This window comes from Streptomyces sp. LS-MS-L19, from assembly GCF_058382285.1.
On sequence record NZ_JBYCLL010000001.1, the window covers coordinates 1,082,137 to 1,137,707 of the forward strand.

At 71.1% G+C, this 55,571-nt stretch carries 52 protein-coding genes and 1 pseudogene (2 of these 53 only partly in view); 24 read left to right on the top strand and 29 right to left on the bottom strand.

The annotated features are described in order from the left end of the window. Window positions 1-197, top strand: the 3' portion of a protein-coding gene (locus AC2XR2_RS04725; protein WP_491514362.1) for an endonuclease/exonuclease/phosphatase family protein. Its footprint begins 697 nt before the window's first position; only the last 197 of its 894 coding nucleotides appear in the window; its start codon lies off the left edge, out of view; its stop codon occupies window positions 195-197. A 58-nt stretch (window positions 198-255) separates the two neighbouring features. Here the strand turns inward: AC2XR2_RS04725 and AC2XR2_RS04730 are convergent, their stop codons facing one another. The 4 genes from AC2XR2_RS04730 to AC2XR2_RS04745 all read right to left on the bottom strand — a co-directional run bounded on the left by AC2XR2_RS04730 (window position 256) and on the right by AC2XR2_RS04745 (window position 3,448). Then, window positions 256-1,218 carry an electron transfer flavoprotein subunit alpha/FixB family protein gene (locus AC2XR2_RS04730; protein WP_330268631.1) on the bottom strand — a complete coding sequence of 321 codons (963 nt, stop codon included), beginning with the start codon at window positions 1,216-1,218 and terminating at the stop codon, window positions 256-258. A gap of 71 nt (window positions 1,219-1,289) precedes the next feature. After that, window positions 1,290-2,078, bottom strand: a complete 789-nt coding sequence (locus AC2XR2_RS04735) for an electron transfer flavoprotein subunit beta/FixA family protein (RefSeq protein ID WP_330268630.1) — start codon at window positions 2,076-2,078, stop codon at window positions 1,290-1,292. Window positions 2,079-2,316: 238 nt separating this feature from the next. Beyond that, a complete protein-coding gene (locus AC2XR2_RS04740) occupies window positions 2,317-2,826 on the bottom strand; it encodes a flavin reductase family protein (protein WP_381302242.1) in 510 nt (169 codons plus the stop codon). Window positions 2,827-3,034: 208 nt separating this feature from the next. Further along, the gene (locus AC2XR2_RS04745; RefSeq protein WP_330269805.1) at window positions 3,035-3,448 is read right to left on the bottom strand and encodes a TlpA family protein disulfide reductase; all 414 of its coding nucleotides are present in this window, start codon (window positions 3,446-3,448) and stop codon (window positions 3,035-3,037) included. Between the two features lie 75 nt (window positions 3,449-3,523). Here AC2XR2_RS04745 and AC2XR2_RS04750 point away from each other — a divergent pair, with 75 nt between their 5' ends. Then, window positions 3,524-3,940, top strand: coding sequence for a DUF4395 domain-containing protein (locus AC2XR2_RS04750; RefSeq protein WP_330268628.1), 417 nt, complete (start codon window positions 3,524-3,526; stop codon window positions 3,938-3,940). Window positions 3,941-4,126: 186 nt separating this feature from the next. Beyond that, on the top strand, window positions 4,127-4,855 hold the full coding sequence (locus AC2XR2_RS04755) for a lysophospholipid acyltransferase family protein (protein ID WP_381302240.1): 729 nt from the start codon (window positions 4,127-4,129) through the stop codon (window positions 4,853-4,855). A 153-nt stretch (window positions 4,856-5,008) separates the two neighbouring features. On the opposite strand, the gene AC2XR2_RS04760 is transcribed toward AC2XR2_RS04755, so the two are convergent. From AC2XR2_RS04760 to AC2XR2_RS04790, 7 genes are all read right to left on the bottom strand, one after another. Then, the gene (locus AC2XR2_RS04760; RefSeq protein ID WP_449352823.1) at window positions 5,009-5,161 is read right to left on the bottom strand and encodes a hypothetical protein; all 153 of its coding nucleotides are present in this window, start codon (window positions 5,159-5,161) and stop codon (window positions 5,009-5,011) included. Then, complete coding sequence (locus tag AC2XR2_RS04765) at window positions 5,148-5,654, bottom strand: hypothetical protein (RefSeq protein WP_381302236.1); 507 nt, start codon at window positions 5,652-5,654, stop codon at window positions 5,148-5,150. Before AC2XR2_RS04765 ends, AC2XR2_RS04760 begins: the two co-directional genes overlap by 14 nt. 68 nt (window positions 5,655-5,722) lie before the next feature. Beyond that, a complete protein-coding gene (locus AC2XR2_RS04770; RefSeq protein WP_491514363.1) occupies window positions 5,723-6,418 on the bottom strand; it encodes a B3/B4 domain-containing protein in 696 nt (231 codons plus the stop codon). 8 nt (window positions 6,419-6,426) lie between these two features. Then, entirely contained in the window at window positions 6,427-6,999 is a 573-nt protein-coding gene (locus tag AC2XR2_RS04775) for a transglutaminase domain-containing protein (RefSeq protein WP_491514364.1), read from the bottom strand. Between the two features lie 75 nt (window positions 7,000-7,074). Then, a complete protein-coding gene (locus AC2XR2_RS04780) occupies window positions 7,075-8,148 on the bottom strand; it encodes a threonine aldolase family protein (RefSeq protein ID WP_330268622.1) in 1,074 nt (357 codons plus the stop codon). After that, window positions 8,145-8,894 carry an SDR family NAD(P)-dependent oxidoreductase gene (locus AC2XR2_RS04785; protein WP_449352825.1) on the bottom strand — a complete coding sequence of 250 codons (750 nt, stop codon included), beginning with the start codon at window positions 8,892-8,894 and terminating at the stop codon, window positions 8,145-8,147. Before AC2XR2_RS04785 ends, AC2XR2_RS04780 begins: the two co-directional genes overlap by 4 nt. Before the next feature lie 35 nt (window positions 8,895-8,929). Beyond that, window positions 8,930-10,327 carry a DUF6421 family protein gene (locus tag AC2XR2_RS04790; RefSeq protein WP_491514365.1) on the bottom strand — a complete coding sequence of 466 codons (1,398 nt, stop codon included), beginning with the start codon at window positions 10,325-10,327 and terminating at the stop codon, window positions 8,930-8,932. 267 nt (window positions 10,328-10,594) lie between these two features. Between AC2XR2_RS04790 and AC2XR2_RS04795 the strand changes: the two genes are divergently transcribed. Further along, window positions 10,595-11,278: a glycerophosphodiester phosphodiesterase gene (locus AC2XR2_RS04795; protein ID WP_491514366.1), complete on the top strand. Its 684-nt coding sequence runs from the start codon at window positions 10,595-10,597 to the stop codon at window positions 11,276-11,278. A 15-nt stretch (window positions 11,279-11,293) separates the two neighbouring features. Here AC2XR2_RS04795 and AC2XR2_RS04800 read toward each other — a convergent pair whose 3' ends face one another. Further along, complete coding sequence (locus AC2XR2_RS04800) at window positions 11,294-11,830, bottom strand: GNAT family N-acetyltransferase (RefSeq protein ID WP_381302228.1); 537 nt, start codon at window positions 11,828-11,830, stop codon at window positions 11,294-11,296. Window positions 11,831-11,902: 72 nt separating this feature from the next. Here AC2XR2_RS04800 and AC2XR2_RS04805 point away from each other — a divergent pair, with 72 nt between their 5' ends. Together AC2XR2_RS04805 and AC2XR2_RS04810 are read left to right on the top strand one after the other, a co-directional pair. Beyond that, window positions 11,903-12,295: a VOC family protein gene (locus tag AC2XR2_RS04805; protein ID WP_381302227.1), complete on the top strand. Its 393-nt coding sequence runs from the start codon at window positions 11,903-11,905 to the stop codon at window positions 12,293-12,295. 97 nt (window positions 12,296-12,392) lie between these two features. Further along, on the top strand, window positions 12,393-13,715 hold the full coding sequence (locus tag AC2XR2_RS04810) for a diacylglycerol/lipid kinase family protein (RefSeq protein WP_491514367.1): 1,323 nt from the start codon (window positions 12,393-12,395) through the stop codon (window positions 13,713-13,715). A 25-nt stretch (window positions 13,716-13,740) separates the two neighbouring features. Here AC2XR2_RS04810 and AC2XR2_RS04815 read toward each other — a convergent pair whose 3' ends face one another. Both AC2XR2_RS04815 and AC2XR2_RS04820 read right to left on the bottom strand, forming a co-directional pair. Next, complete coding sequence (locus tag AC2XR2_RS04815) at window positions 13,741-15,246, bottom strand: glycoside hydrolase family 43 protein (RefSeq protein WP_491514368.1); 1,506 nt, start codon at window positions 15,244-15,246, stop codon at window positions 13,741-13,743. 140 nt (window positions 15,247-15,386) lie between these two features. Continuing rightward, a complete protein-coding gene (locus AC2XR2_RS04820; RefSeq protein ID WP_491514369.1) occupies window positions 15,387-16,433 on the bottom strand; it encodes a LacI family DNA-binding transcriptional regulator in 1,047 nt (348 codons plus the stop codon). Window positions 16,434-16,622: 189 nt separating this feature from the next. Here AC2XR2_RS04820 and AC2XR2_RS04825 point away from each other — a divergent pair, with 189 nt between their 5' ends. Beyond that, on the top strand, window positions 16,623-18,353 hold the full coding sequence (locus tag AC2XR2_RS04825; RefSeq protein ID WP_491514370.1) for a cellulase family glycosylhydrolase: 1,731 nt from the start codon (window positions 16,623-16,625) through the stop codon (window positions 18,351-18,353). 37 nt (window positions 18,354-18,390) lie between these two features. On the opposite strand, the gene AC2XR2_RS04830 is transcribed toward AC2XR2_RS04825, so the two are convergent. The 4 genes from AC2XR2_RS04830 to AC2XR2_RS04845 are packed head-to-tail and all read right to left on the bottom strand — an operon-like array spanning window position 18,391 to window position 24,566. Beyond that, window positions 18,391-21,522 carry an alpha-L-rhamnosidase gene (locus AC2XR2_RS04830; protein ID WP_491514371.1) on the bottom strand — a complete coding sequence of 1,044 codons (3,132 nt, stop codon included), beginning with the start codon at window positions 21,520-21,522 and terminating at the stop codon, window positions 18,391-18,393. Between the two features lie 31 nt (window positions 21,523-21,553). Then, window positions 21,554-22,819 (bottom strand): ABC transporter substrate-binding protein, encoded by a 1,266-nt coding sequence (locus tag AC2XR2_RS04835; RefSeq protein WP_491514372.1) that lies wholly within the window; start codon window positions 22,817-22,819, stop codon window positions 21,554-21,556. A 32-nt stretch (window positions 22,820-22,851) separates the two neighbouring features. Continuing rightward, window positions 22,852-23,673, bottom strand: a complete 822-nt coding sequence (locus AC2XR2_RS04840) for a carbohydrate ABC transporter permease (RefSeq protein ID WP_381302219.1) — start codon at window positions 23,671-23,673, stop codon at window positions 22,852-22,854. After that, window positions 23,670-24,566 (bottom strand): carbohydrate ABC transporter permease, encoded by an 897-nt coding sequence (locus tag AC2XR2_RS04845; RefSeq protein ID WP_491514373.1) that lies wholly within the window; start codon window positions 24,564-24,566, stop codon window positions 23,670-23,672. Before AC2XR2_RS04845 ends, AC2XR2_RS04840 begins: the two co-directional genes overlap by 4 nt. Window positions 24,567-24,813: 247 nt before the next feature. Here AC2XR2_RS04845 and AC2XR2_RS04850 point away from each other — a divergent pair, with 247 nt between their 5' ends. After that, window positions 24,814-25,854, top strand: a complete 1,041-nt coding sequence (locus AC2XR2_RS04850; protein ID WP_449352832.1) for a LacI family DNA-binding transcriptional regulator — start codon at window positions 24,814-24,816, stop codon at window positions 25,852-25,854. A gap of 308 nt (window positions 25,855-26,162) precedes the next feature. Here the strand turns inward: AC2XR2_RS04850 and AC2XR2_RS04855 are convergent, their stop codons facing one another. From AC2XR2_RS04855 to AC2XR2_RS04865, 3 genes are all read right to left on the bottom strand, one after another. Next, a complete protein-coding gene (locus AC2XR2_RS04855) occupies window positions 26,163-28,757 on the bottom strand; it encodes a cellulosome protein (protein WP_491514374.1) in 2,595 nt (864 codons plus the stop codon). 125 nt (window positions 28,758-28,882) lie between these two features. After that, a complete protein-coding gene (locus tag AC2XR2_RS04860) occupies window positions 28,883-29,422 on the bottom strand; it encodes a MarR family winged helix-turn-helix transcriptional regulator (protein ID WP_356457767.1) in 540 nt (179 codons plus the stop codon). Next, on the bottom strand, window positions 29,419-31,008 hold the full coding sequence (locus AC2XR2_RS04865; protein ID WP_491514375.1) for an FUSC family protein: 1,590 nt from the start codon (window positions 31,006-31,008) through the stop codon (window positions 29,419-29,421). The genes AC2XR2_RS04860 and AC2XR2_RS04865 overlap by 4 nt, the downstream gene beginning before the upstream one ends. 159 nt (window positions 31,009-31,167) lie before the next feature. Here AC2XR2_RS04865 and AC2XR2_RS04870 point away from each other — a divergent pair, with 159 nt between their 5' ends. From AC2XR2_RS04870 to AC2XR2_RS04885, 4 genes are all read left to right on the top strand, one after another. Continuing rightward, window positions 31,168-31,698, top strand: coding sequence for a DUF5134 domain-containing protein (locus tag AC2XR2_RS04870; protein WP_491514376.1), 531 nt, complete (start codon window positions 31,168-31,170; stop codon window positions 31,696-31,698). Window positions 31,699-31,759: 61 nt separating this feature from the next. After that, window positions 31,760-32,473: a phosphatase PAP2 family protein gene (locus tag AC2XR2_RS04875; RefSeq protein WP_491514377.1), complete on the top strand. Its 714-nt coding sequence runs from the start codon at window positions 31,760-31,762 to the stop codon at window positions 32,471-32,473. A 23-nt stretch (window positions 32,474-32,496) separates the two neighbouring features. Next, window positions 32,497-33,192 (top strand): HAD family hydrolase, encoded by a 696-nt coding sequence (locus AC2XR2_RS04880; RefSeq protein ID WP_491514378.1) that lies wholly within the window; start codon window positions 32,497-32,499, stop codon window positions 33,190-33,192. 236 nt (window positions 33,193-33,428) lie between these two features. Beyond that, entirely contained in the window at window positions 33,429-34,103 is a 675-nt protein-coding gene (locus AC2XR2_RS04885; RefSeq protein WP_381302210.1) for a TetR/AcrR family transcriptional regulator, read from the top strand. Here AC2XR2_RS04885 and AC2XR2_RS04890 read toward each other — a convergent pair. Then, window positions 34,091-35,593 carry an LVIVD repeat-containing protein gene (locus AC2XR2_RS04890; RefSeq protein ID WP_381302209.1) on the bottom strand — a complete coding sequence of 501 codons (1,503 nt, stop codon included), beginning with the start codon at window positions 35,591-35,593 and terminating at the stop codon, window positions 34,091-34,093. The genes AC2XR2_RS04885 and AC2XR2_RS04890 overlap by 13 nt on opposite strands. Before the next feature lie 95 nt (window positions 35,594-35,688). Between AC2XR2_RS04890 and AC2XR2_RS04895 the strand changes: the two genes are divergently transcribed. Then, window positions 35,689-36,357 (top strand): DUF305 domain-containing protein, encoded by a 669-nt coding sequence (locus tag AC2XR2_RS04895; RefSeq protein WP_381302248.1) that lies wholly within the window; start codon window positions 35,689-35,691, stop codon window positions 36,355-36,357. 28 nt (window positions 36,358-36,385) lie between these two features. On the opposite strand, the gene AC2XR2_RS04900 is transcribed toward AC2XR2_RS04895, so the two are convergent. Continuing rightward, window positions 36,386-36,850 carry a DUF6214 family protein gene (locus tag AC2XR2_RS04900; RefSeq protein WP_381302207.1) on the bottom strand — a complete coding sequence of 155 codons (465 nt, stop codon included), beginning with the start codon at window positions 36,848-36,850 and terminating at the stop codon, window positions 36,386-36,388. A 189-nt stretch (window positions 36,851-37,039) separates the two neighbouring features. Between AC2XR2_RS04900 and AC2XR2_RS04905 the strand changes: the two genes are divergently transcribed. Continuing rightward, complete coding sequence (locus AC2XR2_RS04905) at window positions 37,040-38,383, top strand: FAD-dependent oxidoreductase (RefSeq protein WP_491514379.1); 1,344 nt, start codon at window positions 37,040-37,042, stop codon at window positions 38,381-38,383. A gap of 72 nt (window positions 38,384-38,455) precedes the next feature. Continuing rightward, entirely contained in the window at window positions 38,456-39,829 is a 1,374-nt protein-coding gene (locus AC2XR2_RS04910; protein ID WP_381302203.1) for a nucleobase:cation symporter-2 family protein, read from the top strand. On the opposite strand, the gene AC2XR2_RS04915 is transcribed toward AC2XR2_RS04910, so the two are convergent. Next, window positions 39,752-40,102, bottom strand: coding sequence for an ArsR/SmtB family transcription factor (locus AC2XR2_RS04915; protein ID WP_381302202.1), 351 nt, complete (start codon window positions 40,100-40,102; stop codon window positions 39,752-39,754). The two genes, AC2XR2_RS04910 and AC2XR2_RS04915, sit on opposite strands and share 78 nt — an antisense overlap. A gap of 118 nt (window positions 40,103-40,220) precedes the next feature. Here AC2XR2_RS04915 and AC2XR2_RS04920 point away from each other — a divergent pair, with 118 nt between their 5' ends. Further along, window positions 40,221-41,300, top strand: coding sequence for an NADH:flavin oxidoreductase/NADH oxidase (locus AC2XR2_RS04920; protein ID WP_491514380.1), 1,080 nt, complete (start codon window positions 40,221-40,223; stop codon window positions 41,298-41,300). 31 nt (window positions 41,301-41,331) lie between these two features. Here the strand turns inward: AC2XR2_RS04920 and AC2XR2_RS04925 are convergent, their stop codons facing one another. Beyond that, window positions 41,332-42,591 carry an extracellular catalytic domain type 1 short-chain-length polyhydroxyalkanoate depolymerase gene (locus AC2XR2_RS04925; RefSeq protein ID WP_491518410.1) on the bottom strand — a complete coding sequence of 420 codons (1,260 nt, stop codon included), beginning with the start codon at window positions 42,589-42,591 and terminating at the stop codon, window positions 41,332-41,334. Between the two features lie 395 nt (window positions 42,592-42,986). Between AC2XR2_RS04925 and AC2XR2_RS04930 the strand changes: the two genes are divergently transcribed. Together AC2XR2_RS04930 and AC2XR2_RS04935 are read left to right on the top strand one after the other, a co-directional pair. Beyond that, window positions 42,987-43,964 carry a pectate lyase family protein gene (locus tag AC2XR2_RS04930; protein ID WP_449352842.1) on the top strand — a complete coding sequence of 326 codons (978 nt, stop codon included), beginning with the start codon at window positions 42,987-42,989 and terminating at the stop codon, window positions 43,962-43,964. Between the two features lie 61 nt (window positions 43,965-44,025). Then, on the top strand, window positions 44,026-44,829 hold the full coding sequence (locus AC2XR2_RS04935; RefSeq protein WP_381302198.1) for a pectate lyase: 804 nt from the start codon (window positions 44,026-44,028) through the stop codon (window positions 44,827-44,829). Window positions 44,830-44,894: 65 nt separating this feature from the next. Here AC2XR2_RS04935 and AC2XR2_RS04940 read toward each other — a convergent pair whose 3' ends face one another. Then, window positions 44,895-45,653, bottom strand: a complete 759-nt coding sequence (locus AC2XR2_RS04940; RefSeq protein WP_381302197.1) for a PaaX family transcriptional regulator C-terminal domain-containing protein — start codon at window positions 45,651-45,653, stop codon at window positions 44,895-44,897. Between the two features lie 65 nt (window positions 45,654-45,718). Here AC2XR2_RS04940 and AC2XR2_RS04945 point away from each other — a divergent pair, with 65 nt between their 5' ends. Both AC2XR2_RS04945 and AC2XR2_RS04950 read left to right on the top strand, forming a co-directional pair. After that, window positions 45,719-47,383: an acyl-CoA dehydrogenase family protein gene (locus tag AC2XR2_RS04945; protein ID WP_491514381.1), complete on the top strand. Its 1,665-nt coding sequence runs from the start codon at window positions 45,719-45,721 to the stop codon at window positions 47,381-47,383. A gap of 136 nt (window positions 47,384-47,519) precedes the next feature. Further along, a pseudogene (locus AC2XR2_RS04950) lies at window positions 47,520-49,535 on the top strand (HEAT repeat domain-containing protein). A 178-nt stretch (window positions 49,536-49,713) separates the two neighbouring features. On the opposite strand, the gene AC2XR2_RS04955 reads toward AC2XR2_RS04950, so the two are convergent. Beyond that, window positions 49,714-50,301 (bottom strand): Rv1733c family protein, encoded by a 588-nt coding sequence (locus AC2XR2_RS04955; RefSeq protein WP_491514382.1) that lies wholly within the window; start codon window positions 50,299-50,301, stop codon window positions 49,714-49,716. Between the two features lie 302 nt (window positions 50,302-50,603). On the opposite strand from AC2XR2_RS04955, the gene AC2XR2_RS04960 reads away from it, so the two are divergent. From AC2XR2_RS04960 to AC2XR2_RS04975, 4 genes are all read left to right on the top strand, one after another. Continuing rightward, window positions 50,604-51,689, top strand: coding sequence for a WD40/YVTN/BNR-like repeat-containing protein (locus tag AC2XR2_RS04960; RefSeq protein WP_330268595.1), 1,086 nt, complete (start codon window positions 50,604-50,606; stop codon window positions 51,687-51,689). Window positions 51,690-51,884: 195 nt separating this feature from the next. Then, window positions 51,885-52,712, top strand: a complete 828-nt coding sequence (gene modA, locus AC2XR2_RS04965; protein ID WP_491514383.1) for a molybdate ABC transporter substrate-binding protein — start codon at window positions 51,885-51,887, stop codon at window positions 52,710-52,712. After that, complete coding sequence (gene modB, locus AC2XR2_RS04970; protein ID WP_381302193.1) at window positions 52,709-53,563, top strand: molybdate ABC transporter permease subunit; 855 nt, start codon at window positions 52,709-52,711, stop codon at window positions 53,561-53,563. The genes modA and modB overlap by 4 nt, the downstream gene beginning before the upstream one ends. Continuing rightward, on the top strand, window positions 53,560-54,627 hold the full coding sequence (locus tag AC2XR2_RS04975) for an ABC transporter ATP-binding protein (protein WP_491514384.1): 1,068 nt from the start codon (window positions 53,560-53,562) through the stop codon (window positions 54,625-54,627). The genes modB and AC2XR2_RS04975 overlap by 4 nt, the downstream gene beginning before the upstream one ends. A gap of 20 nt (window positions 54,628-54,647) precedes the next feature. Here the strand turns inward: AC2XR2_RS04975 and AC2XR2_RS04980 are convergent, their stop codons facing one another. Both AC2XR2_RS04980 and AC2XR2_RS04985 read right to left on the bottom strand, forming a co-directional pair. Then, entirely contained in the window at window positions 54,648-55,424 is a 777-nt protein-coding gene (locus tag AC2XR2_RS04980; protein ID WP_491514385.1) for a phosphotransferase, read from the bottom strand. Window positions 55,425-55,494: 70 nt separating this feature from the next. After that, on the bottom strand, window positions 55,495-55,571 hold the 3' portion of the coding sequence (locus AC2XR2_RS04985; RefSeq protein ID WP_491514386.1) for a hypothetical protein. Its footprint extends 700 nt past the window's final position; 77 of the gene's 777 nt are visible here — the last part of the coding sequence; its start codon lies beyond the right edge, outside the window; it ends in the stop codon at window positions 55,495-55,497.

Below are 55,571 nucleotides of genomic sequence, written 5' to 3' on the forward strand. Positions count from 1 at the left end.
ACGCGGCCCCCGAGCGCACCAAGGCGTACGCCACCTTCCACGGCTACAAACCACTGGTCCCCGGCGGCGACCGGATCGACTGGATCCTCACCACGCCCGGCATCACCGTCCACCGGGCCGCCATCAACACCTACGCCCTGCACGGGCAGTTCCCCAGCGACCATCTGCCGGTGCAGGCGACCGTGACCCTGGGATGAGCCGAGGCCCCCGCGACCGTCGGCACGGTCGCGGGGGCCTCGTACGCCTGGAGCGGGATCAGCCCTTGCGGGCCTTGATCTCCTCGGTGAGGGCGGGGACGACGTCGAAGAGGTCGCCGACGACGCCGTAGTCGACGAGGTCGAAGATCGGGGCCTCGGCGTCCTTGTTGACCGCGACGATGGTCTTCGAGGTCTGCATGCCCGCGCGGTGCTGGATCGCGCCGGAGATGCCGTTGGCGATGTACAGCTGCGGCGAGACGGACTTGCCGGTCTGGCCGACCTGGTTGGTGTGCGGGTACCAGCCCGCGTCCACCGCGGCACGCGAGGCGCCCACGGCCGCACCGAGGGAGTCGGCGAGGGCCTCGATGATCGCGAAGTTGTCGGCGCCGTTGACACCGCGGCCGCCGGAGACCACGATCGCGGCCTCGGTCAGCTCCGGACGCCCGGTCGACTCACGCGGGGTACGGCCGGTCACCTTGGTGCCGGTGGCCTGCGCGGAGAAGGTCACGCTCAGCTCCGACACGTCACCGGCGGCCGGGGCGGCCTCCACGGCGGCGGAGTTGGGCTTGACCGTGATGACCGGGGTGCCCTTGGAGACACGGGACTTGGTGGTGAAGGAGGCGGCGAACACCGACTGGGTGGCCACCGGGCCCTCGTCGCCGGCCTCGAGGTCGACCGCGTCGGTGATGATGCCCGAGCCGATGCGCAGCGCCAGACGGGCGGCGATCTCCTTGCCCTCCGCGGAGGACGGGACCAGGACGGCGGCCGGGGACACAGCCTCGACGGCGGCCTGGAGGGCGTCGACCTTCGGTACGACCAGGTAGTCGGCGTACTCGGAGGCGTCGTGGGTGAGGACCTTGACGGCGCCGTGCTCGGCGAGCGCGGCGGCGGTGTCGGCGGCGCCGTTGCCCAGCGCGACGGCGACCGGCTCACCGACGCGGCGGGCCAGGGTCAGCAGCTCCAGGGTGGGCTTGCGGACGGCACCGTCCACGTGGTCGACGTAGACGAGAACTTCAGCCATGGGAATGCTCTCCTGCGGATTGCGAAGTCTGAGGGGCGGTAAGGGGGTTGAGCCTCAGCGGGCCAGAGCCCTTAGATGAACTTCTGGCTCGCGAGGAACTCGGCGAGCTGCTTGCCGCCCTCGCCCTCGTCCTTGACGATGGTGCCGGCCGTGCGGGCCGGACGCTCCGCGGCGGAGTCGACCTTGGTCCAGGCGCCCTCGAGGCCGACCTGCTCGGCCTCCAGGTCCAGGTCGGACAGGTCCCAGGACTCCACCGGCTTCTTCTTCGCCGCCATGATGCCCTTGAAGGACGGGTAACGCGCCTCGCCCGACTGGTCGGTCACCGAGACCACGGCCGGCAGGGAGGCCTCCAGCTGCTCCGAGGCGGCGTCGCCGTCGCGGCGGCCCTTGACGGTGCCGTCCTCGACGGAGACCTCGGAGAGCAGGGTGACCTGCGGGACGCCCAGGCGCTCGGCCAGCAGGGCCGGGACGACGCCCATGGTGCCGTCGGTGGAGGCCATGCCGGAGATCACCAGGTCGTAGCCGGCCTTCTCGATCGCCTTGGCCAGCACCAGGGAGGTGCCGATGGCGTCGGTGCCATGCAGGTCGTCGTCCTCGACGTGGACGGCCTTGTCGGCGCCCATGGACAGCGCCTTGCGCAGCGCGTCCTTGGCGTCCTCCGGGCCGATGGTCAGGACGGTGACCTCGACGTCGTCGTCGGAGTTCTCCGAGATCTGCAGCGCCTGCTCGACCGCGTACTCGTCGAGCTCGGAGAGCAGACCGTCCACGTCGTCCCGGTCGACGGTCAGGTCATCGGCGAAGTGCCGGTCGCCAGTGGCGTCGGGCACGTACTTCACAGTGACAACGATCCTCAAGCTCACGCCGGCTCTCCTACTGCATCGTCATTTCTCGGCTGCCTCTTGCAGGCAGCATAGGCGCCCCAAGCGGCCGATCCCGGTCGGGGCGGGCTGCGCTCCCGAGCGAAATATTACTCGCCAGTACACCCAGTACGTGCCCGCTAAGCAAGCGCTTTGAACTGTGACCTTTGCAACGCAGCGTAATCGGAACTCGACGGCCTCGCACACCAGCGGGAGGGCCGACGATCCGTTCGGTGCCGGTTCAGTCGCGCAGCCCGTTGAACCGCCCCTGGTGGTACAGCAGTGGCCGGCCCGACCCGGCCGGGTCGCCGATGCGCACCTCGGCCAGCACGATGCGGTGGTCGCCGGCGGGCACGCGCGCGTGCACCCGGCAGACCGTCCAGGCGAGGACGTCGTCGAGGACCGGGACCCCCTCGGGCCCCTCGCGCCAGGCGGTGGGTGCGCCGAAGCGGTCGGCGCCGCTGCGCGCGAAGGTGGCGGCCAGTTCCTCCTGGTGCTCGCCGAGTATGTGCACGCCCACATGCTCGGCCCGGGATATCGCGGGCCAGCTGGAGGCGCCCGTGCCGATCCCGAAGGACAGCATGGGCGGTTCGGCGGAGACCGAGGCGAGGGAGGTGGCGGTGAAGCCGACCGGACCCGCGTCTCCGCGCGCGGTGATCACGGCGACTCCCGCCGCGTGCCGCCGGAAGAGGGAGCGCAGGAGGTCGGGAGAGGCGAGCTGAGGGGTGCCGAGGTCGGAGGTGGCCGTCATGCGGGGTTCCTTCTGCGAGGGCTGGCGAGCGGGACCGTGGCTGCTCAAGAAGCCGGACAGCGCGCGCTCGCGGTGCGGGCCAGGTCGACGTGGACCCGCCCGTACAGAAGGAGTTCCGTAGGCATACGGTCAGGCTGACGATAGGTGCCGTGCACAGTCAAGTACGTTCCGGCATCTGGGAGCTGCCTCACCGTCGGCACACGCGGCGTCAAACCGCCTCCCCGATCGCCGCGATGACGTCGGCCTTGCGCGGCTGTCCGGCGGCCCGCCGCACGACCCGGCCGCGAGCGTCGAGGACCAGCACGGTCGGCGTCTTGAGGATGTCGAGTTCGCGGACCAGGTCGAGGTTCTTCTCGGCGTCGATCTCGACGTGGGTCACTCCCGGGACCATGCCGGCGACCTCGCCGAGTACGCGCCGGGTGGCCCGGCAGGGTGCGCAGAAGGCGCTGGAGAACTGGACGAGCGTGGCGCGTTCACCGAGTTCCTCGCCCAACTCGGCCGCGCCGAGCCTCTTGTCCTCATCGCGCCCGCGCACCCGTACTCTCCCGTTCCGTCGCCGTTGCAGCACCCCGTAGGCACTCGCCGCCGCGAGCACCGCCACGCACACCACAAGTCCGGTCATAACCTGCACAAGCATTCACGAGACTGCAAAGATTCCCGCCTCCCCTAATTCTTTCCCTTGCGGAATGCTTGATTCATGGACATCGATGCAAGGGGGCCGCGCTTCGGCGCGGCGGTGACGACCGTCGTCCTGGCGGCCGTTCTGATCACGGGCAGTGTCTGGCTGCTGGCCTGGCAGACGCTGGCGTTCGCGCTGGGCGCGGCGGGCGGGGTGGGGCGTTCGCCGTACGGCTGGCTGTTCCGCACGGCGGTACGGCCGCGGATCGGACCGCCGACCGAGTTCGAGTCACCCGAACCGCCGCGGTTCGCGCAGGCGGTGGGCCTCGCCTTCGCGGGCCTGGGACTCGTGGGGTACGGGATCGGACCGGAGTGGCTCGGGCTCGCCGCCACCGGTGCGGCGCTCGCGGCGGCCTTTCTCAACGCCACGTTCGGGTACTGCCTGGGTTGCGAGTTGTACCTGCTCGTACGGCGGGTGACGGTACGCGCGGAGTAAAGGCGCTTTAAAAGCCCGAGGTGGATCACAGGGACGACGTGACGAGAATCTCTCGCGCGTCGGGCACCAGGGCTGGCTCCCCGCCCGTTCTTGGGGCACGATCTGCGAGATGCCGTAAACCTACGGCTGCGTAACTTAGTGCCGGGACTCCCTCCCCCGGCAGAGCAGGAAGGGCTCACCCCGCCCATGGCAGAGCTTGTCTACCGTCCCGTCGTCGGATTCGCCCAGGCGCTGTTCAAGGCGTGGGACCTCAAGATCGACTGCAAGGGTTCGGAGAACATCCCGCGCTCGGGCGGCGCCGTGCTGGTGAGCAATCACATCAGCTACCTGGACTTCGTCTTCAACGGCCTGGCCGCGCTCCCGCAGAAGCGTCTCGTGCGTTTCATGGCGAAGGAGTCGGTGTTCCGCCACAAGGTCTCGGGTCCGCTGATGCGCGGGATGAAGCACATCCCGGTCGACCGCAAGCAGGGCGAGACGGCGTACGCCCATGCCCTGGAGTCGCTGCGGTCGGGCGAGATCGTCGGGGTCTTCCCGGAGGCGACGATCTCGCAGTCCTTCACGCTGAAGAGCTTCAAGTCGGGTGCGGCGCGGATGGCGCAGGAGGCGGGCGTCCCCCTGATCCCGATGGCCGTCTGGGGCACCCAGCGGCTGTGGACCAAGGGACACCCGCGCAACTTCAAGCGCAGCCACATCCCGATCACGATCCGGGTCGGTGAGGCGATCGAGGCGTCCAAGGACAAGTACGCCGGAGCCATCACCCGCCAAGTACGGGACCGCGTCAACGAGTTGCTGGAAGCCGCCCAGCGGGCCTACCCCGTCCGCCCGAAGGGGCCGACCGACACATGGTGGATGCCGGCCCACCTCGGAGGCACGGCCCCCACGCCCGAAGAGGTCCGCGCGGCCGAGGCCCGCTAGGACCGCGCACCTGCTGGCGGCGACCGGCGAAGCTGAGGAAGTGTCCAGGTACGCCGCCGCACGGGCACGCGAGCACGGCCTGTGCTGCTTCGATCCGCAGCGAGAGCGCCTCCGGTCGTGAGCTGACCACTCAGGCGCGAGGGCCGTGCGGGCTCACCGGCCGGAGCCGGTCGGCATCCCGAACTGGAGGACGGCCACCACCAGGGTCACCGGTATGGCCAACGCCACGGCCAGCCCGGCCAGGGCACCCCAGGCGGTCAGTCGAGCACTGGTCCTCGCGTAGTCATCGGACTTACCGGGATTCATCGGAGCCGTCCTCGCTTCCTCCAGCGATCTTGCCGCCGACGAACACCACTCCCAGCCCGAGGGCGGCTGCACCGGCGGCCGCCACCAGCTTCATCCCGGCCCCCAGGAACTGCTTGCTCTCGCTGTCCTTCTCGTACACCTGGCGCACGTTCTGGTCGAGGCGGTCATGAAGGGCCTCCCTCTGTTCCCAGGTGAGGTCGTCCCGGCCGAGGTCGGTGCGCAGCGCGTCCCGCTGGTCCTGCGAAGCCTGATAGAAGCGGTTCTGGCTGTTCTCGTTGGCCGCGAGAGTGGACTTGTGGGCCTCCGCCACCGCATCGATATCGGCCTTGCCCAGGTCCTTGAAGGCGGGGAACTGCTCGATGAGCTTGAGCCGCACCTCGGTTGCCATCTCGGGCATCGCCGCCGCGAACCTGATCACCTTGTCCTTCGACAGGTTCCGCCAGTTCGGGATACCCAACTTCCGCTTGAGCTCTGCTTCGTTCACGTCGCCCATACCCCGACTCCGTCCGTCGTCCCGTGCGCATCCCGGATGGTAGCGGTGCCCACCGCCAAGCCATTGCCTCAGCCGGCCGCCGGGACCAGGCCGATCCGTGCCCCCGAACTGAACTTCTCCAGCAGTTCCGCCAGTTCGGTGGCCGCTCTCTCCGCGGCCGCCACCGGCATCGGCGGCAGGCTCTCCAGCAGGAAGACGGCGGAGACCGTCTCCTCCGTGAGGCGGGTGCGGGGGCCCTGGCGCCAGTTCCAGCGTCGGCAGGTGACGCCGGTGTCGTCGCACCACACGACCTCCCCCGCCTCGGGGTGCTCGACGACCTCCTCCCCCGCCGCCACCGTCACGAAGTCCTCGTCACCGGTGGCCCGTACGAGCCGCATGCCGCCCCGGACGCGGTCGAGGTCCTCTCCGCCCACGGGGACGAGGTGGGCGACGCTGATCGCGTTGTAGAGGTCGACCAGGAGGTTGACGCGGGGCAGGCCCGCGCCCGACAGGGCCCTCTTCGCCAGCGCCTCCGCCGAGTTGCGGGTGCGGGACGGCTTCGCGCCGAACGCCGTGTAGACCTCCCGCCAGGCCGCCATGTGCGGGTCCTCGTGCGGGGCGCGCCCGTCCAGTCGTACGGCGAGACGGGCGGCCGCGTCGTCGAGGAGTGCCGAACTGGCGTCGGTGCTGGGCCCGTTGACGAGTCCGTGGGCTTCGACGGCGAGGTGCGTGAAGCCGGGCGCGAGGGCCCGGACCTCGTCGGACACGGTCAGGGAGAGGGTCATGGGGTGCCTCAGAGTGCGACGGGGAGCGTTTTCCAGAGGTGCGGCCGGTCCGGGGCCGCCTTCAGGACGCCCAGGACAGTCGGGTGTGGTTCAGCGTACAGGACCGGATAGTCCATCTCGCTGGACTCCGGTTCGGGCGTGAACGCCAGCCGCTCGCCGTCGAGGGAGAGCTGTGCGTCCACCCCGGGCTTGTTGCCCCGGGGGTCCTGGCGGTGCCAGGCGCCGTTGAACCGCACGGCGACCAGACCGTGCACCACGTCCAGCTTCTGGTAGCAGAGCGCGGTCGGGATGTCCTCGGCGCGCAGCAGGGCGGCCAGCGCGTGGGCCTTGGCGAAGCAGATGCCGGTGCCCTGCTCCAGGACGTCGGACGCCCGCCAGGTGACGCGGAGGTCGCCGGAATCCTGGGAGTGCGGGATGGTGTCGCGCACGAACTCGAAGGCCAGCCGCGCATAGGCATACGAGTCATCGGCCTTCCGGGCGAGACGTGCGGCCGTGTCGCGCACCAGTGGATGGTGATGGTCGATCACCTCGTCAGCCATCAAGTACGCGGAAAGGTCGGGGGTGTTCTGGGTCAGCTCCATGACGGCAGAGCATAGGAATGCGATCACCCGACAGTCAATGACTTTTCAGGTGACCGCATATCTATGCACAGCTCGTCAGCGCGCCATCTCCTCCTTCAGCGCCGCCACGAACGTGTCCACGTCCTCCTCGGTGGTGTCGAAGGCGCACATCCAGCGGACGTCGCCCGCGGCCTCGTCCCAGAAGTAGAAGCGGAAGCGCTTCTGGAGCCGCTCGCTCACGTCGTGCGGCAACCGCGCGAAGACCCCGTTGGCCTGCACCGGGTAGAGGATCTCCACCCCGTGGACCGCGCGCACGCCCTCGGCCAGGCGCTGGGCCATCTCGTTGGCGTGGCGGGCGTTGCGCAGCCACAGGTCCTTGGCGAGCAGGGCCTCCAACTGCACGGACACGAACCGCATCTTGGAGGCGAGCTGCATCGACAGCTTGCGCAGGTGCTTCATGTGGGAGACCGCGTCCTGGTTGATCACCACGACCGCCTCGCCGAACAACGCGCCGTTCTTCGTGCCACCCAGGGAGAGGATGTCGACGCCGACCGCGTTGGTGAACGTCCGCATCGGGACGTCCAGGGACGCTGCCGCGTTGGCTATGCGGGAGCCGTCCAGGTGCACCTTCATGCCACGCGCGTGCGCGTGCTCGCAGATCGCGCGGATCTCGTCCGGCGTGTAGAGCGTGCCGAGCTCCGTGGACTGGGTGATCGAGACGGCCTGCGGCATCGCACGGTGCTCGTCCTCCCAGCCGTACGCCTGCCGGTCGATCAGCTCGGGAGTGAGCTTCCCGTCCGGCGTCGGCACGGTGAGCAGCTTCAGGCCGCCCATCCGCTCGGGGGCGCCGCCCTCGTCGACGTTGATGTGCGCGCTCTCGGCGCAGATCACCGCGCCCCAGCGGTCGGTGACCGCCTGGAGTGCGACGACGTTGGCGCCGGTGCCGTTGAAGACCGGGAACGCCTCGGCCGTGGCCCCGAAGTGGCTGCGGATGATCCCCTGGAGGTGCTCGGTGTAGTCGTCCTCGCCGTACGCGACCTGGTGCCCGCCGTTGGCCAGGGCCAGGGCGGCGAGCACCTCCGGATGGGCCCCGGCGTAGTTGTCGCTGGCGAAGCCGCGGACCTGCGGGTCGTGACGGCGGCGCGCCTGCGTGAAAGCGGTCGGGTTCACGGCTTCTCGGTCAGCCACAGACGGTTTCCGTTCACTTCGGCGGCGGGCTTCTCCCAGACACCGGCGATGGCCTCGGCCAGATCCCTGACGTCGGTGAAACCCGCGAACTTCGCGTTGGGCCGCTCCGCGCGCATGGCCTCGTGCACCAGTGCCTTCACCACCAGGATCGCAGCCGCGGACGTCGGCCCGTCGGCGCCCCCGGCCTTGCGGAAGGCGTCGGCGAGGGCGAGCGTCCAGGCCTCGGCGGCGGCCTTGGCGGCGGCGTACGAGGCGTTGCCCGCGGTCGGCTTCGTCGCACCGGCGGCGCTGATCAGGACGTAACGGCCTCGGTCGCTGCGCTGGAGGCCCTCGTAGAAGGCCAGCGAGGTGTGCTGCACGGTGCGGACGAGCAGCAGCTCCAGGAAGTCCCAGTCGTCCAGGCTCGACTTGATGAAGGTCTCGCTGCCGCGCCAGCCGCCGACGAGGTGGACCAGGCCGTCGACCCGGCCGAAGTCCTTCTCGATGTGCATGGCCCAGTCGCGGGTGGAGTCCAGGTCGAGCAGGTCGACCGGTTCCCCGGTGACGGTCGCGCCGCCGGACGCGTAGCGGGCCGCGTCCACGGCCTCCGCGAGACGCTCCGGGTCGTTGTCCGCGCCGACGACGGTCGCGCCCGCCTCGGCCAGTCGCAGCAGCGCCGCGCGGCCCGCGGGCCCGCCCGCGCCGGCCACCGCGATCACCGCACCGCTGAGAGCTCCGTTCCCCACCATGCGCTTCGCCTCCTGAGCTGTTGTGGTGCGGTCGCTCACGCGGCGACCCGCTCGGCACTCTCCGCCGTGATGCCCCGAGTGGAGGCGATCACGTTCTTCAGCTTCTTGGAGAGGGCCTCATAGAACATGCTCAGCGGAAACTCGTCCGGAAGCACGTCATCGACGAGTTTCCGCGGCGGCAGCGTCAGGTCGAGGGCGTCGGGACCCTTGGCCCACTTGGAGCCCGGGTGCGGGGCGAGGTACCGGGAGACCAGGTCGTAGGCGGCGAACCAGTGGACGAGCTTCGGGCGGTCGATGCCGGCCCGGTAGAGGTCCTCGATCTCGGCACACAGCTGGTTGGTGACCTGCGGGGCGCGCTGCCAGTCGATGAACAGCTTGTTGTCGGTCCAGCGCACCACGTCGTGCTTGTGCAGGTAGGCGAAGAGGAGCTGGCCGCCGAGGCCGTCGTAGTTGCGGACCCGCTCGCCGGTGACCGGGAAGCGGAACATGCGGTCGAAGAGGACCGCGTACTGCACGTCACGGGCCTGCGGGACGCCGTCCTCCTGGAGCTTCACGGCCTCCTTGAAGGCGGTGAGGTCGCAGCGCAGCTCTTCGAGGCCGTACATCCAGAACGGCTGGCGCTGCTTGATCATGAACGGGTCGAAGGGCAGGTCGCCGTGGCTGTGGGTGCGGTCGTGGACCATGTCCCACAGGACGAAGGCCTCCTCGCAGCGCTTCTGGTCGTGGACCATCGCGGCGATGTCCTCGGGCAGCTCCAGGCCCAGGATGCCGACCGCGGCGTCGGTGACCCGGCGGAAGCGGGCGGCCTCGCGGTCGCAGAAGATCCCGCCCCAGGAGAAGCGTTCCGGCGCCTCGCGCACGGCGATGGTCTCCGGGAAGAGGACGGCGGAGTTGGTGTCGTAACCGGCCGTGAAGTCCTCGAACTTGATGCCGCAGAACAGCGGGTTGTCGTAGCGCGTGCGCTCCAGCTCGGCCAGCCAGTCGGGCCAGACCATGCGCAGCACGACCGCCTCCAGGTTGCGGTCGGGGTTGCCGTTCTGCGTGTACATCGCGAAGACGACCAGGTGCTGGAGGCCGTCCGCGCGGTTCGCGGCGGGCTGGAAGGCCAGCAGGGAGTCCAGGAAGTCGGGCACCGCGAAGCCGCCCTCGGCCCAGCGCCTCAGGTCCTTCACGAGGGCCGCGTGGTAGTCGGCGTCGTGCGGCAGCAGGGGGGACAGCTCCTCCACGGCCTCCACGACACGCCGTACGGCTTCCTCGGCCTCCGCGCGCCCGGGGGCGCCCTCGGCCTCGAAGTCGATCGACCCGTCCTTGGACTGCCATGGCCGGATCCGCTCCACGGCATCCTTGAGCACGGGCCATGCCGGGTGCTCCACCACCCTGGTCACGGGAGGAACCTGGTCCCCCGAAGCCGCCTGCACAAGAATTTCCGTCATGTCCCATCCTCCACGGGAGAAGCTCGCGTACGAAGACCGTATACATACGAGCTTCCGCCCAGCAAGAGCGGTTACGGGAAGTTATCCTGCCCAACCCAATGGTCACCGAACTTTTTCCTGCCGCCTGCCATGAACACCGCGATTCCGGGTAGTGATACCGCTTCCCCTCACGTCACCGCGATCCCTCGTGTACGCACGGGTCCATCACACGGTGTAGCCGTTAGGCTGCGGCTCACCGAGCCGCCGTCGACGGAAGCGAGTTGAACCTTGAACTTCCTTACCATCGGTCATCGCGGAGTCATGGGTACCGAACCCGAGAACACCCTCCGTTCCTTCGTCGCCGCCCAGCAGGCCGGCCTCGACGTCATCGAACTCGATCTGCATCTGAGCAAGGACGGCGCCCTCGTCGTCATGCACGACACCCACGTGGACCGCACGACCGACGGAACCGGCCCGATCGCCGAGAAGACCCTCACCGAACTGCGCGCCCTGGACGCCGGGCGCGGGGAACAGGTGCCGGTGTTCGAGGAGGTGCTTGACACCGTCCGCTCGCCGCTCCAGGCGGAGATCAAGGACATCGCGGCGGCCCGGGCCCTGGCCGAGGTCATGATCCGGCGCGACCTGGTCTCCCGGGTGGAGGTGTCCTCGTTCCACGACGAGGCGATCGCCGAGATCGGCCGGCTGGTGCCCGGCGTCCGGACCGCGCTCATCGGCAGCCGGTTCGGCCCCAACATCGTGGAGCGCGCCGTCGAGGCCGGCGCCGGGACCGTCTGCCTCAACATCCGCCGGCTGACCCTGGAGGTCGTGGAGGCGGCCCGCAAGGCGGACTTGAAGATCATCGGCTGGGTGGTGAACACCCAGGACCACCTGCGCCTGGTGCGCGCCCTGGAGCTGGACGGCGCCACGACCGACTACCCGGAGATCAAGCGCACCGGCCGCTTCACCGCCTGAGGCCGGGCAGGAACGTCACACCAACGGCTTGACCAGCAGCTCGAACCGGAGGTCGTCGCGCTGCGGAATGCCGAAGCGCTCGTCGCCGTACGGGAAGGGCGTCATCTTTCCCGTACGGCGGTAGCCGCGCCGCTCGTACCAGGCGATGAGGTCGTCGCGCACCGAGATCACCGTCATGTGCATCTCGGTGACGCCCCAGGCCTCCCGGACGATCCGCTCCGCCTCCGCGATGATCACCTTGCCGAGGCCGCCGCCCTGGAGCGTGGGGCTGACCGCGAACATCCCGAAGTACGCGTAGGTGCCCCGGTGTTCGAGCTGGCAGCAGGCGACCACCCGCCCGTCCCGCTCCACCGTCAGCAGCCGGCTGTCCGGCGACTTGATGACCGCGAGCACTCCCTCCGGGTCGGTGCGCTGTCCCTCCAGGATGTCCGCCTCGGTCGTCCACCCGGCCCGGCTGTCGTCCCCCCGGTACGCCGACTCGACCAACGCGACGAGGGTGTCCACGTCGGCGTCGGTGGCGTCACGGAAGGTGAGTCCGGTGGCGGTCTCCATTGGGCGCATCTCCACTTCGGGGGCACGGCTCGGGCACGGTTGAGAGTAACCCCCCCGGCTAGGCTCGCCCGCATGGTGCACGTACTGAGCGGCCGCGTCCTGCTGCGGCCCACCGATCCGGAGCGTTCCCGCGTCTTCTACGGCGATCAGCTGGGCCTCGCCGTGTACCGCGAGTTCGGTACGGGGCCGGAGCGGGGCACGGTCTACTTCCTCGGCGGTGGCTTCCTGGAACTGTCGGGACGCTCCGAGGCCGCGCCCGCCGCGGACGTCCGGCTGTGGCTCCAGGTCCCGGACGTGACCGCGGCCCACGAGGAGCTGCTCGCCAAGGGGGTCGAGATCGTACGGCCGCCGGTGAAGGAGCCGTGGGGGCTGGTCGAGATGTGGGTGGCGGACCCGGACGGGACGCCGATCGTGCTGGTGGAGGTGCCGGCGGACCATCCGATCCGGTACCGGCCCGGGATCTGACCCGCTCTGCACACACGCGACGCCGTCCGTTCCCCTCCCTTGGATATGCTCCGCCGACCGCTGTCGCCCCCGAGGGCGTCGAGCAGTGGAGGAGCACATGAGCGTGGACGTGAACGCCCCGGCCTGGCACCGGCAGCGGTGGGCGGCCAGGGTGTCGCTGACGACGGCCGCTCTCGCCGTCCTGCTGCCGCTCGGCCTCGGCGGGTTCCGCGGTGTGCTGCTGCTGGCGGTCGGATTCGTCGCCGCGGCCGTCACGGCGGCGGCACTGTGGTGGACCCTGACCCGGCGCGGTCCGGAGCGCTGGCTGGCGGCCGTGGTCGCGGTCGTCACGCCCACCGCCGTCGTCGTGCTGTTCGCGGTGACCCTGGGCCGGGCGCTCCTGCTGTCCCTTGCGCTGTGGGCCGTGGCCGTGTGGAGCGGGCGGTACGCGCTGCGCAGCACCGGCCGCCTTCCCCGGCGGATGAAGGAGCACCGGGCGCGGTCGGTGGAGCGGCCCTTCCTGATCATGAACCCCCGCTCCGGCGGCGGGAAGGTCGAGCGGTTCGGGCTGAAGGAGAAGGCCGAGCGGCTGGGGGCCAGGGTCGTGCTGCTGGATGCGGACGAGCAGCAGGACGTGACCGCGCTGGCGCGGGAGGCCGTGGCCCGGGGCGCGGACCTGCTGGGGGTCGCGGGCGGGGACGGTACCCAGGCGCTGGTCGCCGCCGTCGCCGCGGAGCACGACCTGCCGTTCCTGGTCATCTCGGCCGGTACCCGCAACCACTTCGCCATGGACCTCGGCCTCGACCGCACCGACCCCTCGACCTGCCTGGACGCGCTCACCGACGGGGTCGAGCTGCGGGTGGACCTGGGTTTCGCCGGGGACCATCCGTTCGTCAACAACGCCTCCTTCGGGGCCTACGCGGCGGTCGTGCAGAGTCCCGCCTACCGCGACGACAAGATCGGCACCACGCTGGAGCTGCTGCCCGATCTGCTCACCCGCCAGCGTGGCCCGCATCTGACCGCGCGGGTCGGTGACACGACCCTCGACGGACCGCAGGCGGTGCTGGTGAGCAACAACGCGTACCGCACCGGCGACCCCGCGGGACTCGGCCGGCGCCGACGCCTCGACTCCGGGCAGCTCGGCGTGCTCGGCGTGAAGGTGGACAGCGCGGCCGAGGCGGCGGCCCTGCTGCTCGCCCCCGATCCGCAGGGGCTCGTGGTGCTGTCCGCACGAGAGGCGGTCGTCGATGCCGACCGACCGGAGATCGAGGTCGGCGTCGACGGCGAGGCCCTGATCCTGCCCACGCCGGTCCACTGCCGCATCGTCCCCGGGGCGCTGCGGGTCCGCGTGCCGCGGAGACGACCAGGTGTGCCGGCGGTACAACCCCGCCTGAACTGGCGGAGGTTGCGGAAACTGGCGGCGACCGCGGGACGCGGGTGAGGCGGGGCCGCCTGCTCAGCGCGGCTCAGTCCTCGACCGGCTCGTAGTCGAACCAGTCGAAGCGGACCGTGCCGAGCGTGGCGTAGGTGCCGATGACCCGGCCGGTGAAGCCGCCGGCGACCTCGGTGGAGAGGTAGCGGCCGTCGAGGACGGCCAGTTCGGTGTGTCCGCCGTCCGCGTCCTCCACGCCGAGGGTGACGGTGTCCGGTCCCTGGCGTGGATCGGTGACCTTCCGGGTGGCGGTCACATCGACCCTGAGCACGACCGGGCCGGCCGGCGTCGGGTGGGAGGCGACCACCGTGCGCAGTGTGCCGACGCGGGCGATCACCCGTACCTGGCCGGGTTCCGCCTCGATCTCGTAGTGGTGCCGCTCGTCGAGACGGACGGCCAGTCCGCCGCGCCCGTCGGACGGGTCGGCGAGGACACGGGCGCGGCACGAGAGGTGCTGCTGGCGGCGGCCGAGGAAGGTGGCCTCGGGATCGTCGAGGGAGTCCCCGCGGGCGCGCAGCGTCAGCCAGCCGGGCCGCTCCCCGGTGGTGCAGTGCGCGGTGGAACGCGAGCGCGGTGAGATCCAGCCGTGGGCGAGTTCACCGGAGTCGAAGTCGTCCCGGACCGCCTCCACCGCGGGTTCGTGCAGCGGCCACGGCGGCGCGGCCATGTCGAGAGCAACCTCGCCGACGACCGGCCAGTCGTCGACCCAGGTCACCGGGGCGAGGAAGGTCTCGCGGCCGAGGACGTGCCAGCCGGGGGTGCCGCCCTGGGGCCGCACGCCGAGGAACACCATCCACCACGAGCCGTCAGGACCCTGGACGAGGTCCCCGTGACCGGTGTTCTGGACGGGGTGGTCGGTGCCGCGATGGGTCAGGACCGGGTTGTCGGGGCACGGCTCGAAGGGCCCGTCGGGGGTGCGACCACGGGCGATCGAGACGCCGTGGCACCGCTCGGTGCCGCCCTCGGCGATGAGCAGGTACCAGTAGTCGCCGATCCGGTACAGGTGCGGTGCCTCGGGGGCCTTGGCGCCGGGGGCACCGGACCACAGGCGCCGCGGTTCGCCGATCGTCTCCCCGGTGAGCGGGTCGATGCGGTACTGGCTGACGCCCGCGACCGTGCACCGGCAGGTGCCGTCGTCGTCCCAGGCGAGGTCCGGGTCGATGCCGTGCACCCCGGGCAGCCGGATCGGATCGGACCAGGGGCCGGCCGGGTCGGTGGCGGTGAACAGCATGTTGCCGTCGGCGCTGACGTTGGTGACGATCAGCCAGAAGCGGCCGTCGTGGTGGCGCAGGGTGGGCGCGTACAGCCCGCCGGAGGAGGCCGCGCCGGGCGCCAGCCGCAGTTGCTCCGGCCGGTCGAGCGCGTTGCCGATGTGAGTCCAGTGCACCAGGTCGCGGCTGTGGAAGAGGGGCACGCCCGGGAAGTACTCGAAGCTGGAGCACGCGAGGTAGTAGTCCTCGCCCACCCGGCAGATGCTCGGATCGGGGTGGAACCCCGGGATCACGGGGTTGCTGACGGTCCGCGCAGGCGTGCTCGACAAGGCGAGTCCTTTCGGTGGGCCTCTCCGCACCCGGCTCGCACCGGGAGAAACTGTCGCCCCTTCAGGCGGATAGTTTCCAGCGGAGGTTAGCGAGACGCCTCGACCATGGTCAACGGTCCCTACGGCGTGGACCGGCGCCGTCAGCTCTTGGGCGGGGCGGTGCTGCCGCGGACCGTCAGGGTGGTCGCGAGTTCCAGGCCGGCCTGGGGTGCCCGCTCGCCGCGGCCGAGGGTGAGGGCCAGCTCGGTCGCGGCCACGGCCATCTCGGTCAGGGGCTGGTGGACGGTGGTGAGCGGCGGGTCCACCCAGGCGACGACCGGCAGATCGTCGAATCCGACCACGCTCAGATCGTCGGGGACGCGCAGACCGGCGTCGCGCGCCGCCTGGTAGACGCCGAGGGCCTGGAGGTCGTTGGCGGTGAAGATCGCCGTGGGCCGTTCGGGCCGGGCCAGCAGGGCGCGCGCCGCGTCGCAGCCGTCCTCGCGGGTCAGCGCGGTGTGCACGACGAGCTCCGGATCGACGGTCAGTCCGGCGGCCCCGAGCGCGGAGCGGTAGCCGTCCAGCCGTGCGGCGCAGCACAGTTGGCCCTCGGGGCCGCTGATCATGGCGATGCGCCGGTGCCCGAGCTCGGTGAGGTGCCGGGTCGCGGCACGGCCGCCGGACCAGTTGGTGGCGCCCACGTACGGGACGTCGTCCGGCAGCTCCACGACGGGGTCGAAGACGACGAACGGAATGCCCTTCGCGGTCAGTTGGGCGCGCTCGGCCGCCGAGAGCTGTGCCACGGACAGCACGCAGTTCGGGCGCCGGGACACGGTGTCCTCCCAGGCCGGTGCGGCACCGTCGTGCAGGCCGAACTCCGACACCATGAGGCCGACGCGGTGTTGGCGGGCCACCCGCTCCACGCCGCGGATGATCTCGACGGCCCACATGTCCTTGAGTTCGCGGAAGACGAGTTCGACGACGTTGCTGCGCTGGGATCCGGGCTTGCGGTAGCCGTACCGCTCGATCAGCTCCTCGACCCGGGCGCGGGTGTCCGCCGAGACCCCCGACTTGCCGTTGAGCACCTTGGAGACGGTCGGAACGGACACTCCCGCGGTCTCGGCGATGTACGCGATGGTGACCGACTTCGGCGCTTCGCTCCGCTCGCGCTCCTGATCGGTCGGACCGGCTGCTGCGTTGTCCGCCAAGGTGACCTTCCCGATCGTCGAACCGCTCGAAGGGCGCCACGGACGCCCCGGCTCATTCTGGCACCTCCTGTCGGCACGCCTGTGGCCTCCGACAGAGCTTCCTGTTAATTTCTCTGCCGCGCGCGACGAAAGTTTCTCATCGACCGACACCTCAGACGGCTCGGGACACCGAGCCGCCCCCACCGGAAGGTGCACGAGTTGACGACGCGACGGGCAAGACTTCTCTCCCGGCGAGGCGCGGGGAGACTGACGGCGCTCCTCCTGGCGGTCGTCCTGCTTCCCCTGACGGCCGCCACCGCCCGGGCCGCCGAGCCCCCGCCGCCCGCAGCCCCGGCCGCCCGCGGCATGGTGGCCGCCATGCAGCCCGGCTGGAACCTGGGCAACACCTACGACGCCATCCCGGACGAGACCTCCTGGGGCAACCCGCCCGTGACCCGGGAACTCCTCAGGAAGGTCAGGTCGCAGGGCTTCAAGAGCATCCGCCTGCCCGTCACCTGGGGCACCCACCAGGGCAGCGCACCCGGCTACCCGATCGATCCGGCCTGGATGGCGAAGGTCGAGCAGGTCGTCGACTGGGCCATGGACGAGAACCTGTACGTGCTGCTCAACATGCACCACGACTCGTGGATGTGGGTCAACACCCTGTCCACCGACCATGACGCCGTCCTCGCCCGCTACGAAGCCACCTGGACCCAGATAGCGGCGAGGTTCCGCGACAAGCCGTCGAGGCTGGCCTTCGAGAGCGTCAACGAGCCGACGTTCAACGGCACTTCGGGCGACGACCAGAACTACCGGCTGCTGGCCGAGCTGAACCGCGCCTTCCACCGGATCGTCCGCGACTCGGGCGGCGGCAACACCCGACGCCTGCTCGTCCTGCCCACCCTGTACACCAACTCCGAGCAGGGCCGGCTCGACGCGCTCGCCGCCGAACTCACCGCCCTGCGCGATCCCATGGTCGCCACGACGATCCACTTCTACGGCTGGTGGCCGTTCAGTGTGAACATCGCCGGCTACACCCGCTTCGACGCCACTTCGCAAGCGGACCTCACGGACCAGTTCGACCGCGTGTACAACACCTTCGTCGCACATGGCATCCCGGTCGTCGTCGGCGAGTACGCCCTGCTCGCCTACGACCACAACCGACCCGGGATCATCGAACGGGGCGAGCAGCGCAAGTACTTCGAGTTCCTCGGCAACTACGCCCGCGAGCGGCAGCTCACCACCATGCTGTGGGACGCCGGCCAGTTCCTGAACCGCACCACCCTCCAGTGGCGCGACCCGGAGCTGTTCGGGCAGATCAAGTCGAGCTGGACCACGCGTTCGGGCACCGCCTCCACCGACCAGGTGTTCGTGTCCAAGTCCAGCCCGATCACGAGCCAGACCCTCACCCTGGACCCCGACGGCCCCGACTTCCAGAGCCTGCGACACGGCTCCCGCACCCTGCAGAAGGGCCGCGACTACACCCTCGACGGCAGCCGGCTCACCCTGACGGCCACCGCCCTCACCGAGCTGACCGGCGACCGGGCCTACGGCGTCAACGCCACGCTGGAGGCCAGGTTCTCCCGCGGTGTGCCATGGCGGATCGACGTGATCACCTACGACTCCCCCGTACTGTCGAGCGCGTCCGGGAACACCGCCGGCCTGACGGTTCCCACCCGGTTCCGAGGCGACCAACTGGCCACGATGGAAGCCAGGTACGACGACGGGAGCAACGCGGGCCCGGCGAACTGGACCTCCTACCAGCAGTGGGACAGCTCCTTCACGGCCTACACCGGCGACTCCATCAAGCTGACCGCCGAGTTCCTCACGTCCCTCAAGGACGGCTCCCGGGTGACCCTCACCTTCCACTTCTGGAGCGGCGGCTCGGCGACGTACCTCGTCACCAGGTCGGGCGACACGGTGACGGGTACGGCCGCCTGAGCCGTCGACAGCGCAGGCGGTGCCGGCCGGGCGGTGCTCAGCGGAGCCTGCTCGTCAGGTGATAGGCGCCGGACGGCAGCCGGTAGGAGGCCATGCCGTCCTCGTGCCCGAGGAACCGCACGCCGTCCGCGCGGGCCAGCGGGTCGCGGCCCTCGCGGACGGCGTCGGCGGAGTGGGCCGGGAGGCGCAGGGTGGCCTCGGTGTTCGCCGGCACCAGCGCGTCGTAGGAGAGGGTCGTGCCCTGGTCGTCGACCCTCCACTCGCTCCTGATCTCGCCGTACGGCGACTCGTGCGCGCCCACGACGTGCGTGATCCTCCCGGTCGGGTCGAGGTGCGGCTGCAGGACGAAGCGTTTGAAGCCGGGGCTGTCCGGGTCGCGGGCGATGCCGGCCATGTAGGCGTACATCCACTCCATGACGGCGCCGTAGGCGTAGTGGTTGAAGGAGTTCATGCTGACGGGTCCGAAGCCGTCCTCCTCGGAGTAGGAGTTCCAGCGCTCCCAGACCGTCGTCGCGCCGTTCTTCACCGAGTACCGCCAGGACGGCAGCGCGTCCTGGTGGAGCAGCCGGTACGCCAGGTCCGCGCGGCCCTCGTCGCTGAGGACGGGGGCGAGGACGTTGACGCCGAGGAAGCCCACGGAGAGCGTGTTCTCGGCGTACCTGACCCGGCTGCTGTCCGGGTGCGCCGCCTTGTAGGCCGCGTCGTTGCCGATGTTGTCCGCCAAGTGACCGACCAGGATGCGACGTTGGGCCTCGGTGTCGTAGAAGCCGAGCTTGAGGACCCACAGCAGGGCCGACTGGGTGTTGTCCTCGGTCTTCTGGTTCGGGTCGGCGCCGGGTTCGATCGGGGAGGCGTCGCCGAGGCTCGACCGCACCGTGACGGTGCCGTCCTCGGTACTGAGGTACTTCCTGATGAACGCCTTCTTGATGTGCGTGAAGAGCTGCTCGTAGGTCGTGGCGTCGGCGGTCCGGCCGACCGCTCGGGCCATCTGGGCCATGAGGCGGGCGACATGGCCGTAGTAGACGTCGCTCATGAGCCGGGCGCTGGTCTTCTGCGGGGCGAGCCAGTCGCCGGTCAGGGAGCCCTGCCCTGCGTGGGTGTCGCCGGTCTGCTGCCGGATCCAGTCGAGGTAGCGGGTCATGGCGGGCCAGTTGCGCTCGATGACGGCCGGGTCGCCGGTCATCTGCCACAGCGTCCAGGGCAGGACGACCCCGCAGTCCGCCCAACCGCTGCCGCCACCGGGGAAGTTGTAGCGTCCGCCGGGGGCGACTCCGGTGAACTGGGCCTGGTCCTGGCCGTAGAGGGTCTGGGAGTCGACCACCGTGTCCTGGAAGTGGCTGAGGAAGGGGCCCGCGTCGGCGTTGTACAGGCCGGTGGTGGCGAAGACCTGGGTGTCGCCGGTCCAGCCGAGGCGTTCGTCGCGCTGCGGGCAGTCGGTGGGGACCCAGAGGTAGTTGCCGCGCTGGCCCCAACGGACGTTGCTGATGAGCCGGTTGGTGTCCGGGTCGTTGGTGGTGAGGGTGCCCCTCTCACGGATCGCGGAGGTGGCGACCTTGCCGGTCAGGCCGGTGATCGTGACCGTCTCGGTCGTGGTGACGGAGGCGTAGCGGAAGCCGTAGAAGGTCAGCGAGTCCTGGTGGGTCTCCCCGTGGCGGTCCCCCTTGAGGACATAGGTGCTGGTGGCTTCGGCGCTGCGGAGGTTGGCCCGGTAGAGGGAGCCTTCGGGGCCGTCGGCTCCGGCGCTGGAGTCGTTGAGCATCTCGCCGAAGCGGAAGGTGACGCGGGCGCCCGCGGGGCCGCGCACGCTGTAGCGGGGGACGCCGACCATGTTCTGGCCGAGGTCGAAGACCGCGGTGTCGCCGGCGCCGATGGTGACGGGGACGGAGGCCGCCCGGTGGGGGTCGGTGACCGTCCGGTCGGGGTCGACGACGATACGGCCCCGGCCCTCGCCGGTGACCCCCGTGTACACGGTGACCGACTGCGGGCGGCGGTCCCAGCGGCTGATCAGCCGGGCCGACTCGGCCGGGTAGGCGAGGAGTCGGGCGTCCGGGTACCTGGTCTCGAAGGGTACGCGCTCGGTGTCGGACCAGTCGGAGTCGTCGTAGCCGGACGACGTCCAGCCGGGCAGTTCCTGCCGGGCGTCATAGGTCTGGCCGTCGTAGATGTCGTCGGCCCGCCAGGGGCCGGTGTCGGTGGCCTTCCAGGAGCCGTCCGCGCGGGTGACCAGGGACTCGGACGTGCCGTCGGTGTAGCGGATCAGCAGTCTGGCCTTGAGGGCGAGGGCGTTGCCGTCCTTCGCGTGGTACGTGCTGCCCTCGGAGACCCGGCCGTTGTACCAGCCGTTTCCGAGGACGGCCGCCAGGGTGACGGCCGGTTCGCGGGCCACGAGGTGCGTGACGTCGTAGGTGAGGTAGTTGACGCGCGCGTCGTAGTTCGTCCAGCCCGGGGGCAGCAGTTCGAGGGTGGTGCCGCCGTCCTGCGGGACGGTCACGCGGTGTCCGCTGACGTAGGTGTCGTGGACGCCGAGGGAGGAGACGTACAGGCGTGCCTCGCGGACCCGGCCTTTCAGCCGCGCCTCGGTGCGCAGCAGCGGTGCGCCGGGCGAGTGGGCCACCTTGCCCCGCATCCCGATCCACTGGGCGCCCTCCCAGTCGGTGACGCCGTCGGTGCTCATGAGGCCCGTCTCGAACCAGGCCACGGGGCCGGTGCCGACCTGCCGGCCGTCGGTGTCCCAGACGGTGACGGTCCAGTAGTAACGCGTGGACGGCTTCAGGGACTTGCCCCGGTAGCGAACGGCCACCGACTCGGCGGAGCGGACCCGACCGCTCGTCCACAGGTCCGCACGGCCGGGGGTCAGCCTGCCCGGCGAGCTCGCCACGAGGATCTCGTACGCGCCCTGGGACCTGCCCCGGCGGACGGACCGCATCCGCCAGCCGAACCGGGGCGCGGTGGCGTCCACGCCGAGCGGTTCGGTACGGTGCTCCACCGTCAGTCCGTCCACACTGCTCTCCTCCAGATCGGGTGCGGCCTGCGCGACCGTGCCGCCGCCCGCCGCGCCGGCCACTACGGGCACCGCGCCCGCGGTCGCCGCGAGCACGGTCCGGCGCCCCGGCCCGGCGGGTCGGCCCTCGGCGTCCGCCCCGGCCTCGTCAGGTGTGCCACTGCTCACTCCGTCGTCCCTTCGGTCGCCGGTACCGGGCTCATGAGCCGGCCTTGTAGTCGCTGTCCATGTCCTTGAGGAGGTCCTGGGGCGTGGACTGCCCGCTGAAGATCTCCTGGAGGCCGCTGAGCATGGTCTGCTGCACCTTGGCGTTGGGCCAGCGCTGGTCCATGAACGGCACGGTGCGGTTCGACCGGATGAACTGCGACAGCTCGGTGAGCGAGGTGTCGGCCTCGAAGCCCGTGTCGGGGAGCGAGGGCAGTCCGCCCTGCTTCTTGACGAACAGGTTCATGCCCTCGGGCGACATCACGAAGTTCACGAACTTCAGGGCGAGTTCGGGGTTCTTCGCCTTCGCGTTGACCGCGTAGCCGGCGCCGGCCGCGGCCGGGATGAGAGTCTGGGACGGGTCGTCGGTCGCCGGGAGGGCCTTCAGGGTGAAGGTGCCCTGGGGGTTCTTCTGCTTGAGAAGGGCGATGACCCAGTTGCCCTGGACGATGCCGAGGGTCTTGCCGGTGGCGGCGAGCTGCTGGCTGGCCTCGTAGTTGGTGCCCAGGGGGTTCTTCTGGAAGCAGCCGGTCTTCTCCATCGTCACGTACTTGTCCAGCGCGGTCGCCCACGCCGACTTCGCGAAGGTGGTCTGTCCGGACTGCATCTTCTGGTCGAAGTCGCGGTCCGGGCCGTAGACGGTGGTGGCGACCAGCGCGTACAGCACGAGCTGGGTCACCCAGTTGTCCTGGTTGCCCAGCGCGAAGGCGGGCGTGCCCTTGGCCTTGGCGTCCCGGCAGAACGCCAGCAGCTTGGTCCAGGTGTCCGGCGCGGTCAGGCCCGCCCTGTCCAGGGCCTGCTGGTTGTAGACCGCGCCGATGCCGTTCTGCCCGAAGATCGCGTTGTACGTCTTGCCCTCGTACTGGGCGACGCTCTTGATCGCCGCGGGCATCTTGGCGGCCCAGGCCTGGCCGGAGAGGTCGCGCAGGTAGCCCGGCTCGGCGAGGACGTTGGTGGCGCCGGGGTTCCCGTCGCCCGGCCACACCGACATCACGTCGGGGGCGGTGCCGGAGGCGAGCTGGGTGCGGATCTGCTGCTGGTACTGGTCGGCGCCGCTGGTGGTGTAGCGGACCTTGACGCCCGGGTTGGCCTTCTCGAACGCCTTGACGACGTCCTCGACGGAGCCCTGGTCGACCGAGGCCAGGGTCAGCGTCTTGGAACCGCCGCCCCCGGAGGCGGACTTGGTGCCGCCGCTGCACGCGGCGAGGAGGGTGGCGGCCGTCGTGGTGGCGACCAGGGCGGTGAGGATGCGTGTCTTCATGGTGTCTCCTCTGTGGAGCAGAAGGCGGGGTGTCATCCCCGCAGCCCTCCGGCAAAGCCGTTGATGATGCTGCGTTGCAGGAGGAAGTAGACGAGCAGGACGGGCAGGATGCTGATCACCAGCGCGGCGAAGATGAGGTTCCAGTCGGTGACGTACTGGCCGACGAACCCGGCGATCGCGACCGGCATGGTCTGCTGGGCGCTGCCGCTGAGGTACAGCAGCGGGGTGAAGAAGTCGTTCCAGACGGCGACCGTGTTGAGCACGAGCGCGGTCACGGTGATGGGCTTGAGCATCGGCAGGACGACGTGGCGGAAGCCCTGGAGCGGGGTGCAGCCGTCGATGAGAGCCGCGTCCTCGAAGTCCCTGGGCAGGGCGCGCAGGAAGCCGACGTAGAGGAAGACGGTGAAGGGCACCTGGAGGCCGGAGTAGAAGAGGACCAGGGCCCAGGGGGTGCCGAGCAGGCCGAGGTCGCGCATGGTCCGGTAGAGCGGCAGCGAGGCGAGCTGGAAGGGCAGTACCAGGCCGAGCAGGACGAGCAGGTAGGTACCCCGTGACCAGTGGGCCGTGATGCGGGCCAGCGGGTAGGCGGCCAGGGAGGAGACGGCCAGCACGATCAGGACGCTGCACACCGTCACCAGCAGGCTGTTGGCCAACGCGCCGCCGAGTCCGCCCTGTTGCCAGGCGTGGGTGAAGTTGTCGAGGGTCGGGGACCGGGTGGGGGCGATGGGGGACGAGGTGTCCGAGGTCGGTCGTATCGCCAGGTTCACCAGGACGTACACCGGGAAGCCGACGGTCAACGCGGCGGCGATCATGGCCAGTTCGAGGGCGAGGGTACGGGGGCGGTAACGGCTCATGATGCGGCCCTCTCACTGCGGGACAGCAGGACGTACTGGCCGGTGGAGACGACCGCGACGATGATCGTCAGGACCACCGCGAGGGCGATGCTGTAGCCGAACTCGCCGAGGGTGAAGGCGTCCTTGTAGATGAGGGTCGACAGGGTGTCGGTGGCGTGGCCGGGGCCGCCGCCGGTCAACGCGTAGACCTGGTCGAAGAGTTTGATCCCGCCGATGATCGACAGCATCAGGTTGATGGTGAGGGCCGGGGCGAGCAGCGGCCGGGTGACCGACCAGAAGCGCCGGACGGGACCGGCCCCGTCGAGTGCGGCCGCCTCATGGATCTCCTGGGGCACCGACTGGAGTCCGGCCAGGAAGATGACCATGGAGTAGCCGGCGTACTGCCACACGGTCACCCCGACCACCGCCCACAGCGCCAGGTCGGGGCTCCCGAGCCAGTCCTGCCGCCAGGAGTCGAGGTCCACGGCACCGAACAGGCTGTTCACCGCCCCGTCCGGGCCGAGCAGGTTGCGCCACAGGTACGCGGTCACGATCGGAGTGATCACGGCCGGGGCGAACAGCAGCACCCGGAGCAGGTTGCGGGACTTGATGGCCGAATTCACGCCCAGGGCCAGGAGCAGCCCCAGGGAGTTCTGGACGACGGTGATGGCAACGGCGATCAGCAGGGTGTGCCAGATCGCCTGGACCGCGTCGGCGTCGTGGAACATGTCGGCGAAGTTGCCGAGGCCCACGAAGGAGAAGTGGGGATCGAGGCCGTCCCAGTCGGTGAACGCGTAGTACACGCCACGGGCGCTCGGCACGAGCACCACGAAGGCGAACAGCAGCAGGGCCGGCGCCATGAACCACCAGGGTGGTCCGGTGCGCGCCCGGCGGGCAGGGGTGGCGGGGGTCACGGGCGGACCTGCTTCCTTGAAACGTTTCACGTCACGCCTGGAGAACCGGATGGGTAACGTTTCCCATCGGTGGTGCCAGACCTTAAGGAGCCCCCGCCATGACGTCAAGATGCCGCGCAAGCTGCGCGATTGTTACGAGGTCCGGGCCGGGTCCGCCTACATTCCCTGGGTGATCACGCTTACGCCGCGCGGGCAATCTCCGTACACTTTTGGCCAACGTTGCCCATGGCGTCGGAGGAAGAGCCGCATGGAGCCGCCCGCATCACCCCGTCGCGTCACCATCGTCGACGTGGCCCGTCACGCCCAGGTGTCCACCACCGCGGTGTCCAAAGTGCTGCGCAACGCGTACGGGGCCAGTCCCGAGATGCGGGCCAAGGTGCGCCGGGCGATCGAGGAGCTGGGCTATCGCCCGCTGGCGGCGGCGCGGGGGCTGCGCGGGCAGACGTACACGATCGGCGTGATGCTGCCGGACATCCGCAACCCCTTCTTCCCGGAGATCCTCGACGGCATCACCGGCTGCCTGGAGGACACCGACTACCAGGTCCTGCTGGGCCCGGGCGGCAACGGGGAGAAGGAGGAGGCCAAGGTCACCGAGGCCATGATCGACCGGGGGATGGACGGTCTCATCCTGGTCGCTCCGGTGTCTCCGCTCAGCCATCTCGAGCATGTCGCCTCCGTCGTGCCGACGGTGGTCGTCGGCCGCCACGGGAACTCGCCGGCCTACGACAGCGTCGGCGACGACGACGTGGCGGGGGCGGCGCTGGTGGTCGGCCATCTCGCGGGGCTCGGGCACCGCCGGATCGCCCACATCGAGCACCACGAGACCGATCCGACCCGCAGCGTCGAGATGCCGAACGCCCAGCGCGCCGACGGCTACCGGCGGGCCATGCGGGACCTCGGCCTGGACGCGGAGATCGACGTCGTCTCCACGACCTACACGCAGCAGGGCGGCTACGAGGGCGCGCTGGAGCTGCTGGCCCGTCCGCGCAGGCCCACGGCCGTCTTCGCGGGCGCCGATGTCGTGGCCATGGGGGTGCTGGAAGCGGTGGCCGAGGCCGGTCTCTCGGTTCCCGGGGACATCTCGGTGGCAGGCTACGACAACACAACCTTCGCCGCGTTCGGCGCGATCTCCCTGACCAGCGTCGACCAGGCGGGCAGCGAGATCGGCCGGAACGCCGCCCGGCTGCTCCTGGAGCGGATCGCCGACCGCGCCAAGCCGTCGGTCCGGATCAGGCTCACCCCGACACTGGTGGCCCGCCGGACCACGGCGGCGCCGCCGGGCGTGTAAGACGGGTCGCTCGGAGGGCGGTCCGGCTTCGGGTTGCCTGGACGCAGGTGCGGCTTCGGGACGCCTGGACGCCGGTGCGGCTTCGGGTTGCCTCGCTGTCGGCGATGGAGGTGCCGGAGCCGATGGCCCGCGTGGTCCGCTGGACGCGCGGCACCGCTCTGGACGGGCGACGGCACCGCGAGGGCGGTCGTCGGCGGCGTGATCCCGGCGGCCACCGTTCGCGGCCCGCCTGGCACGGCCGGCGGGCCGGCCGCCTCGGAGACCGGCCCGCCGGAGTGTCTGCCGGACGGCCCCGGCCCCGGTACCGGTCAGGAAAGCTCCTCCCCCGCGGTCAGCGGTGTCACCGTCACCTGGTCGATGACGGGGGCGTACGCGGAGCGCTGGCCGTACTCGTTCCTGGTGTCGCCCGCGAAGTCGGGGAGTTCGTCGCACGTGAAGGTGAGGGTGTTGAGGCCCGGGCGCAGGGTGACGGGCACGGCCAGGGTCCAGAAGTTGTTGAAGTGGAAGGTGGTGGGGAACAGGACGCGGTGCGCGGGGCCGCCGTTGACGGAGATGTCGGCGTGCCGGCAGACCGGGTCCGGGTTGTAGTGGGTGGCGGGCGGCTGCTCGCCGTTGGAGTAGCGGACGGTCAGCGCGTGGCGTCCGGCGCGGTCCGCGGTGACCGTCAGGGAGAGCGCGTTCGCGGGCCCGGCGCCGACGCCCTCGACCGCCTTGCCGCCGTGGGCGTACGGGTATCCGGTCACCCTCGCCGTCCCGGTCAGGACGCCTTCCGCGGCGGCGTGCACGCTCGTGGGCAGGAGTCCCCGCGAGGGGGCGATCCGCAGTCGGTCCACGATCAGTCGGTCCGAGGTCCCGGTCACGGTGACCTTGTTGACGCCACCGGCCAGGAAGAGGGGTACGGCGCCGCGCTCGACGCGTCCGATCTCCTCGCCGTTGACGCTCAACACCCCTTCCCCGGGCCCGAGCACGTCGACGGTGACGGAGGCTTCGCCGTCGTCGGCCGCGTGCGCCCAGAAGGTGACGGTGCCGCCTCGCGGGAGTACGGCGACTCCGGGTCCGGAGGCTCCGCGATGGGCGTGGCTGACCCGGGCGCCCTCGCCGAGATCCGCGAACTCGGCGTCGTACAGGGCGGTTTCGTCCTCGCCGCGCAGGACCAGGTCCAGCTTGTCGATGACCGCGTCGCCCTTGGTGACACCGAGGTCGGGGTCCTGGGCGGCGAGGGTGATCCGGTGCCGGCCCGCCGTCAGCCGCACCCGGGTGTCGGTGTGCCCCCACACCGCCGGCTTGTAGCCGAGCGGCAGCCGCAGTTCGCGAGGGTCCTCGCCGTCGACGCGCAGGAAGACATTGGTGGGGCCCTGCTCGCGCACCAGGTCCGCGAGATTGTGCGAGTTGGCGAACACCAGCAGGTCGTACGTCCCGTCCTGCGGGACCTCGACGTCGAAGGCGAGCACCCCGTCGGAGCCGGTGCGCAGTCCGCCCACGTGGTAGCCGCCGGAGGTGGCGAACCGGTCGACGGCGGACGGGGATCCCTCGGGTCCGTTCTTCGAGTAGCCCCGGCCCGTGTAGGTCGCGTCCTCGGCCTCGTACGTCCGCCTCCAGCGCACCGCGGGCGGCAGGGACGCGGCCCCGTTGCCGCCGGGTGACAGGATCACCTGGTAGGCGGACATCGCGTCGAGATCGGTCAGACCGATCGTCACCCGGCCGTCCGTCACCGGGAGTTCCTCGTCGCGGAGCCGCAAGGGCTGTCCGCCGGCGCCGAGTTGACCGGTCCAGGGGATCTCCACGAGCCGCACGTGCGCCACGGCACCGAAGACCTCCGCGTCCACGCCCTCGAAGACGAGGTCCGCCGCACCGCCCGCTCCCCCGAACAGAGCCCGCGCCTGCCGCTTGTCGCGGTCGAGGGTGGCGACGCCCTGGAGGGTGTACTGCACGTTGGGGTGCGGGGCGACGACCCGGACGGTGTTCCCGGTCAGCTGTCCGTAGGCGTTGTACAGCCACCACTGGCCGTTGGCCTTGTTCGCCTCCACCGCCGAGTCGTTGAGGTTGCCCGCGATGTTCCAGTAGGCGAGGTCGGCGTCGACCTTCGACTCCTCGATCGCGGCGATCCACTGGATCATCTGGCCGGGCACCGAGACGTGGTAGTTGTGCGCGTACTCGTTGATGTTGACGGGCAGCGGGCCGATGCCCAACTCCCGTTCCAGCTCACGGTACTTGGCTATGTTGGTGCGGACCTCGTCGGGCGAGGACAGTTCGTGCCAGGTGACGATGTCCGGCAGCACGTCACGGGACTTCGCGAACTCGAGGAAGTCCCTGACCTCGGGGTACAGGATGCAGGTGTTGGGGCCGGCCACCCGGGCGTCCGGGTCGAGGTCCTTGATCAGGCGGTAGGCGGCCTCCCAGGCGGCGAAGTAGTGGTCCGGCTCGGTCCGCCAGGACACCCCGTCGTAGCTCCACTCCCCCTCGCCGAACATGTTGCCCTCGGGTTCGTTGAACGGCACGTACACGACGTGGGACCTCAACTCCCCCAGGGTCAGCACGTGTTCGACCTGGCGGCGGATCACGTCCAGGTGCCCCGCGAGCCGCTCCTCGCCGGTGGCGCCGGGCCACTCGTAGGGAAAGCCGCGGTAGAAGTCGGGCAGGTAGACGTAGACGTCCTTGCCGCCGGCCGCGACGAAGGGCGGCAGGATCTCCAGGGCGTCGCCGCCGGGGTGCTGGGTGCCGTCCTGGGCCTTGGTCGTCACCGTGCGCGGGTACATGCCCTCGACCACCACGCGGCTGGGCACGCCGTCGCCGTAGAGGCCGTAGAGGGTGCCGCTCGCTCCGCCGTGGAAGGGGCCGGTCTCGGTGCCGAGGTCGATGGTGAGCTGGTCGGGGGCGGGGCCTTCGGCTGTCACGGCGTCCATCCTTCGTTCGGCATGTCGTACGACGGTCGATGATCCGCACCGACCTGGACGAACGTAGGAACCGCGGGTGGACCGCGTCAACAGGGAGCACGTTCCGAAACTTCCGAAACCGCAGGTCGGGGGCGTCAGGCGCGCAGCACTCCGAGGGTGCCCTCCAGTCGGCCGAGCAGTTCGCCGAGCCGGCCGGCGAGTTCGTCCCGCGCCTCGGGGGTGAGGACGGACAGTACGGCCGTCTCGTAGGCCAGTTGCTCGGGCAGGATTCCGTCGACCAGGTCGCGGCCGGCGTCGGTGAGCCGGACGTGGGCGACGCGCCGGTCGCGGGTGTCGCCGCGGCGCTCCACCAGGCCCCGCTCGGTCAGCTGCTTGAGGCGCTTGGTGACGGCGGCGCCGGAGGAGAAGGTCTCGCGGGCCAGGTCGCCGGGGGTGAGTTCGTGGCCGGTGCGGCGCAGGGCGCCGAGCAGGTCGAACTCGGGGCGGCTGAGCCCGGCCCGGCGCAGCGGGGCGTCCTCGGCCTGCTGGAGGAGGGCGGCGCAGCGGTTGACCCGGCCGATGATCTCCATGGGGCCGGTGTCGAGGCCGGGGTGGACGGTCTGCCACTGCCGGACGACGGCGGCGACGGTGTCGGTTCTCGTCGGGTCCGCCGGTCGTCCGTTCGGTGCCGTCATGCGCGTGCGCCCTCCGCTCTGTGGTGCCGGACCGTCGCGGCGAGCGTACGGTGTCCGGTCCGCTCGGCGCGCACGACCCTCTCCTGGGGCAGGTCCCGCTGCCACCATTCGCCGGAGGCGGCCTCGACGGTGGCCCGCAGATCGACCAGGGCGGCGGCGAGGGCACGGCGGGCACGGTCCGGCGCGCCGGGCTCCGGGTGCGGTTCCGCGAGGAGCAGCTCGGTGCGCTCCTGAGCCCTTTCCACGGCGGCCAGCGCCTGCTCGACGCGGTCGCCCGCCCGCCGGTTGGTGACGGCGACCGCGGCGACGAATCCCACCAGCGCGCCGACGAGGGTGTCGGCGACCCGCTCGGCGATCAGCCGGCCCGGCTCCTGGTGTCCGGCGAACTCGGTGATGAGCAGCGCCATCGGGGTCACGCAGATGCTGCCGAGCCAGTAGTTGCGGCCGATGAGCGCCTCGGCACCGAAGTTGAGGGCGAGGGAACACAGGACGAGCGCGGCGGGCCCGAGATGGGCGAGCGGGACCACGGCGGCGAACACCAGCACCCCGAGGAGGTTGCCGACGACCCGCTGGACGCCCCGGCTCCAGGTGAGGGTGACGTTGGCCTGGTAGAGGGAGGCCGCGGTGACCAGGGCCCAGTAGGGGCGGCCGACGCCGAGCGCGAGGGAGGCGTAGCCGGCCAGGGCGCAGCCCAGGGCGGTGCGGACGGCGATCGGGGCGAGCGGGCCCAGGGCGCGCCACCAGGGGCGGCCGGGGAGGGACCGTTCGATGTCCACACCGAGGAGTTCGTCGTCGTACGACGTCGTCGGGACCGGTCCGTTGCCGCGCAGGGCGCGGGCCCAGGCGCGCAGCCGGCTCGGGTCGGTGTCGGCCGGGGCCGCGAGGGCGACCTCGGCGCGGACGACGAGGCGTTCGAGGGCGCGCCGGGTCCCGGAGCGGGTGCCGGCCGCCAGGAGGGTGTGCCAGGCGGCCTGGACCGCGGCGTGGGCGGTCCGGCCGGTGTGGGCGCCGGGGCTGTCCAGGTGCGCGGCGGCCGCGTTCAGCGCGTGGGCGGTGGCCCGCCGCTCCGGGCCGTGCGGGCGCAGCAGGCCGGGTGCCATGCCGACGAGCCAGGCCCAGGCGCCCGCGGCGAGGGCCAGGGCGAGGTGGCCGGGGACCTGAGGGAGGGTCTGCGGGGCGAAGAGGGACGCGGAGCTGATGAAGGTGAGGACCACGTGGCCCGGCGGGCCGATCCGGGTGGCGTCGCACAGCGTCTTCTGTACGGCGGCCACCAGGGCGCCGACCGTGACGAGGACGACCGCGCTGCCGGTGAGGGAGGCTGCGACCAGGCCGGTCCCGAGGCCGGCGACCATGCCGAGCACCACCCAGGCCAGGGCGCGGGCCCGGGCGGCGTAGGGCCGGTGGTGGGCGTAGAGCGCGCACAGGGACCCGGCCATGGTGTACATCGCCAGGTCGAGGCGGCCGAGGGCGAGCAGGGTGAGGTTGGGCGGGGCGACCGCGACGACCACGCTGAGGGCGGGCTTGAACCAGATGTCGGAGGGCTTGCCGAGGCGCAGCACGCCGGTCAGCGGGAGACGGGCGTTCATGGGAGCAACCTTAACAGGTGTTTTACTCGTAAACGATGCTCACCAGGCCTCCCTGACCTGCTGTGCTCCGTCGCACGCTCCCTGTGTACATCCTTGCGCTCGATTGCGCGCCGCGCGGTCCGGGCATCCCTTGACCGACCGTCGACGGGGGAGGTGGACGTGCACGGACCGGCTTCGCCCGGCTGGCTGCTCGTGGCGCTCTGCGCGGCGACCGGGGCGTACTGCCTGCTGCGGATGCGCAGCAGGGTCGAGGAACAGCGCCGGGCCGCGGGTGGCGAGGCGCTGATGGGCTTCGGCATGGCCGCGATGGCCGTACCGGCCGCCGTGTTCACACCACCCACGTGGGCCTGGCCGCTCTACGCCGCCGTGTTCGGCGCGGCCGCGCTGCGCGCGCTGTGGGCGGCGCGCACCGACACCCATCATCTGCACCACCTGGTGGGGGCCGGGGCCATGGTCTACATGGCGGTGGTGATGGCGACCTCGCCCGGACACCACGGCGGTGCGGGCGTCCCTCTGGTGACGGGCGTGCTGCTCCTCTACTTCACGGGGTACGTCCTGCTGTCCGGTGCCCGCCTGATACCGGTGCCCGCCGGTGTCACGGCCGCCGGCTGGGGCGACCGGCCCGAACTCGCGCGCGCGTGCCGGCTGTCGATGGGCATCGGGATGGTGGCCATGCTGCTGACGATGTGAATCGGCGCCCCCTCACCCGGGGGATTGGCCCCGAGGCGGACCGGTCGGCGAGGATCGCAGTATGCACACCTCGTCCGTCGCCTCCCCGCCCCGTCCCCCGGAGCACCGGACCGCGGCTCGCGCCACCGGTGTCCTCACCCTGTGCTCGGTGCTGCTGCTCGTGCTGGTGGTCGCCGACTGGCGCCCGCTGCTCAGCGCCGACGGCGACCTCGCCGAGACCACGCACCGCTGGGCGGTCGACGAACCAGGGCTCACCCATGCCTTCCGGATCCTCTCGGACTGGGTCTGGGACCCCTGGACGATGCGCATCCTGGCCGCGGCCGCGGCGATCTGGCTGGTGTGGCGACGCCATGCCCGCTGGACGGCCCTATGGCTGGTGGCCACATGTGCGCTGGGCACACTGGTCCAGCAGGTCCTGAAAGCCGCCGTCGGCCGTGAACGCCCCGTCTGGCCGGACCCCGTCGACACCGCGCACTTCGCGGCCTACCCCTCGGGGCACGCCCTGACGGCCACGGTCGTGTGCGGCCTCCTGCTGTGGCTCCTCCACCGTCACGGCGTCCGAGGTGCCCTGTGGGTGACGGCCCTGGCCGGCGCCGCGCTCTCCGTCGTGGGCGTCGGGCTGACCCGTGTCTGGCTGGGCGTCCACTGGCCGTCCGACGTGCTCGGCGGGTGGGTCCTGGGCGCGGCGCTGGTGGCGCTGGCGGTGCTGGTCCACCGGCGCTGGGTGCCGGGGGCGGGGCCGCGAGAGGAGCACACGGGGCCGCACGACGAGTGAGCACCGGCGCCTAGGATCGTCGTATGACTGCCGTCCTCTTCGACTTCTCGGGCACCCTCTTCCGGATCGAGTCCACCGAGTCCTGGCTGCGGGCCGTCCTCGACCAGGCCGGACTCACCCTCGCCGAGGCCGAGTTGACGCGCGCCGCGCGGGCACTGGAGAACGCGGGGGCGCTGCCCGGCGGGACGGCGCCCGGGGTGCCGATGCCGGACGAGGTCGCCGCCGTGTGGGAGGTGCGGGACGAGAGCGCCGAGTTGCACCGGTCCGCCTACACCGGTCTCTCGCGGCTGGTCCCGCTGCCGGACCCGGCCCTGCACGACGCGCTGTACGAACGGCACATGTCCCCCGCCGCCTGGCAGACCTATCCCGACGCCGCCGAGGTGCTGCGCACCCTGCGCGAGCGCGGGATCGGGGTGGGCGTGGTCAGCAACATCGGCTGGGACCTCCGGCCCGTCTTCCGCGCGCACGGCCTCGATCCGTACGTCGACGCGTACGTGCTGTCGTACGAGCACGGCGTCCAGAAGCCGGATCCCAGGCTTTTCAAGACAGCCTGCGCGGTGCTCGGCGTCGAGCCCCGGGACGTCCTGATGGTCGGCGACGACCGGCGGGCGGACGGCGGTGCGGCGGCCCTGGGCTGCGGGGTGCACTTCGTGGACCATCTGCCGGTGGCGCGGCGCCCCGACGGGCTGCGGCCGGTCCTCGACCTGGTCGGCCGGTAGCCGGGACGACCTCGCGCACGCGCCGTGATCGGCGGTCGGAAAAAGGTGTCCGAAAACGGGGTGGTCACCCCGCCGGGAAGGTCGCCTGAGGCCACCACTGGGGCGTATGCTCGCCCACCCTGGACGATCCCCCGCGTCGCCCAGAGCAGGCGGCAGCCCCGACCAGGCCTTTCACGGGCCGGTCCGGACGCGCTGAGTATAGTTGGCTGATAGCCAGTCAACGCAGGAGTTACAGCATGTCCCCGCGCAGCGCCTCGGTCAATGAAGAGTTGCGCCGCCGTTCCCGGGAGCGGCTCCTGCAGGCGGCTCTCGAACTGGTCTCCGAGCGCGGATACGAGTCCACGACCCTCGGTGACATCGCGGACCGGGCCGGTTCGGCGCGCGGTCTGGTGTCGTACTACTTCCCCGGCAAGCGTCAGCTGGTGCAGTCCGCCGTGCACCGGCTCATGCACCGCACGCTGGAGGAGGCCCTGGAGCGCGAGCCGCGCACCGAGGACGGCCGGGAGCGGATGGCGCGGGCCATCGACGCGGTCCTCGGCCTGGCCCGGGACCGGACCGTGCTGATGCGCCAGCACATGGCCGGCCTGCTGGACACCGACGGCTTCGTGGAGTGCCCGGAGCAGCAGCGCCTCGCCGAACTGCTGCGGGACACCATGGAACGCCACGGCTCGCAGACGGTCGAGACCGACTACCCGATGCTGCGCTCACAGCTCATGGGCGCGGTCTACGCGATGGTCGTGCCGAACGTCCCGATGCCGATCGGGACGCTGCGCGCCGAACTGTTCGCGCGCTACCGGCTCGACTGGGAGCAGGGCGTCCCGCCGGGCACCGAGGCGCCCGGCGGGACGTGTGACGCGGATCTGTCGCGGTTCTTCGAGACGGGCCGGGAGCCCGGGGATCAGTCGAAGTAGTCCGGCTGGGTCTGGACGTTGAGCTCCCCGAGCCGCACCTTCTTGGCCGGATCCGTCCGCCGGTCGCTGAGCTTCAGCACGTCGAAGCCCTTGGCGATGTCGTTGGAGTAGATGTAGCCGTTGTAGTAGTACGCCGACCACGCTCCGCCGGTCTGCATGGCGGTGGTGCTCAGCGGGCCGCGCTCGAAGTAGCCGATCTCCCTGGGCTTCGCGGAGTCGGTGAAGTCCCACACGGAGACACCGCCCTGGTACCAGGCCTGGACCATGATGTCCTTGCCCTTGACCGGGATCAGCGAGCCGTTGTGCGCGACACAGTTCTCGGTGTCGGCCTGATGGCGCGGGATCTTGAAGTAGCTGCGGAAGACGAGCTTGCGCTTGTCGCCCTTGCCAACGATGTCGTAGATGCCGTCGGCACCGCGGTTCGGACCGATCTGCGCGTTGCAGGTGGCCGCACCGCCGCCGCCCAACTCGTCGGTGAAGACGACCTTGTTCGCCTTCTGGTTGAAGGTCGCCGAGTGCCAGAACGCGAAGTTCACGTTGTCCTGCACCCGGTCGATGACCTTCGGGCGCTCCGGGTCCTTGATGGAGAACAGGATGCCGTCACCCATGCAGGCGCCCGCCGCGAGGTCCTTGTCCGGGAGGACCGTGATGTCGTGGCAGCCGGTGGTCTTGGAGACGCCCGGGTTGGTGGGCGCGCCGGGGTTGCCGCCGCCGTCGGGGCCCTCGCCGGGGAAGAGCACCGGGAAGTTCACGACCGCAGCCTTCTCGGGGGCGTTGCGCGGCACCTTGATGACCGAGATGCCGTCGTGCGGCGGCTGGCAGTCGGGGTAGGTGGCGCTCGGCGAGTACGAGGAGACGTAGAGGTAGACGTTCCGGCGCTCGGGCACCAGCGTGTGGGTGTGCGAGCCGCAGGCGGTCTCCACGGCGGCGACGTACTTCGGGTTCCGCTTGTCGCTGATGTCGAAGACCTTCATGCCCTCCCACGACGACTTCTCGGTCGCGGGCTGGGTGGTGCTGCTGCAACTGCTGTCACTGCGCGAGGAGTCGGTGGAGAGGAACAGCAGGTTCCCGGAGACGGAGATGTCGTTCTGCGAACCGGGGCACAGCACCTGGGCGACCGTCCTCGGCGCCTTGGGGTTGCTGATGTCGAAGATGCGGAAGCCGTCGTAGTTGCCGGCGAACGCGTACCGGCCCTGGAAGGCCAGGTCCGAATTGGTGCCGGGCAGCGCGTCCTTGGGGACGTTGACGAGGTGTTCGATGTTGTCGGAGTGGACGATCTCGTCCTGGCCGGGGATCTCGCCGTCGGCTATCGCCGCGCGCACTTCGGCCTCGGTGCTCCTGGACACCCCCTTGCTCGCGGCCGGCCCGTCCCCGGGGTCGGGGGTGGCGACGGCCGGACCGGCGGTCAGCAGCGCGGCCAGGAGGCCCGCGGCGGCCGCGGCAACTCCCAGACGTCTGTGCCGGGTTCGGGACTCACTCAACAGGATCACTGTTTCCTCCCTGTGCCGTTCATGTGGAACGGTTCACGCGTCACCGCAGTATCGTCTTCACCATGCACAGATCAACAGAGGGCAACGAACCTGTAATGAAGGGACCATGGGTGACCACTGTGCTTTTCGGCCGCGTGCCGTACGTGACGGCCGTCCTGGCGGCCGTCGCAGCCCTGGCCCTCGCGGGCTGCGACTCCGACGCGGACCCCAAGTCGGCTTCGTCGACCGGGCCTTCGGTACTGGTGCCGGGCAAGCCGGGTGAGGCGAACCGCACGCTCTCCGCGCAGGACGCCGAGGAGCAGCGCGCCGACGACGACACCCCGAACTCGGCGGACGTGTCCTACGCCCGCATGATGATCGCGCACCACGCCCAGGCCCTGGAGCTGACCGAACTGGCCCCGACGCATGCCGAGTCGGCGAAGCTCAAGGCCCTCGCCGAGCGGATCTCGGCCGCCCAGGGACCGGAGATCGAGGCGATGCGGGCTTGGCTGAAAGAGCACGGCCAGTCCGAGAAGAGCGAGGGGCACTCGCACGCCACGATGCCCGGCATGGCGACCGAGGCCCAGCTGAAGAACCTGCGGGCGGCGAAGGGGAAGGCGTTCGACGAGCTCTTCCTCACGCTGATGATCACTCACCACCAGGGGGCGATCACCATGGCGACGGAGGTCAAGGGGCAGGGCAACAACATCCGGATCGAGGAGATGGCGGACGACGTGGTGGCCCAGCAGACGAGCGAGATCAACCGGATGCGGAACATGCTCTGAGCAGCGCTTCTCGACCCGACAGGACTGTTCAGCGCCGGGCGTGACGCGGCGTCAGGAATCCGGCGTCACGCGCCTGGGAGATGAGCCGGAGCGACTTGCGGCGGCTGTGCCCGGTCGCGCACATCACCGCGAGGACCGGGTCGACGCCGTCCTCCTGGGCGGCCCGGTACTCCTGCGCGATCAGCCATCGCCCCTCGATCCCGCGGGGCCAGGCCGGGCGCGCGCGACTCGCGCCACCCGCCCCGGCATCGGCCTCCGCCTCGGGCCGCCGGCCGCACGCCTCGAAGAGGGGCCCCTCGATCCAGTCCGCGAGCACGCCCAGGTCGTCGAGCGACAGCGCCGGCTGCGCCCGCACGTCCTCCAGGGAGACACCGTCCTCGGTCACCACCGCGAGCGTGTCCACCCGGGCACCGTCGGCGAAGGCCAGCCGGACGTGGAACCACGCCGTCGCGCCCCCGTCCTCCCGCACTTCCCACGCGGGCCACACGGACACGCGGCCGTCCGTCGGACAACGATCAGAAAGATTAAGAAAGGATGCTTCTAGCACATACGCAACGTAACCGCATGATCACACTCCCTGTGAACGGACACGCACGCCGAGGCCGCTCCGGCACCCTGTCAGAGCAGCACCGGCGGTGCGATCCTGGAGGTGTCAGCGACTCCTCTCGTAAGGAGTTCCGCCGTGCTGCGTGTCGCCGTCGTCGGCTCCGGGCCCAGCGGGTGCTACACCGCCCAGAGCCTCGTCCAGCAGGACCCCGACGTGCTCGTCGACGTCCTGGACCGGTTGCCCTGCCCCTACGGCCTGGTGCGCTACGGAGTGGCGCCGGACCACGAGAAGATCAAGTCGCTCCAGAACAACCTGCGCGCGGTCCTGGAGCACGAGCGGGTGCGGTTCCTCGGTGGTGTCGGGGTCGGCCCGGACGGAGTGCCGGCCGCGCGGCTGCGCGAGCTGTACCACGCGGTCGTGCACTGCGTGGGCGCCGCGACCGACCGCCGGCTGGGCATTCCGGGCGAGGACCTGCCGGGCAGCTGGTCGGCGACCGAGTTCGTGTCCTGGTACAGCGCGCACCCCGACGCCACGGCCGACGGTTTCGTCGTGGGGGCGCGGTCGGCGGTGGTCATCGGCGTCGGCAACGTCGCGGTCGACGTGACGCGGATGCTGGCGCGCGGGGTGACGGAGCTCAGCCCCACCGACATCCCGCAGCCCGCGCTGACCGCGCTGGCGGCCAGCCGGGTGACGGACGTCCACATGGTCGGCCGGCGCGGCCCCTCCCAGGCCCGCTTCACCACCAAGGAGCTGCGCGAGCTGGGCTCGCTGCCGGACGTCGAAGTGGCGGTACGGGCCGAGGAGTTGGCGCGGGACCCGGCGTACCTGGACCCCGCCGCCCTGCCCGCGCCTCAGCGCCGGAACGTGGAGGTACTGCGGGGCTGGGCGGGAGCAGCCCCGCAGCAGGCGCCCCGCACCATCTCGTTGCGCTTCTTCCTCCGCCCGGTCGAACTCCTCGCCGAGGGCGGCCGGGTGGGCGCGGTCCGCTTCGAGCGGACGGTGCCGGACGGGCGCGGTGGCGTGCGCGGGACCGGTGATTTCGAGGAGATCGAGGCGCAGTTGGTGCTGCGGTCGGTGGGGTACCGGGGTCTGCCGGTGGCGGGACTGCCGTTCGACGCGGAGAGCGGCACGGTGCCCAACATCGACGGCCGTGTCGTGCACGGCGGCTTCGTCGTGCGGGGCGAGTACGTGGCCGGCTGGATCAAGCGCGGCCCCACCGGAGTGATCGGCACCAACCGCCCGGACGCCAAGGAGACGGTGACGTCCCTGCTCGAGGACGCCCCCGTGCTCGTACGCAAAGAGCTGCACGGGGACCCGCTCGACGTGCTGCGGGCGGACGGCGTCGAGCCGGTCGAGTGGACGGGCTGGTGCGCGATCGAGCGAGCGGAAGCGGAGCTGGGTGCGTCGCTGGGCCGGGGCGTGGTGAAACTCCCCGACTGGCAGTCCCTGCTGAACGCCGCTCACGGCACGGCCCTTTAGGGCCCGCACGAGGCAACGAACCGGCAACACCCCGGACATCAACAAACTGTGCAAGGAGCTTACGGTCCCCCCATGACCAAGCACCCCGTCGACGAGGTCCCCCCGGTACGCCAACTCACCGCCTTCGGCCTCCAACACGTCCTCGCGATGTACGCCGGCGCCGTCGCCGTCCCCCTGATCGTCGGCAGCGCGATGAAGCTGTCACCGGCGGACCTCGCGTACCTCATCACCGCCGACCTCCTGGTGTGCGGTATCGCCACCCTCATCCAGTGCGTCGGCTTCTGGCGTTTCGGCGTACGCCTGCCGATCATGCAGGGCTGCACCTTCGCGGCCGTGTCCCCGATGGTGCTGATCGGCACCACGGGCGGCGGACTCCCGGCGATCTACGGCTCGGTCATCGTCGCGGGGCTCGCGATCATGCTGCTCGCACCCGTCTTCGGCAGGCTGCTACGCTTCTTCCCGCCGCTGGTCACCGGCACGGTGATCCTGATCATCGGGATCTCGCTGCTGCCGGTCGCGGGCAACTGGGCGGCCGGCGGGGTCGGTTCCGCGGACTTCGGTGCGCCGAAGAACCTCGCGCTGGCCGTGTTCGTGCTGGCGGTGGTACTCGGAGTGCAGCGGTTCGCCCCGGCCTTCCTGAGCCGGATCGCCGTGCTGATCGGCATCGCGGTGGGCCTGGCGGTGGCCGTCCCCTTCGGCTTCACGGACTTCGACGGGGTCGGGGACGCCGACTGGCTCGGCATCAGCACGCCGTTCCACTTCGGGGCGCCGACCTTCGAGTTCTCGGCGATCGTGTCGATGCTGGTGGTGGCACTGGTGACGATGACCGAGACGACCGGTGACCTGATCGCGGTCGGCGAGATGACCGACCGGAAAGTGGAGCCGCGCTCGCTGTCGGACGGTCTGCGCGCCGACGGCCTGTCCACCGTGCTCGGCGGCGTCTTCAACACGTTCCCGTACACGGCGTACGCGCAGAACGTGGGCCTGGTCGGCATGACCCGGGTGCGCAGCCGGTGGGTCGTCGCCACGGCCGGCGGCATCCTGGTGCTGCTGGGACTGCTGCCCAAGCTGGGCGCGGTGGTCGCGGCGATTCCGGCGCCGGTGCTCGGGGGCGCCGGTCTGGTGATGTTCGGGACGGTGGCGGCGAGCGGCCTCAGGACCCTCACCCAGGTGGACTTCCGGGGCAACAACAACCTGACGGTGGTGGCCGTCTCGGTCGCCATGGGGGTGCTGCCGGTCGGGGTGCCGACGATCTACGGGAAGTTCCCCGACTGGTTCCAGACGGTGATGAACAGCGGGATCAGCGCGGGCTGTCTGACGGCGATCGTGCTGAACCTGCTCTTCAACCACCTGCCCTCGAAGGCCGGTTCAGCCGCCGACCCGGACGGCCTGGCGGGTGGCGGCGTCGAGGAGGCTGTCGACAAGCCCCGGGAAGAGATCGTCTAGGTCGTCCCTGCGCAGGCCGTTCATCTTGGCCGTGCCCTGGTACACCTGCCGGATCACGCCGTTCTCGCGCAGCACCCGGAAGTGGTGGGTGGTCGTCGACTTGGTGACGGGAAGATCGAAGTGCGAACAGGAGAGCTCGGTGTCGGCCGCGGCGAGCTCTCGTACGATCCGCAGGCGCATCGGGTCGGAGAGCGCGTGCAGGATGCCCTCCAGGCGGATCTCGTCCCGCTCGGGGTGCGGAAGGGCACGGCTGCTGACGGCGGGGGAGGTCACGGCGGCTCCACTTCGGCGGGAGTCCCATTGTACGAGAACTCCCGTAGTTTGACATCTGACGTACTACGCTGCCTATCGTACGAGCCGACCGCCGGTCCCGTGACGATTGGAGCCCGCCGTGAGCGCACTCTTCGAGCCCTTCACCCTGCGTGACGTGACGATGGCGAACCGGGTGTGGATGCCGCCGATGTGCCAGTACTCGGCCGCCCCGGACGGCCCCGAGGCCGGCGCCCCGAACGACTGGCACTTCGCCCACTACGCGGCCCGCGCGGCCGGCGGTACCGGCCTGGTCGTCGTCGAGGCCACCGGCGTCAGCCCCGAGGGCCGTATCTCCCCCTACGACCTGGGGATCTGGAACGACACCCAGGTCGAGGCGTTCCGTCGCATCACCCGCTTCCTGGTCTCGCAGGGCACGGTCCCGGGGATCCAGCTCGCCCACGCCGGCCGCAAGGCCTCCACCGACCGCCCCTGGACGGGCGGCGCGCCCCTCGCCCCGGACGCGGGGGGCTGGCAGCCGCTGGGCCCGAGCGCGGTGGCCTTCGACGAGCGCCACCCGGTACCGACCGAGCTGACGTCCGCTCAGATCGCCGAAGTGGTCGGCCAGTTCGCGGACGCGGCCCGTCGCGCCCGCGCCGCCGGTTTCGAGGTCGCCGAGATCCACGGCGCCCACGGCTATCTGATCGGCAACTTCCTCTCCCCGCACAGCAACCACCGCACCGACGAGTACGGCGGCTCGTACGACAACCGCACCCGCTTCGCGCTGGAGGTCGTCGACGCGGTGCGCGCGGTCTGGCCCGACGACAAGCCCCTGTTCTTCCGCGTCTCGGCGACCGACTGGCTGGAGGAGGGCGGCTGGACCCCGGACGACACCGTCCGCTTCGCCCGCGACCTCCAGGCGCACGGCATCGATCTCCTGGACGTCTCCAGCGGCGGCAACGCCTCCGGCGTCCGCATCCCGGTCGGTCCCGGCTACCAGGTGCCCTTCGCCGCCCGTGTCAAGGCCGAGACCACGCTGCCGGTCGCCGCGGTGGGTCTCATCACGGACGCCGAGCAGGCCGAGAAGATCCTCTCCAACGGCGAGGCGGACGCGGTCCTGCTGGGCCGCGAGCTGCTGCGCAATCCGTCCTGGGCCCGGCACGCGGCACGCGAGCTGGGCGGGGACGTCCATGTGCCGGACCAGTACCACCGGTCGGTCTGACGCGGACGTCCCCGCCGGACGGCGTACAGACTCAACTCGTCGTGCACGCCTTCCCGTTGAGCGTGAAGCCACCCGGCGCGGCGGTGTTCCCGCTGTGGTTCGCCTGGTAGCCGATGCTGGCGCTCGCGTTCGGGGCGATCGTCGCGTTGTACGACGCGTTCGTGGCCGTCACCGCCCCCGAACCCGGGGCGTACGTGGCGCCCCAGCCGTTGGTGATGGTCTGGCCGCCGGGCAGGGTGAAGGCGAGCTGCCAGCCGTTGATCGCTGTCGTGCCGGTGTTGGTGACGGTGAGGGACGCGGTCAGGCCGGTGTTCCAGGCGTTGGTCGTGGCCGTCACCTTGCAGGCGCCGGGCTGCGGTTGGGGTGCGGGTCCGTCGCCGCCCAGGCCGAAGAAGGTCAGCGCGCGGTCGGCCATGCCCCAGCTGTACAGGTTGTGGCCGACGCCCTGGAGGCTGATGGCCTCCACGGGGGCCCGGTCACCGGTGGCCCCGTAGCGGGTGCGGGTCCAGCCGGAGACGGGCGAGTCGGTGGCGGCGGGCGTCTGGCTGACGCCGAGGACATTCGTCCACTGCTTGATCTCCTCCCCGAAGTTGGGGTAGCGCAGTACGTCGTCCTCGGTGCCGTGCCAGACCTGCATACGGGGCCGGGTGCCGGTGTAGCCGGGGTAGGCGGCGCGGACCAGGTTGCCCCACTCCTGCGGGGTGTGCGTGATCGTGCCGCCCGAGCAGGCGCTGTTCCACTCCGAGCCGTCCGTGGTCGCGAAGCAGCCGAAGGGAACGCCGGAGAAGGCGGCGCCCGCCGCGAAGACGTCCGGGTAGTCGCCGAGCAGGACGTTGGTCATCATCGCGCCGGAGGAGATGCCGGTGGCATAGATCCTGGTGGTGTCGGCGGAGTAGGCGTCGACCGTCCAGTCGATCATCGACTTGATGCCGACCGGGTCGCTGCCGCCGCCGCGCTTCAGCGCCTGCGGCGAGGACACGTCGAAGCACTTGCTGGCGCGGGTGACCGAGGGGTAGATGACCACGAACCCGTGGGTGTCGGCCAGTTGGGCCCATTCGGTGCCGTTGTACATGGCCGGTCCGGAGCCCGTGCAGTAGTGCACGGCCACGACGACGGCCGGGTGAGCGGTGACGTTGGCCGGCACGTACAGGTACATCTGGAGGTTGCTGGGATTCGTACCGAAGCCCGTGACCTCGGTGAGGGTCGCGGCCGGTACCGCCTCGGTGCGCGCCGAGGCCGTGGGTGCGGAGAGGAGGGCCGCCGCGAGTAACGACAGCACGGCCAGCAGCACCGAACCGAGCCGTCTCCGCGCGGGATTGCGGGGGGTGGTGGACACGTCCTTGCTCCTTTCCTTCAGCGGCAGGAGTTCTCGGAGATCCCCCGGAAGGGAGGCGTCCGGCGAGCATCGTGGCATGCACATGGCTGCCATGGAAGCGCTCCCACACGTCGAAAGAATTCGCTCGCACCCGCCATCCCCGCCCTCACCTGGGTGGCCGAATGTCTTCTGCGCAAAGCGTTGACTAGAAAGCGCTTGCCCCCTACCTTCCGTTCAGTGATGTGAACGGGTTCGAGGCGCCCGGCCCACACATCGCCGCTCTGCACTGCACCCGTCGTTCAGCATGGCGATTGCTTTTCACGTACATGTCCGACCCGCACCATGCAGGCACCACGAAGGGACGCACCCGCATGCGTACTCGCCCCCCACGTACACACGCGCAAAGATCCGCTCTGGCAGCCGGTGCGGCCGCGCTCGCGACGGCGGCCGCCCTGGCCGTCCCGCAGCCGGCCGGGGCAGCCGAGACCTCCCCCATCGGTTTCGGCGCCGGCACCACCGGCGGCGGCGGCGCTTCGGCGGTCACCGTCTCCACCCTGGCCGCCTTCAAGACGGCCGTCACCGGCAGCACGGCGAAGGTCGTCAAGGTCAACGGCCTGATCCCGCTGAGCGGGACGGTCGATGTCGGCTCCAACACCACGGTGCTGGGCGTCGGCTCGTCGTCCGGGTTCACCGGCGGCGGGCTGCGGCTGAAGAAGGTCACGAACGTCGTCGTGCGCAACCTGAACATCAGCAAGCCCCTCGCGCCCGCCGACGGCATCGAGGTGCAGGCCTCGACGAAGGTGTGGATCGACCACAACTCCTTCTCGGCGGACCGCGATCACGACAAGGACTACTACGACGGTCTGCTGGACATCAACCACGCCTCGGACAACGTCACGGTGTCCTGGAACACCTTCAAGGACCACTTCAAGGGCTCGCTCGTCGGCCACAGCGACAACAACGCGAGCGAGGACACCGGCCATCTGAGGGTGACGTACCACCACAACTGGTTCAACAACGTCAACTCGCGCATTCCCAGCCTGCGTTTCGGCACCGGGCACTTCTACGACAACTACGTCGTCGGTGCCGAGACCGCGGTGCACTCGCGCATGGGCGCCCAGATGCTCGTGGAGAACAACGTCTTCCGCAGCACCGGAGTCGCTGTCACCACGAACCGGAGCAGTGACGTGGACGGATACGCCAACCTGCGCGGCAACGACCTCGGCGGAGCCGCCACCGAGGTCTCCCGCGTCGGCACCTTCACCACCGCTCCGTACGGCTACACCGCCGAGCCCGCCTCCTCCGTCGTCGCCTCGGTGACCGGCGGCGCGGGCGCCGGAAAGATCTGACCACCCCAAACCGTCCGACCCCCCAACCGTCCACCCCCCATACGGAAGAAGGACTCGGGACATGACTTCTTCGGCACGTCCACGCGCGCGTACGCGTGCGCTGACCGGAGCCGCGGCCGCACTCGGCCTCTCGGTTGGCATGATCATGACAGTCAACGCGCCGACCGCCACCGCCGCCACCTGGCCCACCGCGAACGGCAGCCAGGCGGTCTCCTCGACCATCCAGCTGTCCGGCACCAAGGACTACGGGATGAAGCGCCTGTACGGCACGGGCGACCTGGGCAGCGGCAGCCAGGACGAGGACCAGGGGCCGATCCTGAACCTGGCCGCCGGTACCGTCCTCAAGAACGTCATCATCGGGGCCCCGGCCGCCGACGGCATCCACTGCGCGGGCAGCTGCACGCTCCAGAACGTGTGGTGGGAGGACGTCGGCGAGGACGCGGCCACCTTCCGCGGCTCCTCGTCGTCCAACGTGTACACCGTCTCCGGCGGTGGCGCGCGGTCGGCCAGCGACAAGGTGTTCCAGTTCAACGGCGCCGGGACGCTCAACGTCTCGAACTTCGCGGTGCAGAACTTCGGCACCTTCGTGCGCTCCTGCGGCAACTGCTCGACGCAGTACAAGCGGACGATCAACCTCAACACCATCGAGGCGACCTACTCGGGCAACAAGCTCGTCGGCATCAACACCAACTACGGCGACAGCGCGACCCTGAAGAAGATCACGATCGTCGGCGACTCCAGCAAGAAGATCATCCCGTGCCAGAAGTACATCGGGAACAACACGGGCAAGGAGCCGACCACCAACGGTTCCGGACCTGACAGTACTTACTGCAAGTACGCCACCTCCGACATCACCTACAGGTAGTCACGTCGGCAGGTGAAGGCGGCCGTACGAAGCGTCCCCGCACGACGCTTCGTACGGCCGCCGCGTCATGCGCGCAGGTGGTCCTGGGGCACGGTGTCCGCCAGCTCCCGCTGATAGGCCGCGTACGCGGAGCGCAGCCGCGCGCCGGGCCAGTCGGGCGGCAGGAGGGCGGGCGGCAGCACCGGGTCGGCGAGCAGATGCCGTACGACCGCCGCGAAGCCGGTGAGCCGGTCCGCGGGCCGGTCGGCGCGGGCGACATGGTCGAGCAGCGCCCGGGAGTCGGCCGCCCAGGCGTCGAGGGGCCACAGCGCGGCGGCGAGCTCGGGGCCGGGGCGGTCGGGGCGGGCCGTGTAGCGCTGGGCGACCGGGTCGAGGTCGTCCGGGAGCCGCCGTAGCAGATTGGCGGGGCGCAGCCAGACGCCCTCCCGGAGTTCGGCGAGCCGCAGGGCGGTCAACCGCGCGCGCAGCTCGGCACGTTCGGCGGGGCCGCGGCCCGTCGCGGTGATCACGACCATCTCCCAGTCGCCGCTCCACGCGCGCGTGGAGGGGTGCACGGAGTCGTCCTGGCGCCGCTGGCGCGCGAGCAGACGGTCGCTGAGGCCGTAGACGGTGTCGGCCCGGCGCAGATCACCGGCGCTCACCATCCGGCTGAGCGCGGCGCGCAGCGTGGACCCGCCGACCCCGAACGGCTCGACCGCGCGGACCAGGTCCTTCACCGGCATCTCCGGGGGATGCGCGCCCAGGAGCAGGCTCAGCACGACCGACCGCGCGGAGAGCGGTCGCAGGTCGAGTTCACCGGGCCGCACCGACGTGTTCCTCCGCATGGGCAGTCACTGTACGTCGTATTGCACTATTGCTACGGCCGCAGGAGAAGTGCAACAGTGGCTCCATGGCCTTCACACCCGCGCTCGAAGAGTCCGCGCAGTCCGGCACCCACGCCGTCACCAATCAGCCGCCTCCCCTCGCCCCGTACGACGCCGCCGACGACACCGTCCTGCTGGAAGGGCTGCGCCGCGAGGGCGCCGGCTGGGCCGAGGAGGAGCTCCGGCGGCTCGGGCTGCGGGCGGGCAGCGCCGAGGCCCAGGAGTGGGCGGAGCTGGCCAACCGGCACGAGCCGGTGCTGCGCACCCACGACCGCTACGGCAACCGTGTCGACGAGGTCGACTTCCATCCGAGCTGGCACCACCTGATGCGGACCGCCGTGGCCGAGGGACTGGCGGGTACGCCGTGGGCGGAGGACCGGCCCGGCGCCCATGTCGCCCGTACGGCGGGCGGGCTGGTGTGGGGACACACGGACGCGGGCCACGGCTGTCCCACGTCGATGACGTACGCGGCGATCCCGGCGCTGCGCAAGGAGCCGGAGCTCGCGAAGGTCTACGAGCCCTTGCTGACCGGACGTGAGTACGAGCCGGAGCTCAGGGTCCCGACCGAGAAGCGCGGGTTGCTCGCGGGCATGGGGATGACGGAGAAGCAGGGCGGCTCCGACGTCCGGACGAACACCACGGCGGCCACGCCGACCGCCGAGCCCGGTGTGTACACCCTGCGCGGGCACAAGTGGTTCACCTCGGCGCCGATGTGCGACGTCTTCCTGGTGCTGGCGCAGGCGCCCGACGGGTTGTCGTGCTTCCTCGTGCCGCGGGTCCTGCCCGACGGCAGCCGCAACACCTTCCGCATCCAGCGCCTCAAGGACAAGCTCGGCAACCGGTCCAACGCGTCTTCCGAGCCCGAGTTCGACCGGACCGTGGCCTGGCTGGTCGGTCCCGAGGGACAGGGCGTCAAGACGATCATCGAGATGGTCAACTGCACCCGCCTGGACTGCGTGATGATGTCGGCGACCCTGATGCGCAGGACCCTCGTCGAGGCGGGTCACCACGCCCGGCACCGCAGCGCGTTCGGCGCCCGGCTCATCGACCAGCCGCTGATGCGCAACGTCCTGGCCGACCTCGCGCTGGAGTCCGAGGCGGCCACCACGCTCACGCTCCGGCTGGCGGGCGCCGCCGACCGCGCGGTGCGCGGGGACGCCGGCGAGCAGGCGTTCCGCCGTATCGCCACCGCCGTCGGCAAGTACTGGGTCACCAAGCGCGGCCCGGCCTTCACCGCGGAGGCCCTGGAATGCCTGGGCGGCAACGGCTACGTGGAGGACTCGGGCATGCCCCGGCACTACCGGGAGGCACCCCTGCTGTCGATCTGGGAGGGCTCGGGGAACGTCAACGCCCTCGACGTCCTGCGGGCGTTGCGCCGCGAGCCGGACACCGCTCAGGCGCTGTTCGGCGAACTCGCCCTGGCGCAGGGGGCGGACGCCCGCCTCGACGCGGCCGTGGCCCGGTTGAAGGACCTGTTGGCGTCGGCCTCCGAGACCAGCGCCCGCCGCCTCGTCGAGCACATGGCCCTGACGCTCCAGGCCTCCCTTCTCGTCCGGCACGCCCCGGCCGCGGTCGCCGACGCCTTCTGCGCGAGCCGGCTCGGCGGCGACTGGGGGCACGCCTTCGGCACCCTGCCCGACACCGCGGACCTGGACGCCGTCCTCGCGCGGGCGCTGCCCGGCAACAACTGAGGCGGTTCCAGGACCACCTGGCGAGAACCGGACCGCCTCCCTGTCCGGATCGCTCACCGTCACCCACTGATTCCGCTTCGTTGTCAGTCCCGTGGTGCAGACTCCGATCAGTTGGTACTTCGCTGGGGAGGACAACGTGTTCACGGGGATCGACGAGGTCGACTGGGCCTCGCTGCGGCATGCCTACGGCAGCGCGGAGGATGTGCCCGCACTGCTGCGGGGACTCGCCTCCACGGACCGGGTCGAGCGGGAGACCGCCCTCGACGGGATGTACGGGGCCGTGCACCACCAGGGTGACGTGTACGACTCCACCCTGGCCTGCGTTCCGTTTCTGCTCGCGCTCGTGGCGAGCCGGGAGGTCGCGGACCGGGCGGGCATCGTCGAACTGCTGGTGAGCATCGGGACGGCCGACGCCGAGGCCGGCCTCTCCGCGCGGGCCGGTGTCGGGGTGCGGGCCGGTGCCGAGGTGTTCGTCCGGCTGGCGGGGGACGCCGACCCCTCCGTCCGCCGGACCGCGCCGGGGGCGCTCGTCCGCTTCCTGGACGAACCGGTGCGCGTGCTGGGCCTGTTACGGGAGCGGTGCACGGTGGAGCGGGACGACCGGGTCCTGCTCGCCCTCACCGAGGGCCTGGGTCTGTTCGTAGGGCGCCATCCCGCGCACGTGGCCGAGGCGCTGGAGCTGCTCACGGCGCAGAGCTCCGCGCCGTACGCCCCCGGACCGCGGCTGGCCGCCCTGGGCCAGCTCGCCGCCTGCGCACCCGACCGTCTTCCACCCGACCTGGTCCCGGTCGCCCTCGGGCTGCTCGGAGAGCGGTCCGCTCGGCGGCCCGCCGGACGGACCGGCGCGGACTGTCCCCACTCCGACGGTCTCGCGAGTCGGCTACGGCGGCTGCGTCCCTCGGACGAGGAGGGCTCGCAGCTGCTGCGGACCCTGCACCGCGGGCTCGGTGACCGGCTCGACGAACGCAAGGCCCTTCTCCAGGGCCAGTTGACCTGCCCCGACGTCGTCGACCGGTGCAATGCCGTCTGGATGTCGGCGGGGCTGTTCCGTGAGTGGCGGGCCGACTGGTCCGAGCCGGTGGCGTTGATCGGCGCGCAACTCGGTCACGGGGAGGGCCGGTTGCGTGATGCCGCGGTGTCCGTCCTGGAGGACCTCTTCACCCTGGCCGCCTCCGCCGCCGACGATCTGGCCGCTCTGGTGACCTCCCGGCCCGATCTGTGGGTACGGCTGTGGGAGCGCGGGGCGCCGACACTCGGCGGTCCGCTCAAGGCGCTCGCCAGGAGCGGGGACCGCCGGGCGGTGCCGGCGCTGTCGGAGGTGCTGGACAGTCCTGTCGTACCGGACGATCTGGGGCAGGTGATCGGCCATCTGGGCCCTGCGGCGGCCCCGTTGGCACCCGCGCTGCGTCGCCGGCTGGGCGAGACCAGGCTGGACTCCCCCGGGGTGTTCGAGCGGGCCGTACCGCTGCTGTCGGCGGTGGCCGCGCTGGGCGACGCGGAGGCGGTGCCGGAGGTGCTGCGGCTGGTGCGGGGCGTGCCGGTGGGGCTGCGGCTGCGGGACGCGGTGGTGGAGTCGGCCGTCCGTGCGCTCGACACGCTCGGGAGTGTGGGCGCGAGCGCGGTGGCGCCCGAGGTCGTACCGGTGCTGCGGGAGCTGCTGGGGACGGAGCACGCGGCGGTCGCGGCGGGGGCGTTGTGGTCCGTGGAGGCGGACGCGTCGGCCGTACTGCCCGTGCTGACGGCCGAGTTGGCGGAGGGGCGGCCTCGACGGCGACCCGCCGCGGAGGTGCTGGCGCGGCTGGGACCCGAGGCGGCGTCGGCGTCGGCGGGGCTGCGGCGGATGGTCCGGGCGGACGACCTGTGGGAGCGGGTCTCCGCCGCGTGCGCGCTGTGGCGGATCACCGGGGACGCGGACCTGGCGGCGCCGGTCCTGCGCGCGGCCTGATCGGAGAACCCTTACACCCGCCGGACCATCACGACCTGCCTCGCCGCGCTGGGGCCCGCGGGAACGCCGCTCCACGATCTCCTCCGCGCGGAAGTCGCCGCCCGGCGCCGGCATCTGGCGGTACCGGGGGGTGGGCGCGGCAGTCAGGACGTGCTGGAGGACGAGCGGTTGGTGGGGGCGTGTGGGGACGTGTTGGCGGGGCGGTAGGGCGGAGGTGTGCTCGTTGGGAGGGGCGGGAGGGGCGGGAGGGGAGAGGAGGGGCGCGGCGGCGGGGTGAACGGTCCGGCGATCCGCCGCACGCCTGGCCCCTGCCCGCCCCTGCATGTCTCCTCCCGACCGCTCACCTCCGGCCCTGTAGGGCGCTCGCCCCCGGCCCCGCAGGCGCTCACCGCCCGTCCGCGCGCCTCCCGCCCCACAGCGGGCCGAAGTGGGCCCAGTCCGTGTCCCACTGGTCCAGGCGGCGGCGTTCCAGGCGGCTGCGGAGGACCCGGGCGCCGACGAAGGGGACGGCCGCGGTACTGATGCCGACCAGGCCGCCGATCATCGCCGCGCGGATCTGGGCCTGGCCCCGGGTCGCGGGCTGGGTCATCAGGCGGCCGTGGGCGTCGGTCCAGATGGTCACCGGCGTGCCCTGGGTGCTGCCGGGGTCGACGCGCACCTGGCCGGTGTGGTCGGAGCCGTCGGCCCCGGTCCAGGCCACCTCGCCCCACACCCGCTCACCACTGGACGTACCCGGGTCGGCCGTACCGGGTGCGTGTTCGGTGAGCCGGGCCACGACCGGCCGCCATTCGACGCGCTCCCGCGCCAGCTGGTGTTCGACGGACCGGCTCACCGCCAGCCCCGCACCCACCCCCGCCAATAAGGTGAGCAGCCAGGCACCGAGCACGACCCACGCCTCGACGGTGTCGGCACGGCGTCTGAGCGGATTGCGCCGCCACCGCCACAGCCAGACCTTGGGACCACGGAACGCCATCGAAGGCATCCTCCTCATGAGCGACGGGCGCACGAACATGCCGGACCGCTCTCCCATACGGGAGAGTCCCCCTCGATGCTCACGGCTCACGGCGAGTTCTCCGTCACCACGGTGCACCGGTCGCCCACCTTCGCGGGCATCTTCGCGAAAGCCGCCCGTCAAGGGCGGCGGCCGGTTACCATCCCCGCCCCGACCTGCCCTGACCTGCGGCGGAGCCGTTCCCGGAGGTGACTGTCAGTGGTGGGGTGCAGACTGGCCGGTGGCTGGGACAAAGACGTCAAAGCACAGCGGAGGTGACCGGTATGACCGAGAAGCTGCTGGCCGTGGGGACACGCAAGGGCCTGTTCATCGGGCGGGCGCGCGGCGGCACATGGGAGTTCGACGAGAGCCCGTACTTCAACGCGCAGGCCGTCTACTCGGTCGCGATCGACACCCGGGGCGACCGTCCGCGGCTCCTGGCCGGCGGGGACAGCGCGCACTGGGGGCCGTCCGTGTTCCACTCCGACGACCTGGGCCGCACCTGGACGGAGCCCGCGCAGCCGGCCGTGAAGTTCCCCAAGGACACCGGGGCCTCGCTGGAGCGGGTCTGGCAGCTGCACCCGGCGGCCGCCGAACCGGACGTGGTGTACGCGGGCACGGAACCGGCCGCGCTGTACCGCTCGGAGGACCGCGGGGAGAGCTTCGAGCTGGTCCGGCCCCTGTGGGAGCATCCGACCCGTTCGAAGTGGGTGCCGGGCGGCGGTGGCGAGGGCCTGCACACCGTCCTGACCGACAAACGGGACCCGCGTGCGGTGACGGTGGCCGTCTCCACGGCCGGGGTGTTCCGTACGAAGGACGGCGGGGCGAGCTGGGAGCCCGCCAACTCCGGTGTCTCCGCGGTGTTCCTGCCCGATCCGAACCCGGAGTTCGGCCAGTGCGTCCACAAGGTCGCCCGGGACGCGGCCGACCCGGACCGGCTGTACCTCCAGAACCACTGGGGTGTGTACAGAAGCGACGACGCGGGCGGGCACTGGACGGACATCGGCGAGGGGCTGCCGTCCACTTTCGGCTTCGCGACGGCCGCGCACCCGCATCGCGGCGCGACCGCGTACGTCTTCCCGATCAACGCCGACGCGGACCGGGTCCCGGCCGACCACCGCTGCCGGGTGTTCCGCACGGCGGACGCGGGCAAGAGCTGGGAGCCCCTCACCGCCGGGCTCCCGCAGGAGGACCACTACGGCACGGTGCTGCGGGACGCGATGTGCACGGACGACGCGGACCCGGCCGGCGTCTACTTCGGCAACCGCAACGGCGAGGTGTACGCCTCGGCCGACGACGGCGACAGCTGGCGGCAGCTGGCCTCCCATCTGCCGGACGTGCTGTGCGTACGGGCTGCGGTGATCGGCTGATCCAGACGTCGATCCGGAGACCGGGTGCCGGCACACTCCCGTGGACTGACCTCACGTACATTCGCACATGCCACCCTGACAGATCACAGCTCCGGCTTATGCGATGAGACAGGAGACTTTGACCTCGCATATGCGGCACTATGATCGATGGCGGGGAGCTCACCGCCGAACGTGACGTGAGGGAGTGGACCCGTGATGACCCGTTCCGTGCGCACCCGCCGGCCCGTGCGGGTGGCCGCCCTGGGCGCCGCCGCGCTGCTGGCTCTGAGCGCCTGCTCGTCCTCCGACGACTCGGACTCCGCGACGTCGGGCTCCTCGGCTTCGGCGTCGGCCCCGGCGGCGAAGATCTCCGGTGACATCACCGTCTTCGCCGCCGCCTCGCTCAAGGAGAGCTTCACGACGCTGGGCCAGGAGTTCGAGAAGGCCCACCCCGGCACCAAGGTCACCTTCAGCTTCGGGGGCAGCGACTCCCTCGCCGCGTCCATCACCGGTGGGGCGCCCGCGGACGTGTTCGCCTCCGCCAGCCCCAAGACGATGAAGGTCGTCACGGACGCGCAGGACAACGCCGACGCCCCCGCCACCTTCGTCCGCAACCAGCTGGAGATCGCCACCCTGCCCGGCAACCCCGACAAGGTCGCCTCGCTGAAGGACCTCACCGACAAGGATCTGAAGGTCGTCCTGTGCGACAGGACGGTCCCCTGCGGTGCCGCCGCCGAGAAGGCGCTCACCGCGAGCAAGGTGAAGCTCACCCCGGTGTCCTACGAGGAGGACGTCAAGTCCGCGCTCAACAAGGTGGTGTTGAAGGAGGCCGACGCGGCCGTCGTGTACAGGACCGATGTGAAGGCGGCAGGTGACAAGGTGGAGGGCGTGGAGTTCCCCGAGTCAGCCGACGCCATCAACGACTACCCCATCGCCCTGCTCAAGGAGTCGAGGAACACCGGGACCGCCAAGGCGTTCATCGCGCTGGTGCGGTCCGCCGAGGGCCAGAAGGTCCTGACCGCGGCCGGGTTCCTCCAGCCGTGACGTTCCGCTCCGCGGGCCGGGCCGACGCCGCGGACACCCTCACCGGTGGTCCGCGGCGCCGCCGTGCCCTCAGGAGCGGTGCTCCGCTGCCGCTGCTCGTGCCCGCCCTGATCGGCCTGGCGTTCCTGACGCTGCCGCTCGTCGCCCTGCTGATCAGGGCTCCCTGGCGCAGCATGCCCGACCTGCTCACCAGCTCCGAGGTCTGGCAGGCACTCCGGCTCTCCCTGGTGTGCGCGACCGCGGCGACCGCGGTGAGTCTCGTCATCGGGGTTCCCCTGGCCTGGCTGCTGGCCCGCGTGGACTTCCCCGGCCGCGGTGTCGTGCGGGCCCTGGTCACGCTGCCCCTGGTGCTGCCCCCGGTGGTCGGCGGTGTCGCCCTGCTGATGGCGCTGGGCCGCAACGGGGTCGTCGGCAAGTGGCTGGACACCTGGTTCGGCATCACGCTCCCCTTCACCACCACCGGGGTCGTGATCGCCGAGGCCTTCGTGGCGATGCCGTTCCTCGTCATCAGCGTCGAGGGCACCCTGCGCGCCGCCGATCCCCGCTTCGAGGAGGCCGCCGCCACGCTCGGCGCGTCCCGCTTCACCGCGTTCCGCCGCGTCACCCTCCCGCTCATCGCCCCCGGTATCGCGGCCGGTGCGGTGCTGGCCTGGGCGCGTGCGCTGGGCGAGTTCGGTGCGACGATCACCTTCGCCGGCAACTTCCCGGGCCGCACCCAGACCATGCCGCTGGCCGTCTACCTCGCCCTCCAGAACGACCCGGAGTCCGCGATCGCCCTCAGCCTGGTCCTGCTCGCCGTCTCCGTCGCGGTCCTGGCCGGACTGCGCGACCGCTGGATGACCGCCTCATGACCGTGCCCCTCGAGACCGCCCCCGCGGCGGGCCTCGACGCCCGTCTCGTGGTCGAGCGCGGCTCCTTCCGCCTCGACGTCACGCTCACGGCGGCACCCGGCGACGTGGTCGCGCTCCTGGGCCCGAACGGGGCCGGCAAGACCACGGCGCTGCGGGCGCTGGCCGGTCTCGTGCCGCTGTCCGGCGGTCATCTACGGCTGGACGGCGCCGAGTTGGACCGTACGCCGCCGGAGTCCCGCCCCGTCGGGGTCGTCTTCCAGGACTACCTGCTCTTCCCCCACCTGACCGCACTCGACAACGTGGCCTTCGGCCCGCGCTGCCACGGGGCGGGCAAGGCGGAGGCCCGCGCGCAGGCCGCCGTATGGCTGGAGCGCATGGACCTCACCGCGCACGCGTCCGCCAAGCCCCGGCGGCTGTCGGGCGGTCAGGCCCAACGGGTGGCCCTCGCCCGCGCGTTGGCCACGAACCCGCGGCTGCTGCTCCTCGACGAACCCCTCGCCGCGCTCGACGCCCGCACCCGTCTCGACGTCCGTGCCCAACTCCGCCATCATCTGGCCGATTTCGAGGCCGTCGCCGTCCTCGTCACGCACGATCCACTGGACGCCATGGTCCTCGCCGACCGCCTCGTCGTCGTCGAGGACGGCCGGATCGTCCAGCAGGGCACCCCGGCGCACATCGCCCGGCACCCTCGCACCGACTACATCGCCCACCTGGTCGGTCTCAATCTCTACCGAGGCGAGGCGCGGGGGCACACCGTCCAGGTCGAGGGCGGGGCGGAGGTCACCACCACCGAGGACCTCACCGGTCCCGTCTTCGTCGCCTTCCCGCCCAGCGCGGTCACCCTCCACCGCGACCGGCCGACCGGCTCCAGCGCCCGCAACCTCTGGCGCTGCGAGGTCGCAGGGCTGGAGACGCACGGCGACCAGATCCGCGCCGCGCTCACCGGGCAACTCCCCCACGCCGCCGACCTCACGACCATCGCCGCCGCGGAACTCGACCTGCGGCCGGGGGCCACCGTATGGGCCACGGTGAAGGCGACACAGACACACGCGTACCCGGCATGAGGCGGGCGGCACGGCGAGGCTTACGCACGCCCGTCGGCAACCGGCCCGTAGGTTCCCTCGATCCACCGCGCATCCGTGAGGTACCGCCGGTCGTGTCCTTCGGCGACATGCCGCTGTACGGCCGTGTGGCCCGCCGCCGCCTCGGCGTGCATCCACTCCACCAGCCCTCGCAGCCGTGCCCCCGCAGCGGACGGAAGCGCCGCCCGCTCCTCCGCCGACAGACCGTACGCGTCGGCGAAGAGGCCCAGCCGGCGCCTGCCTTCGGGGACCGGCAGCGAGGGTTCGGCCGCGTCCGGGGCGTACAGCGGCACGAAACGGTAGGCGGTGTACGCCACGTCCCACAGCCGCGGGGCGGGGTGGGCGGTGTCGAAGTCGATGAAGGCCACCGGGAGTTGATCGCGGAAGACGGTGTTGTAGGTGGCCGCGTCGCCGTGGCAGACGACCTCCCCGGGTGCGCGTGGCGCGAACTGCCATACGTCGTCGGGCTGTTGCACGAAGCTCGCCGAGGCGTCGTGGAAGTCCCGCAGCAGTCGTGCGACGGCGATCAGTGAGGCGTCACTGCGCACCTGGGGAGAGTCGAAGTCGTGCCCGACCTCTCCGGGCAGGAACTCGACGATCTCTTCCTGGCCGTCTTCACTGAGCCCGTACGGCCGCGGCGCCCCGGTGAACCCGGCCGCCGCGAGGTGCGCCAGGAACCGCTGCACGGTCCCACTCCATGGAGACGCGGGGCGTCTGACGCGGTCCCCTTCACGGACGACCTGGTTGATTCCGCCGGCCAGCACTTCGCGATCTTCCATCAGGGCAGCGTAGGCAGCTCGACGGGAGGACCGCAGCCGGTTTTTCGCAGCCGTCGGTATCGTGCGGCCGTCAGGCGCCGTCCTGCCGGAGAACGGCCATCACGTCCCCGACCGCTACGGTCTGCTCGCCATCCGGCCTGCTGACAG

What these genes read in the sequence shown, in the direction of transcription:
- AC2XR2_RS04730 (WP_330268631.1), bottom strand. Translation starts at nt 1,218, where the DNA reads ATGGCTGAAGTTCTCGTCTACGTCGACCACGTGGACGGTGCCGTCCGC.
- AC2XR2_RS04740 (WP_381302242.1), bottom strand. Translation starts at nt 2,826, where the DNA reads ATGACGGCCACCTCCGACCTCGGCACCCCTCAGCTCGCCTCTCCCGAC.
- AC2XR2_RS04745 (WP_330269805.1), bottom strand. Translation starts at nt 3,448, where the DNA reads ATGACCGGACTTGTGGTGTGCGTGGCGGTGCTCGCGGCGGCGAGTGCC.
- AC2XR2_RS04750 (WP_330268628.1), top strand. Translation starts at nt 3,524, where the DNA reads ATGGACATCGATGCAAGGGGGCCGCGCTTCGGCGCGGCGGTGACGACC.
- AC2XR2_RS04755 (WP_381302240.1), top strand. Translation starts at nt 4,127, where the DNA reads ATGGCAGAGCTTGTCTACCGTCCCGTCGTCGGATTCGCCCAGGCGCTG.
- AC2XR2_RS04760 (WP_449352823.1), bottom strand. Translation starts at nt 5,161, where the DNA reads ATGAATCCCGGTAAGTCCGATGACTACGCGAGGACCAGTGCTCGACTG.
- AC2XR2_RS04765 (WP_381302236.1), bottom strand. Translation starts at nt 5,654, where the DNA reads ATGGGCGACGTGAACGAAGCAGAGCTCAAGCGGAAGTTGGGTATCCCG.
- AC2XR2_RS04770 (WP_491514363.1), bottom strand. Translation starts at nt 6,418, where the DNA reads ATGACCCTCTCCCTGACCGTGTCCGACGAGGTCCGGGCCCTCGCGCCC.
- AC2XR2_RS04775 (WP_491514364.1), bottom strand. Translation starts at nt 6,999, where the DNA reads ATGGAGCTGACCCAGAACACCCCCGACCTTTCCGCGTACTTGATGGCT.
- AC2XR2_RS04785 (WP_449352825.1), bottom strand. Translation starts at nt 8,894, where the DNA reads ATGGTGGGGAACGGAGCTCTCAGCGGTGCGGTGATCGCGGTGGCCGGC.
- AC2XR2_RS04790 (WP_491514365.1), bottom strand. Translation starts at nt 10,327, where the DNA reads ATGACGGAAATTCTTGTGCAGGCGGCTTCGGGGGACCAGGTTCCTCCC.
- AC2XR2_RS04800 (WP_381302228.1), bottom strand. Translation starts at nt 11,830, where the DNA reads ATGGAGACCGCCACCGGACTCACCTTCCGTGACGCCACCGACGCCGAC.
- AC2XR2_RS04805 (WP_381302227.1), top strand. Translation starts at nt 11,903, where the DNA reads ATGGTGCACGTACTGAGCGGCCGCGTCCTGCTGCGGCCCACCGATCCG.
- AC2XR2_RS04810 (WP_491514367.1), top strand. Translation starts at nt 12,393, where the DNA reads ATGAGCGTGGACGTGAACGCCCCGGCCTGGCACCGGCAGCGGTGGGCG.
- AC2XR2_RS04835 (WP_491514372.1), bottom strand. Translation starts at nt 22,819, where the DNA reads ATGAAGACACGCATCCTCACCGCCCTGGTCGCCACCACGACGGCCGCC.
- AC2XR2_RS04840 (WP_381302219.1), bottom strand. Translation starts at nt 23,673, where the DNA reads ATGAGCCGTTACCGCCCCCGTACCCTCGCCCTCGAACTGGCCATGATC.
- AC2XR2_RS04850 (WP_449352832.1), top strand. Translation starts at nt 24,814, where the DNA reads ATGGAGCCGCCCGCATCACCCCGTCGCGTCACCATCGTCGACGTGGCC.
- AC2XR2_RS04855 (WP_491514374.1), bottom strand. Translation starts at nt 28,757, where the DNA reads ATGGACGCCGTGACAGCCGAAGGCCCCGCCCCCGACCAGCTCACCATC.
- AC2XR2_RS04860 (WP_356457767.1), bottom strand. Translation starts at nt 29,422, where the DNA reads ATGACGGCACCGAACGGACGACCGGCGGACCCGACGAGAACCGACACC.
- AC2XR2_RS04865 (WP_491514375.1), bottom strand. Translation starts at nt 31,008, where the DNA reads ATGAACGCCCGTCTCCCGCTGACCGGCGTGCTGCGCCTCGGCAAGCCC.
- AC2XR2_RS04875 (WP_491514377.1), top strand. Translation starts at nt 31,760, where the DNA reads ATGCACACCTCGTCCGTCGCCTCCCCGCCCCGTCCCCCGGAGCACCGG.
- AC2XR2_RS04880 (WP_491514378.1), top strand. Translation starts at nt 32,497, where the DNA reads ATGACTGCCGTCCTCTTCGACTTCTCGGGCACCCTCTTCCGGATCGAG.
- AC2XR2_RS04885 (WP_381302210.1), top strand. Translation starts at nt 33,429, where the DNA reads ATGTCCCCGCGCAGCGCCTCGGTCAATGAAGAGTTGCGCCGCCGTTCC.
- AC2XR2_RS04895 (WP_381302248.1), top strand. Translation starts at nt 35,689, where the DNA reads ATGAAGGGACCATGGGTGACCACTGTGCTTTTCGGCCGCGTGCCGTAC.
- AC2XR2_RS04910 (WP_381302203.1), top strand. Translation starts at nt 38,456, where the DNA reads ATGACCAAGCACCCCGTCGACGAGGTCCCCCCGGTACGCCAACTCACC.
- AC2XR2_RS04930 (WP_449352842.1), top strand. Translation starts at nt 42,987, where the DNA reads ATGCGTACTCGCCCCCCACGTACACACGCGCAAAGATCCGCTCTGGCA.
- AC2XR2_RS04935 (WP_381302198.1), top strand. Translation starts at nt 44,026, where the DNA reads ATGACTTCTTCGGCACGTCCACGCGCGCGTACGCGTGCGCTGACCGGA.
- AC2XR2_RS04940 (WP_381302197.1), bottom strand. Translation starts at nt 45,653, where the DNA reads ATGCGGAGGAACACGTCGGTGCGGCCCGGTGAACTCGACCTGCGACCG.
- AC2XR2_RS04945 (WP_491514381.1), top strand. Translation starts at nt 45,719, where the DNA reads ATGGCCTTCACACCCGCGCTCGAAGAGTCCGCGCAGTCCGGCACCCAC.
- AC2XR2_RS04955 (WP_491514382.1), bottom strand. Translation starts at nt 50,301, where the DNA reads ATGGCGTTCCGTGGTCCCAAGGTCTGGCTGTGGCGGTGGCGGCGCAAT.
- AC2XR2_RS04960 (WP_330268595.1), top strand. Translation starts at nt 50,604, where the DNA reads ATGACCGAGAAGCTGCTGGCCGTGGGGACACGCAAGGGCCTGTTCATC.
- modA (WP_491514383.1), top strand. Translation starts at nt 51,885, where the DNA reads ATGACCCGTTCCGTGCGCACCCGCCGGCCCGTGCGGGTGGCCGCCCTG.
- AC2XR2_RS04975 (WP_491514384.1), top strand. Translation starts at nt 53,560, where the DNA reads ATGACCGTGCCCCTCGAGACCGCCCCCGCGGCGGGCCTCGACGCCCGT.
- AC2XR2_RS04980 (WP_491514385.1), bottom strand. Translation starts at nt 55,424, where the DNA reads ATGGAAGATCGCGAAGTGCTGGCCGGCGGAATCAACCAGGTCGTCCGT.